At 61.1% G+C, this 57,671-nt stretch carries 46 protein-coding genes (1 of these 46 running past the window's edge); 28 read left to right on the top strand and 18 right to left on the bottom strand.

Annotated elements, in window-relative coordinates; genetic code table 11:
• The 3 genes in view from H620_RS0115175 to wecB are tightly spaced (each overlapping or abutting the next) and all read right to left on the bottom strand, a layout consistent with a single transcriptional unit that may run on beyond the window.
• Nucleotides 1-1,205 carry the 5' end (the start) of a phage receptor gene (locus H620_RS0115175; protein ID WP_027907587.1) on the bottom strand. It extends 1,795 nt beyond the left edge of the window, so 1,205 of the gene's 3,000 nt are visible here — the first part of the coding sequence; the start codon lies at nt 1,203-1,205; its stop codon lies off the left edge, out of view.
• Entirely contained in the window at nt 1,202-3,376 is a 2,175-nt protein-coding gene (gene nfrB, locus H620_RS0115170; protein WP_023380450.1) for a cyclic di-3',5'-guanylate-activated glycosyltransferase NfrB, read from the bottom strand. Before nfrB ends, H620_RS0115175 begins: the two co-directional genes overlap by 4 nt.
• Nucleotides 3,373-4,527, bottom strand: a complete 1,155-nt coding sequence (gene wecB, locus H620_RS0115165; RefSeq protein ID WP_023380451.1) for a non-hydrolyzing UDP-N-acetylglucosamine 2-epimerase — start codon at nt 4,525-4,527, stop codon at nt 3,373-3,375. Before wecB ends, nfrB begins: the two co-directional genes overlap by 4 nt.
• A gap of 178 nt (nt 4,528-4,705) precedes the next feature.
• On the opposite strand from wecB, the gene H620_RS0115160 reads away from it, so the two are divergent.
• Both H620_RS0115160 and ilvA read left to right on the top strand, forming a co-directional pair.
• Entirely contained in the window at nt 4,706-5,137 is a 432-nt protein-coding gene (locus H620_RS0115160; protein ID WP_023380452.1) for a PACE efflux transporter, read from the top strand.
• A 180-nt stretch (nt 5,138-5,317) separates the two neighbouring features.
• On the top strand, nt 5,318-6,880 hold the full coding sequence (gene ilvA, locus H620_RS0115155; RefSeq protein ID WP_027907586.1) for a threonine ammonia-lyase, biosynthetic: 1,563 nt from the start codon (nt 5,318-5,320) through the stop codon (nt 6,878-6,880).
• Between the two features lie 317 nt (nt 6,881-7,197).
• On the opposite strand, the gene H620_RS0115150 is transcribed toward ilvA, so the two are convergent.
• The 3 genes from H620_RS0115150 to H620_RS0115140 form a co-directional block, all read right to left on the bottom strand.
• Nucleotides 7,198-8,373 (bottom strand): hypothetical protein, encoded by a 1,176-nt coding sequence (locus tag H620_RS0115150; RefSeq protein ID WP_027907585.1) that lies wholly within the window; start codon nt 8,371-8,373, stop codon nt 7,198-7,200.
• 84 nt (nt 8,374-8,457) lie between these two features.
• Complete coding sequence (locus H620_RS0115145; protein WP_023380455.1) at nt 8,458-8,925, bottom strand: VOC family protein; 468 nt, start codon at nt 8,923-8,925, stop codon at nt 8,458-8,460.
• Nucleotides 8,926-9,088: 163 nt separating this feature from the next.
• The gene (locus H620_RS0115140) at nt 9,089-10,708 is read right to left on the bottom strand and encodes an NADP-dependent glyceraldehyde-3-phosphate dehydrogenase (protein ID WP_023380456.1); all 1,620 of its coding nucleotides are present in this window, start codon (nt 10,706-10,708) and stop codon (nt 9,089-9,091) included.
• 140 nt (nt 10,709-10,848) lie between these two features.
• Here H620_RS0115140 and H620_RS25795 point away from each other — a divergent pair, with 140 nt between their 5' ends.
• On the top strand, nt 10,849-13,092 hold the full coding sequence (locus H620_RS25795; protein ID WP_049818790.1) for a putative bifunctional diguanylate cyclase/phosphodiesterase: 2,244 nt from the start codon (nt 10,849-10,851) through the stop codon (nt 13,090-13,092).
• Between the two features lie 29 nt (nt 13,093-13,121).
• On the opposite strand, the gene H620_RS0115130 is transcribed toward H620_RS25795, so the two are convergent.
• Entirely contained in the window at nt 13,122-13,295 is a 174-nt protein-coding gene (locus H620_RS0115130) for a hypothetical protein (protein WP_189673033.1), read from the bottom strand.
• 457 nt (nt 13,296-13,752) lie between these two features.
• Here H620_RS0115130 and H620_RS0115125 point away from each other — a divergent pair, with 457 nt between their 5' ends.
• The 7 genes from H620_RS0115125 (at nt 13,753) to H620_RS0115095 (ending at nt 21,170) form a co-directional block, all read left to right on the top strand.
• A complete protein-coding gene (locus tag H620_RS0115125) occupies nt 13,753-14,901 on the top strand; it encodes a GNAT family protein (protein ID WP_027907583.1) in 1,149 nt (382 codons plus the stop codon).
• 69 nt (nt 14,902-14,970) lie between these two features.
• Entirely contained in the window at nt 14,971-16,080 is a 1,110-nt protein-coding gene (locus tag H620_RS0115120; protein WP_027907582.1) for a glycosyltransferase 61 family protein, read from the top strand.
• A gap of 550 nt (nt 16,081-16,630) precedes the next feature.
• The gene (eppA, locus tag H620_RS27205) at nt 16,631-16,807 is read left to right on the top strand and encodes an EPS-associated small membrane protein EppA (protein WP_023380460.1); all 177 of its coding nucleotides are present in this window, start codon (nt 16,631-16,633) and stop codon (nt 16,805-16,807) included.
• Nucleotides 16,808-17,074: 267 nt separating this feature from the next.
• On the top strand, nt 17,075-17,632 hold the full coding sequence (locus H620_RS0115110) for a polysaccharide biosynthesis/export family protein (protein ID WP_023380461.1): 558 nt from the start codon (nt 17,075-17,077) through the stop codon (nt 17,630-17,632).
• A gap of 26 nt (nt 17,633-17,658) precedes the next feature.
• Nucleotides 17,659-18,774 carry a hypothetical protein gene (locus H620_RS0115105; RefSeq protein WP_027907581.1) on the top strand — a complete coding sequence of 372 codons (1,116 nt, stop codon included), beginning with the start codon at nt 17,659-17,661 and terminating at the stop codon, nt 18,772-18,774.
• A 20-nt stretch (nt 18,775-18,794) separates the two neighbouring features.
• Nucleotides 18,795-20,357, top strand: coding sequence for a GumC family protein (locus H620_RS0115100; RefSeq protein ID WP_027907580.1), 1,563 nt, complete (start codon nt 18,795-18,797; stop codon nt 20,355-20,357).
• Between the two features lie 12 nt (nt 20,358-20,369).
• On the top strand, nt 20,370-21,170 hold the full coding sequence (locus H620_RS0115095) for a CpsD/CapB family tyrosine-protein kinase (RefSeq protein ID WP_023380464.1): 801 nt from the start codon (nt 20,370-20,372) through the stop codon (nt 21,168-21,170).
• A 28-nt stretch (nt 21,171-21,198) separates the two neighbouring features.
• On the opposite strand, the gene galE is transcribed toward H620_RS0115095, so the two are convergent.
• From galE to H620_RS0115080, 3 genes are all read right to left on the bottom strand, one after another.
• On the bottom strand, nt 21,199-22,161 hold the full coding sequence (galE, locus tag H620_RS0115090) for a UDP-glucose 4-epimerase GalE (protein ID WP_027907579.1): 963 nt from the start codon (nt 22,159-22,161) through the stop codon (nt 21,199-21,201).
• A gap of 76 nt (nt 22,162-22,237) precedes the next feature.
• A complete protein-coding gene (locus H620_RS0115085; protein ID WP_027907578.1) occupies nt 22,238-24,835 on the bottom strand; it encodes a cellulase family glycosylhydrolase in 2,598 nt (865 codons plus the stop codon).
• Between the two features lie 5 nt (nt 24,836-24,840).
• Complete coding sequence (locus tag H620_RS0115080) at nt 24,841-26,367, bottom strand: O-antigen ligase family protein (RefSeq protein WP_027907577.1); 1,527 nt, start codon at nt 26,365-26,367, stop codon at nt 24,841-24,843.
• Between the two features lie 429 nt (nt 26,368-26,796).
• Here H620_RS0115080 and H620_RS0115075 point away from each other — a divergent pair, with 429 nt between their 5' ends.
• From H620_RS0115075 to H620_RS0115030, 10 genes are all read left to right on the top strand, one after another.
• Nucleotides 26,797-28,263, top strand: a complete 1,467-nt coding sequence (locus tag H620_RS0115075) for an FAD-dependent oxidoreductase (RefSeq protein WP_023380468.1) — start codon at nt 26,797-26,799, stop codon at nt 28,261-28,263.
• A 143-nt stretch (nt 28,264-28,406) separates the two neighbouring features.
• The gene (locus H620_RS0115070; protein WP_027907576.1) at nt 28,407-29,024 is read left to right on the top strand and encodes an acyltransferase; all 618 of its coding nucleotides are present in this window, start codon (nt 28,407-28,409) and stop codon (nt 29,022-29,024) included.
• On the top strand, nt 29,017-29,973 hold the full coding sequence (locus H620_RS0115065) for a glycosyltransferase family 2 protein (protein ID WP_023380470.1): 957 nt from the start codon (nt 29,017-29,019) through the stop codon (nt 29,971-29,973). Before H620_RS0115070 ends, H620_RS0115065 begins: the two co-directional genes overlap by 8 nt.
• Nucleotides 29,974-29,981: 8 nt before the next feature.
• A complete protein-coding gene (locus H620_RS0115060; protein ID WP_027907575.1) occupies nt 29,982-30,506 on the top strand; it encodes a serine O-acetyltransferase in 525 nt (174 codons plus the stop codon).
• A 63-nt stretch (nt 30,507-30,569) separates the two neighbouring features.
• Nucleotides 30,570-31,544 (top strand): glycosyltransferase family 2 protein, encoded by a 975-nt coding sequence (locus H620_RS0115055; protein ID WP_041925490.1) that lies wholly within the window; start codon nt 30,570-30,572, stop codon nt 31,542-31,544.
• A gap of 7 nt (nt 31,545-31,551) precedes the next feature.
• Nucleotides 31,552-32,556 (top strand): DUF535 family protein, encoded by a 1,005-nt coding sequence (locus tag H620_RS0115050; protein ID WP_027907573.1) that lies wholly within the window; start codon nt 31,552-31,554, stop codon nt 32,554-32,556.
• Nucleotides 32,557-32,617: 61 nt separating this feature from the next.
• The gene (locus H620_RS0115045) at nt 32,618-33,820 is read left to right on the top strand and encodes a glycosyltransferase (protein WP_023380474.1); all 1,203 of its coding nucleotides are present in this window, start codon (nt 32,618-32,620) and stop codon (nt 33,818-33,820) included.
• Nucleotides 33,817-35,004, top strand: a complete 1,188-nt coding sequence (locus tag H620_RS0115040; protein ID WP_023380475.1) for a glycosyltransferase family 2 protein — start codon at nt 33,817-33,819, stop codon at nt 35,002-35,004. Before H620_RS0115045 ends, H620_RS0115040 begins: the two co-directional genes overlap by 4 nt.
• Complete coding sequence (locus H620_RS0115035) at nt 35,004-35,744, top strand: WecB/TagA/CpsF family glycosyltransferase (protein ID WP_023380476.1); 741 nt, start codon at nt 35,004-35,006, stop codon at nt 35,742-35,744. The genes H620_RS0115040 and H620_RS0115035 overlap by 1 nt, the downstream gene beginning before the upstream one ends.
• Nucleotides 35,745-35,944: 200 nt before the next feature.
• The gene (locus H620_RS0115030) at nt 35,945-37,363 is read left to right on the top strand and encodes an undecaprenyl-phosphate glucose phosphotransferase (RefSeq protein WP_023380478.1); all 1,419 of its coding nucleotides are present in this window, start codon (nt 35,945-35,947) and stop codon (nt 37,361-37,363) included.
• 50 nt (nt 37,364-37,413) lie between these two features.
• Here H620_RS0115030 and H620_RS0115025 read toward each other — a convergent pair whose 3' ends face one another.
• Nucleotides 37,414-38,358, bottom strand: a complete 945-nt coding sequence (locus tag H620_RS0115025; RefSeq protein WP_023380479.1) for a LysR substrate-binding domain-containing protein — start codon at nt 38,356-38,358, stop codon at nt 37,414-37,416.
• Between the two features lie 146 nt (nt 38,359-38,504).
• On the opposite strand from H620_RS0115025, the gene H620_RS0115020 reads away from it, so the two are divergent.
• The gene (locus H620_RS0115020) at nt 38,505-39,881 is read left to right on the top strand and encodes an L-serine ammonia-lyase (protein ID WP_027907572.1); all 1,377 of its coding nucleotides are present in this window, start codon (nt 38,505-38,507) and stop codon (nt 39,879-39,881) included.
• A 335-nt stretch (nt 39,882-40,216) separates the two neighbouring features.
• Here H620_RS0115020 and H620_RS0115015 read toward each other — a convergent pair whose 3' ends face one another.
• From H620_RS0115015 to H620_RS0115005, 3 genes are all read right to left on the bottom strand, one after another.
• Nucleotides 40,217-41,512: an NAD(P)/FAD-dependent oxidoreductase gene (locus H620_RS0115015; RefSeq protein WP_023380481.1), complete on the bottom strand. Its 1,296-nt coding sequence runs from the start codon at nt 41,510-41,512 to the stop codon at nt 40,217-40,219.
• 13 nt (nt 41,513-41,525) lie between these two features.
• Nucleotides 41,526-42,614 carry a polyamine ABC transporter substrate-binding protein gene (locus tag H620_RS0115010; protein WP_027907571.1) on the bottom strand — a complete coding sequence of 363 codons (1,089 nt, stop codon included), beginning with the start codon at nt 42,612-42,614 and terminating at the stop codon, nt 41,526-41,528.
• Nucleotides 42,615-42,731: 117 nt separating this feature from the next.
• Nucleotides 42,732-44,090, bottom strand: a complete 1,359-nt coding sequence (locus H620_RS0115005) for a glutamine synthetase family protein (protein ID WP_023380483.1) — start codon at nt 44,088-44,090, stop codon at nt 42,732-42,734.
• A 150-nt stretch (nt 44,091-44,240) separates the two neighbouring features.
• Here H620_RS0115005 and H620_RS0115000 point away from each other — a divergent pair, with 150 nt between their 5' ends.
• Nucleotides 44,241-45,140 (top strand): helix-turn-helix domain-containing protein, encoded by a 900-nt coding sequence (locus tag H620_RS0115000; RefSeq protein WP_027907570.1) that lies wholly within the window; start codon nt 44,241-44,243, stop codon nt 45,138-45,140.
• Between the two features lie 88 nt (nt 45,141-45,228).
• Entirely contained in the window at nt 45,229-47,142 is a 1,914-nt protein-coding gene (locus H620_RS0114995; protein ID WP_027907569.1) for a P-loop NTPase family protein, read from the top strand.
• A gap of 35 nt (nt 47,143-47,177) precedes the next feature.
• Here H620_RS0114995 and H620_RS0114990 read toward each other — a convergent pair whose 3' ends face one another.
• Entirely contained in the window at nt 47,178-48,563 is a 1,386-nt protein-coding gene (locus tag H620_RS0114990) for an aldehyde dehydrogenase family protein (RefSeq protein WP_023380486.1), read from the bottom strand.
• Nucleotides 48,564-48,668: 105 nt separating this feature from the next.
• Between H620_RS0114990 and ptrR the strand changes: the two genes are divergently transcribed.
• From ptrR to H620_RS0114970, 4 genes are all read left to right on the top strand, one after another.
• On the top strand, nt 48,669-49,535 hold the full coding sequence (gene ptrR / locus H620_RS0114985) for a putrescine utilization regulator PtrR (protein ID WP_027907568.1): 867 nt from the start codon (nt 48,669-48,671) through the stop codon (nt 49,533-49,535).
• Between the two features lie 77 nt (nt 49,536-49,612).
• The gene (locus tag H620_RS0114980; RefSeq protein WP_023380488.1) at nt 49,613-50,056 is read left to right on the top strand and encodes a hypothetical protein; all 444 of its coding nucleotides are present in this window, start codon (nt 49,613-49,615) and stop codon (nt 50,054-50,056) included.
• 70 nt (nt 50,057-50,126) lie between these two features.
• Nucleotides 50,127-50,873, top strand: a complete 747-nt coding sequence (locus H620_RS0114975) for a phytanoyl-CoA dioxygenase family protein (RefSeq protein WP_027907567.1) — start codon at nt 50,127-50,129, stop codon at nt 50,871-50,873.
• Nucleotides 50,874-51,070: 197 nt separating this feature from the next.
• The gene (locus H620_RS0114970) at nt 51,071-51,592 is read left to right on the top strand and encodes an acyloxyacyl hydrolase (protein WP_023380490.1); all 522 of its coding nucleotides are present in this window, start codon (nt 51,071-51,073) and stop codon (nt 51,590-51,592) included.
• An 87-nt stretch (nt 51,593-51,679) separates the two neighbouring features.
• Here the strand turns inward: H620_RS0114970 and H620_RS0114965 are convergent, their stop codons facing one another.
• The 3 genes from H620_RS0114965 to H620_RS0114955 all read right to left on the bottom strand — a co-directional run bounded on the left by H620_RS0114965 (nt 51,680) and on the right by H620_RS0114955 (nt 56,404).
• Nucleotides 51,680-53,821: a TonB-dependent siderophore receptor gene (locus H620_RS0114965; RefSeq protein WP_027907566.1), complete on the bottom strand. Its 2,142-nt coding sequence runs from the start codon at nt 53,819-53,821 to the stop codon at nt 51,680-51,682.
• 156 nt (nt 53,822-53,977) lie between these two features.
• Nucleotides 53,978-54,868, bottom strand: coding sequence for a universal stress protein (locus H620_RS0114960; RefSeq protein ID WP_023380492.1), 891 nt, complete (start codon nt 54,866-54,868; stop codon nt 53,978-53,980).
• 180 nt (nt 54,869-55,048) lie between these two features.
• Nucleotides 55,049-56,404, bottom strand: a complete 1,356-nt coding sequence (locus H620_RS0114955; protein ID WP_027907565.1) for a delta-60 repeat domain-containing protein — start codon at nt 56,402-56,404, stop codon at nt 55,049-55,051.
• A gap of 178 nt (nt 56,405-56,582) precedes the next feature.
• Between H620_RS0114955 and hisN the strand changes: the two genes are divergently transcribed.
• A complete protein-coding gene (hisN, locus tag H620_RS0114950) occupies nt 56,583-57,374 on the top strand; it encodes a histidinol-phosphatase (RefSeq protein ID WP_023380494.1) in 792 nt (263 codons plus the stop codon).
• Nucleotides 57,375-57,671 lie beyond the last annotated feature (297 nt).

Genomic DNA, 57,671 nt, shown 5'->3' with positions numbered 1-57,671 from the left:
TGCAGCAGGGAAGGTGTCAGTCGGCCTTGGCGGCGGTCGAAGGCCTGCTCGATCAGTTGGCGGGCGCGTGAATGCTGGCCTTGCTCCATCAGCAAGAAAGTGACTTGTTCGAGCGCGGCAAGATCGCCGCTTTGCCGGTAGCGACTTTCCCATTCGCCAGCGGTGCGTGGCTGCGGCGGTTGAGGAGGGTCGCCATACAGGCGCTGCTTGAGCACGGCGTAGGCGCGGGCGTCGGTGCTCGGGGTGCAGTCCTTGAACTGTTCACGGGCAAGGTCCGGGTCGCGGCGCGACAGCCAGTCGACCGTATCCAGGCAGGGGCGTTGCAGTTCGTTGCTCAAGCGCCGAACCAGCGCGGCATCGTCGCCACCACGTGCCAGTTCCCACAATTGTTGGCGCTGCTGTGGTTGTTGCAGTTGTTCGGTGGGCAAGCTCTGCAGCCAACGTTGAGCCTGTTCGTTATGGCCCACGGCAATGGCCCGGTTGGCCATGGCCAGGCGGGCCTGATTGGCGGCTTGCGGCGATGGGGCGCTATCCAGCAACCGCGTCAGGCCTTTTTCATCCAGTTGCTGCACGTAGGCATTGGCCAGCCGTTGCCAGTCCTTGGCCGGCAGTTTGCCTTGTTCGGCCAGCGGCTCCAGTTGTTCGATGGTCTCTTTCCAGTTGCGCAGCTGCTCGGCGAAGTTGGCGCGCACCAGGCGCATGACCTGGCCGTCCTCTCTTGGCGGCAGTTGGTTCAGCCAGTCCAAGGCCCGGGCCGCACCGCCGAACTTGGCCAGGCTCAAGCTGTAGGCCTGCCACAAACGCACGCGTTGATTGCCGTCGGTGGTGGCCAGCCAACGTTCTACCTGGCTCGCCGGTGGCGGGTCTTGCTCGATCCAGGTCAGGCGAAGCTCCATCACAGCGTCGGCGAACTCGGGGCTGTCGCTCAGCGTCTGGGCAAGGGATTCGGCTTCCTTGTAGCGGCGCTGGTGGGCCAAGGCCTCCACCAGCAGGGCGCGAGCCTCGTCATTGTTGGGTACACGCTTGAGCACATGCCGGGTCAGGCGTTCCACTTCGGCCCAATTGTCCTTCTTCGCTTCGCGGTAGCTGCGCTCCATGAAGGGGTAGCTGGTAAAACGCTGGAACTCGGTCATGGGCGCGGCCAGGACGGGCACGGCGGTGGTGCACAGCAACAGGCCGATAGAGAGGGTAACGCGCGGCTTCATGCCACCTCCCGCGTCAGGTCAAAGGCGGCCTGCTGTTCGCTGGCCTGTTCGGCGAGGGCCTGTTGCAGCACCTCCTCGGTGATGATGCCGCGGGCGATCAAGTGCTCGCCGAGGCTTTGCATCTGTGGGTCGAAGTCGATCAACGCCTGGTTGAACAGGGTGACCGGGACCATGCCACGCACCTGCAGCAGTGTGCCCAGCATCACCTGGTGCTGACTGACCCGCTCTAGCAGGTCGGTATCGTCCTGGTGGCGCTCCAGCACCTGCAGCATCTCGTGGACCTCGGGCTCTTGCCAGCGGCTTGGGTAGTGATAGCGAAGGCCCAAGGTAACCCGGCCCTGTGGGGCCAGGCGGCATTTGACTGGACGCTTGAGTTGGCGACTGATGACGCCGAGCGATACCTGGCTGACCGGGCTTTCGCTGGCCAGGATCAGGGTGTCGCCGTCTTCGGCTACTGGCAGGACACCATAGTGCGTTGCCAGCTTGCGGGGCAGCTTGGCGATCAGTTGCCGATCGAGCTTGAACGGGTTCAGCGGTGCCCAGGGCAGGTCCAGCTGCTCGGCCAGGGCTTCGACCAGTTGTTCGCTGTTGATCCAGCCGCGCAGCAGCAGCTCGCGGCCAAGGCGGCGACGTACCGGGCTGGTGATGGCTTGTTGCAGTTGTTCCTCGCTGATCAGCCCTTTGGCTACCAGGCGCTGACCCAATGGAGTACGTGCCGGCGAGGTGAGGGCGGGGAACTCATGGGTGGTCTTGTCCCAGGCGACGCGCCGCGAGTCACCCATTTCCATGACCTGGCGCAACGCGCGCAGGTTGGCAAAGAAGTTGACGAAGTTGCTCCACATCATCCGGGGCGCTGACAGCAGCCCCTCGCCGATGCCGTAGTAACGGGTGACGAACCAGCCACGCTGGAACAAGCGGTTGAGCAGCATGAACCCGTTGAGCCAGAGCAGTGTCGAGAGCAGCCAGCTGTCTCCCAGAATCGACATGAAACGCCAGGAATCGGGGGCGATCACCGTCACCAGCCACATCGCCAGCAGCACCAGGAACAGTAAGTTGACCAGGAAGCTGAGCAGGTAGGCGAACAGCCCGCGGCGGTCGCGCCAGAGGAAGTAGTTAAGCGCGCCCTTGCGGCTCCAGCCCAGGTTGCTGGTGCCCTGGAACACGATACCGACGATCCACCGAGATTTCTGGCGGATGGCATGCTGCCAGTCACGAGGAAAGTGCTCGCGCACGCAGATGACCTGGGAAAACTCGCGGCTCATGCCCACGCGCCAGTCGTGTTTGAGCGCAAGCGCCGGGTCGGTGATCGAGTAGCGGGCGAAGATGCACTTCATGCCCTTTTGCTTCAGGCGAAAGCCGATGTCGTAGTCTTCGGTGAGGCTCTGCACGTCGAAGGCGATGCCGTCACCGTCTTCGAGCAGGGCGCTGATGGCCCGGCGGCTGAAACAGGTCCCGACCCCGGCACTGGGCACCTGGCCGGTCAGTGCCTCGCGCACGATCACATCCTTGCCATGGTTCTCGGCGAACTCGTCCACATAGTGCCCGGCGGTGAAGCCTTTCCACTCCGGTGCGTAGGGGTACACCGGGATCTGGATCATGTCCTTGTTCGGCAGCAGGTAGTTGAACAGGCGCAGTTCCATGGGCGAGATCACGTCCTCGGCATCATGCAGGATGAAGCCGGCGAACTCGATGCGTGCATCGTCCTGGAACCTGAGGATGGCGTCGATGATGTTGTTCAGGCAGTCAGCCTTGCTGGTCGGGCCGGGGCGGGCACAGACCACCTTGTGGACGTTGGGATAGTGCAGGCAAACGGCATCGACATCGGCCTGGGTCTGCGGGTCGTTGGGGTAGGTGCCGACGAAGATCTGGTAGTTCTCGTAGTCGATGGTCGAGGCGGCCAGGCGGGCCATTTCACCCACCACACCGACTTCGTTCCAGGCCGGGACCATGATCGCCAGCGGTTTTTCCGGCACTTCGTACAGGCGTTTTTCGTCGGCTTTTTCGTATTTGTCATAGATCCGGAAGCGGCGGATCAGTTTTCGGCACCAATAGCAGAGGTCGATGAACAAGTCGTCCAGGCCCAGCAGAAACATCAGTGTCGCCAGGATGATGGCGAGGATTTTCAGGCCGAACAGCACATAAGTGAGGAAGTCGATGAAAGCCAGGCTCATGCGTCATCTCGTTTAACGGCGGTGGCGTCCAGCCAGTCGCTCAGGCGATCGGCGATCTTCTCGCTGGCGTGACCATCACCAAAGGGGGTGAAGACCCTGGCCATCTTGCTGTACGCCTCAGGGTCGTCGAGCAGTTGGCTGGTCTCCTTGACGATGCGTTCGGTCAGGGTACCGACCAGCTTGACCGTGCCGCCTTCGAGCACCGAGGGTCGCTCGGTCACCTTGCGCAGCACCAGCACCGGCTTGCCCAGCGCGGGCGCCTCTTCCTGCACGCCCCCGGAGTCGGTGAGGATCAGGTAGGCACGGTTCATCAGCCAGACGAAGTGCTGGTAGTCCTGGGGGGCGACCAGGTGAACGTTCTCGCGGCCCGACAGCACGCCATACACGGCTTTTTGCACCTGTGGGTTGAGGTGCACCGGGTAGACGAATTGCACGTCCGGGTAACGCAGCGCCAGTTCGGCCAGGGCCAGGCAAATACGCTCGAAGCCCGCGCCGAAGTTTTCACGGCGGTGGCCGGTGACAAGGACCATGCGCTGATCGTCGCGCAACTTGCCGAGCGGCGAGTCGGCAGCAGGGCGCCAGTGGCTGCGCGTCAGGTGTTCGCGCATCCAGAGCAGGGCGTCGATGACCGTGTTGCCGGTCACCTCGATGTGCTCCAACGGCACACCCTCGTGCAGCAGGTTGTCACGAGCCTTGGTGGTGGGTGCGAAATGCAGGTCGGCGATCACCCCGGTCAAACGTCGGTTGGCTTCCTCCGGCCAGGGTTGCTGGAGGTTGCCGGTGCGCAGCCCGGCTTCGACATGACCGATGGGGATGTGCCGGTGGAACGCTGCCAGGGCGGCGATGAAACTGGTGGTGGTGTCGCCATGGACCAGCACGATCTTGGGTTGTACCTGCTCGTAGGCTTTGTCGATCTTGTCGAGCAGATCGCGTGCCAGCCCGTTGAGGGTCTGGTTCTGGGTCATGACCTTGAGGTCCTGGTCGACGGTCAGACCGAAGGCGGTGAGCACCTGTTCAAGCATTTCCCGGTGCTGGCCGGTGGAGCAGATGTGCAGGTCGAGCGCCGGGCAATCGCGCAGTACGCGTGCCAACGGTGCCATTTTGATCGCTTCAGGGCGGGTACCGAATACCATCATGACGGTTTTGGACATCGTCGTGCTCCTCGTCCGATTCCATGTCCGAAGTTGTACGATTGCGTCGCGCTTGCAGGATTTAGATACAAGCAGGGGAACCAGAGCTTGTCCAATCCGGCAGGCGCGCTGAATGTGCACGTTGAACATGCCCGTCAACCGGCGTACCGTTCGCTTTCGCGTGACTCAGGAGCCCCACATGCAAGGCAAGGCCCGCAAGGTCGTTCAGGCCATCCTTTACGAAATCATCGCCGTGGCGTGCGTGGCGCCGGCGTTGTCGTTGATGTTCGATGCAGGCATGGCCCATTCGACGGTGCTTTCAGTGCTGATGTCGGGCATCGCCATGAGCTGGAACATGGGCTTCAACTGGGCCTTCGAGCGTTGGGAGGCGCGTCAGCGCCAGCGCACCCGCACGTTGTGGCGGCGGTTCCTGCATGCGCTGGGCTTCGAGGGCGGACTGGTGTTGATACTGTTGCCACTGGTGGCGTACTGGATGGACATCAGCTTGTGGGCGGCGTTGCTCACCAACCTGGCACTGTTCGTGTTCTTCTTCGTGTACGCGTTCGTGTTCCAGTGGGGCTTCGACAAAGTGTTCGATGTGCCGGTCTCGGCGCAAGAAGCAAAGTGTTGACTTCCTGCTTAGCGGCGGGATAACTTCCCTACCCATGAACACATTCCCGCACGCCAACGCCATTATTATTACCGCCATTATCAGTTTGGCGGGCTAGCGCGTACGTGCACCGAACCCGCCCTGGAGGCGGGTTTTTTCTCTCTGACTCCTGGGCAACGTGAAAACAACCAGGAGTCATCGATGACCAACCTCAGTGTCAGCCCGCGTCCCCTCGTCACCCCCCAGCAACTGCTGTCGGAACAGGTTCGGCGCATTCTCGCCGCGCCGGTGTACGACCTGGCGATCGAGACTCCCTTGCAAGTCGCTCCGGCGTTGTCGGCAAGCCTGGGCAACCAGGTGCTGCTCAAGCGCGAAGACCTGCAACCGACGTTCTCGTTCAAGATCCGCGGTGCCTACACCCGCCTGTCACGCTTGAGCACGGCGCAGCGTGAGCGCGGGGTGATCACTGCATCGGCTGGCAACCACGCCCAGGGTGTCGCGTTGGCGGCGGCGCACCTGGGGATCAAAGCGACCATCGTCATGCCCACTACCACCCCGTCGCTGAAGGTCGAAGGCGTGCGCTCCCGTGGCGGCCATGTGGTGTTGCACGGCGAGAGCTTCCCCCACGCGTTGGCCCATGCCCTGAAGCTGGCGGACGATGAGGGGGCGACCTTCGTGCCTCCGTTCGACGACCCGGATGTCATTTCCGGGCAGGGCACCGTTGCGATGGAGATCCTGCGCCAGCACCCAGGTGCGCTGCACGCGATCTTCGTGCCGGTTGGCGGCGGCGGACTGGTGGCGGGCATTGCCGCATACGTGAAGTACCTGCGCCCCGAGGTCAAGGTCATCGGTGTCGAACCGGAGGATTCCAATTGCCTGCAGGCTGCCATGGCCGCCGGTGAACGGGTGATTCTGCCCCAGGTCGGTACTTTCGCCGACGGCGTGGCGGTGGCGCAGATCGGCGCGCATTGCTTCGAGTTGTGCCGTCACTTCGTCGATGAGGTGGTCACCGTCAGCAGCGACGAGCTGTGCGCGGCGATCAAGGACATCTACGACGACACCCGTTCGATCACCGAGCCTTCCGGCGCCCTGGCCGTGGCGGGCATCAAGAAATACGTAGCCCGTGAAGGCGTGCAGGGTAAGGCTCTGGTTGCCATCGACTCGGGCGCCAACGTCAATTTCGACCGCCTGCGCCATGTCGCCGAGCGCGCCGAACTGGGCGAGCAGCGCGAGGCGATCATCGCCGTGACCATCCCTGAGCAGCCAGGCAGCTTCCGCGCCTTCTGCCAGGCGCTGGGCAAGCGGCAGATCACCGAGTTCAACTACCGCTATTATCCAGGCAAGGAAGCGCGGCTGTTCGTGGGCGTTCAGACGCACCCGCTGCATGATCCGCGCGAGCAACTGCTGAACCATTTGCGCGAACAGGGCTACAACGTACTCGACCTGACCGACAACGAACTGGCCAAGTTGCACGTTCGTCACACCGTCGGCGGCCACGCGGCACCAGGCGCCAATGAGCGGGTGCTGCGCTTCGAGTTCCCCGAGCGGCCGGGGGCCTTGCTGGGGTTCCTGGAGCGTCTGGGCAAGCGCTGGAACATCAGTTTGTTCCATTACCGCAACCACGGAGCAGCCGAGGCCCGGGTGTTTGCGGCGTTGGAAGTGCCGGACGACGAGCAGGGCAGCTTGCCGCAGGCGTTGGACGAGATGGGCTATCGGTATTGGGACGAGACGGATAACCCGGCGTATCGGTTGTTTCTTGGGTGATTCCGGGGAGGTAGGGGCGGTGAAGTGGCGGTCTTGTGTTAGGAGGTGATGCGTAGATCGAGCGCCGCCCGCGCGGCGCATCGCGAGCAAGGCTCGCTCCTACGTCGGTTTCGGGCCAATGAATCTGTGGGATATGCGCGCGAACGCTTTAGAGCACGGCGCAATATGGGGTCGTACAAACCAGGCGGACGCGCGCGCCTGTCACTGACGTTACTGGCCCGCAACAAACGTAGGAGCGAGCCTTGCTCGCGATGCGCCGCGCGGGCGGCGCTCGATCTCACCAGCGCCGCCAAGCATCCACCCCCCAAAAAAGCACTTCAGCGCTCCCGCATGAAGAACCCCGCCACATACTTGCGGAAGGTCTCCAAGCTCTTGAAGTCGGCGTAGCGTTTGAAATGTTCGGTCTCAGGCTCTGGCCCCAGCGGCTTCTCCAGCAACGATACCGACAACACGCGATCCTGGTCCGACGTGAGCACCAACTCGTCCATCACCTGGCCACCAATCACCGGTCTGCGCATCTGCACCTTCACGCCCTTGCTGGCCATCCAGTCGATCAACGACACCAGCGCCTTGAGCGGCTCGCGCTCTTCGTCACGGTACACCGGGAACAGGTGAACTCGCGACAGCACCGGCACGCTGGCCACGTGAATCAGCTCATAGAAATGGCTGCCGGCCGTGGTCGGCGAGTAGAGCGCCAACGCCAGCAACGGCCCGGATGCGCGGCTGCCGCCCCAGTACAGGTGGTGGCCCTGGAAGTCGAAGCCGTCCTCGTTGCGGTTGTTGAACAGCTTGCGCCCCTTGATCTGGTCGACGCAGTCGAGTATCAGCCCATGGCGGCGGTGGTTGCCGAACACCGTCGCTTCGCGCAGCCTGGCCTTGAGCATCATCATGTGCTTCATGTCCAGGCGGGTTTCCAGGTAATTGCTGGCTGGCACCCGCGCCAGCAATGGGTAGCGACTGGCCACGCCACGCAGCTCGGCGAACTGCCCGGTAAGGTCCTTCTTCAGGTGCGAGGCATACAGATTGAGGCCGCTGGTCTCCATCCAGGTCAGCAGCAGCGACAGCAAGCGCTGCTGTTCGCGTCGCTCGCTGGTTTCAACGCCGTCGCCAGCCTTTTGGAAGTCACCGATCAGACGCAGTGGTGTATCAGGCGCAAGCCAGGCAACCGGCGAACTGGGCGCTTGCTCGTCCTCACTGTCTTCGCGCTCATCCTTGCTGAATGGGCAGCCTGGAGCATGTTCCGCAGTGCCGGGGTTGTTCTTTAGAAACAGCGTGCCAGTGTTGCCGTTTAGCGTGACATTGAGCACGGGCAGGGCGTCCTTGCGGCAGTCGCATGCCAGCCACTGGTTGGCGCTGCGCACTTTCATCAGCCACTGGTTAGCCTGCAGTAGGCGTGGGCCGGCGAGTGTGCCGTTGGCGAAGCCGACCAGCAGCTCCTCTTCAGCGGGCGTGAGGCTGCGCACCAGCGCGGCGGTCTTGTCGATGATTCGCATTGAGCAGCTCCAAGCTACGAGCCCCAAGCTTCAAGCAAAGCCGCGCGGGTTTCAACTTCAAGCGTGAGGCAAGCTGCCTGGCGCTCAGTTGCCGCCGAACATTTTCGCGGCGCGTGCGCGTATCTCCTCGACGCTGAGGTCTTCCTTGTGGGTTGAGATGAACCAGAGGTTGCCGAACGGGTCTTTCAAGGTGCCGCTGCGGTCGCCATAGAACTGGTCTTGTAGCGGATGCAGTTGGGTGGCGCCAGCGGCGATTGCCTGGGCATAGACGCTGTCGCAGTCCGCGACGTACAGGTGCAGGCCAACGGCGGGTGCACTGATGGTTTGGCTGGCCTTGAGGCTGCCTTCCATGTCGCAAGGGTCGGCGAGCATCAACGACGAGTCGCCGATCTTCAGCTCGGCATGGCCGACACGGCCATCCGGGCCATCGAGGCGAAACATCTCGATGGCGCCGAAGGCTTTCTTGTAAAACTCGATGGCCTTGCTCGCATCCTTGATACCCAGATAGGGGGTGATGCTGTGCTGGCCTTCGGGGATGGGTTTGACTGTCATTTTTCATCGCTCCTTTGACGTGGATGCCGGAAGACCCGGCGAGCGAGCCTCCCAACGTTACCTACTGCATAGAGTCGTTTGCGCGCTTGAAAAATCGACAGGGTGGTTAGAACAAATTCCTATAAACGCTATACCGCCAGCCTGAACTGGCGGCTGCAAGACATTAGAAGATGTAGTCAGTGGTCAGGAAACTCGACTGACGGTTACGGATGATCTCGCTGATCAATGCTTTGTTGGCCTCCTGGAACTTGGTCGCCACCAGGGTCCGAATCGAGAACACCCTCAGGGCATCGTGTACGGACAAGGTGCCCTCGGCGCTGTTCTTGCGGCCATTGAACGGATACGTGTCAGGCCCTCGCTGGCACTGTGCATTGATGTTGATGCGGCCTACCTGGTTGGCGAAGGTGTCGACCAGGTTGCCAATGGTCTGCGGGTCGTTGCCGAATAGACTCAGTTGCTGGCCGTAGTCGGAGTCGAGCACATAGTCGACCACCGTCTGCAGGTCGCGGTAGGGCACCACCGGCACCAGCGGGCCGAACTGCTCCTCATGGTAGACACGCATGCTCGGTGCCACCGGGTAGAGCAGGGCGGGGTAGAAGAACGAGCCTCGGCTTTGCCCACCCCCTTCGTTGAGCACCCGCGCGCCTTTGGCAATGGCATCGGCTACCAGGCCGTCGAGGTAGTCGACCTTGCCCTGCTCGGGCAGCGGGGTCAGCGCTACGCCCGGCGCCCATGGCATGCCCGGCTTGAGGGTAGCGAGCTTGCGTTGGAACTTGTCGAGGAAGGCATCGACCACATCCTCGTGCACGAACAGGATCTTCAGCGCCGTGCAGCGCTGACCATTGAACGACAGGGCGCCGGTGACGGCTTCTTCCACCGCGTTGTCCAGGTCAACGTCGGGCAACACGATGCCGGGGTTCTTGGCGTCCAGGCCCAGGGCGGCACGCAGGCGGTGCGGGCGCGGGTGAAGCTTCTTCAAGTCACTCGCCGCCTTGTGGGTGCCGATGAAGGCGAACACGTCGATGTCGCCACTGGCCATCAGGGCACTGACGGTCTCGCGCCCACGGCCATAGATGACGTTGATGACACCTGGCGGGAAACTGTCGCGGAAGGCTTCGAGCAACGGACGAATCAACAGAACGCCGAACTTGGCCGGTTTGAACACCACGGTGTTGCCCATGATCAGTGCCGGGATCAACGTGGTGAAGGTTTCATTGAGTGGGTAGTTGTATGGCCCCATGCACAGTGCCACGCCCAGCGGCGCTCGGCGGATCTGGCCGAGGGTGCCCTGTTCCAGCTCGAAACGGCTGGAGCGGCGGTCGAGGTCCTTGAGGGCGTTGATGGTGTCGACGATGTAGTCGCAGGTGCGGTCGAACTCTTTTTCCGAGTCCTTGAGATTCTTGCCGATTTCCCACATCAGTAGCTTGACCACTGCCTGGCGTTGCTCAAGCATGCGGGCCAGGAAGGTTTCAACGTGCTGGATGCGCTCTGCTACGCGCATCGTCGGCCAGGCACCGCGGCCCTTGTCGTAGGCCTGCACCGCGGCATCGAGGGCGGTGAGTGCGGTATCGGCATCGAGCAGCGGCGCACTGCCGAGGATGACTTGGCGCTCTGTATCGCTTTCCTTGATCCAGACCGGGCTGCGGACGGTGGCCAGGGGGCCGTCCCAGCGCTTCAACTCGCCATTGACGAGGTATTCGCGCTGTTCCAGCGGCGCTCCCAGGCGCCACGCTTCGGGGATGTCATCGGCAGTGGGAAACAGCGAATCGAGCAGACGGTCCATGGGTACTGCACCTCACATATTTGGCAGGGTGAAACGCTTCAGCACCTGAGCATGCACCCGCCGGAAGAAAAACACCAGTCTGGCTCAACATTGCCCGGTTTGCGCCGATACACAGTCAATCGACCTCCAGCATCGGGACCATGAGCATTTTTTACCCATCTCCAGACGAGCCGGCCCCGACGTCAGAGGCCATTCGCCGTCATGCCAGCCGTTTGTTGCCCATCGGTTTCGCCCTGGTCGGTATCGGCTTGTCGGTGTTGCTTGGCCGGCTCGATGTCCAGCGTGAACGCAGCGACCAGGTCAGCACCTTGAGCGCGCAGTTGTCGGGAGTGCGCGCAGCGCTGGAGGCGCAGTTACGCGCGGCGTTCGGCGAGACCGAAGGCATCGCGCAATTAATTGCCGCCGATGGTGGTATCAGCCCTGAGCATTTTCGTGTCATGGCACGCGAGGCATTGGCGTCGGTGCCTTACATGCGCCATGTGGCGCTGGCCCCCAACGACGTGATCCGCGATATCTATCCGCGCAAGGGTAACCAGGCGGTCATTGGCCTGGATTATCGCAGTCTGCCGGACCAGTATCCGGTGTTGCAGGCGGCCAGGGAGCGGCATCAGCCGATACTGGCCGGCCCGGTGCACCTGTACCAGGGGGGCACGGCGCTGATCTATCGGCGGCCGGTGTTCATGGCTGACGAGGGGAGCGCCAAGCGTTATTGGGGCAGCGTGTCGGTGGTGACCGATGTGGAGCGGCTGCTGGTTTCGGCCGGTTTGCGGCCTGACCTGAACATTGCCATCGCCTTGCGCGGTGTCGATGGCAAAGGCGGTGAGGGCGCCATGATCTGGGGGGATGCACGGTTGTTCGAAAGGCCGCTGCTCAGTCTGCCGGTGGAGGTGCCGGGTGGGCACTGGCAGCTGGTGGCCGCGCCGCTTCACGGCTGGCCGTTGTTTCCAGGGCTGCTGGCTTCCCCCTGGTTCCTGTTCTCGCTGGGTTGTACCGGGCTGCTTACCCTGTGCATCTCGCAACTGAGCCGCAAGCAGCGTCTGTTGCACCTGCGGAACGTGGAACTCAGCGAATCCCAGGCCAAGCTTGAGCGCTCCGCTCATTACGACACCATCACCGGGCTGCCCAATCGTGTGCTGTTCCAGCAGCAACTGACCCAGGCTATCACCCTGGGACGTGGCCTGGCGGTGTTGATGCTCGACATCGACGGTTTCAAGCAGGTAAACGACAGCCTCGGCCATGCCATGGGCGACTTGCTGCTGCAGCAAGCTACCGCCCGTTTTCTCCAGGAGCTCGACAGTGCCGACCGCGTGTGTCGCCTGGGGGGGGACGAGTTCGTGTTCATGCTCCAGGGTAGCCAGGGTCAGGTGAACCAGCAGGTGCGCGCACTGTTGCGCTGCTTGCAACGGCCATTCGACCTCAACGGCAATGCTGGCCTGGTCACAGGCAGTATCGGTCTGGCCTGGTGCCCGCAGCATGGTGCGGACGCCGACAGCCTGTTACGACATGCCGACACCGCGATGTACGCAGCCAAGGAGGGCGGACGCAATGCCTGGCAGCCTTACCAGCCTGAGATGACCGAACGCTTGCAACAACGCCTGGAACTGGAGCGCAATCTGCGCCGGGCGCTGCAGAACAATGAATTCGAGCTGTGGTACCAGCCTAAGCTCGACCTGTTCAGCGGTCGGTTGGAAGGGGTGGAGGCGTTATTGCGCTGGCGAGACCCGGAGCATGGCCTGGTTTCCCCCGGTGAATTCATCCCGCTGGCCGAGCGTACAGGTTTGATCATTCCCCTGGGCGAACTGGTGCTGGAGCTGGCCTGCGCGCAGATGGCAGCCTGGAGGGACCACGACTGCCTGCCCGGGCCATTGGCGATCAACGTGGCGGCACTGCAGATCGAACGTAGCGATTATGTCAGCACCTTGGCACTGGCCCTGGAGCGGCACGGCTTGTCGCCCAGCCTGCTGGAGGTGGAAATCACCGAGAGCCTGTTGATGGAAAGCCAGCAGCAGGCCTGCGCGGTACTGGCCCAGCTGCAGGCGATGGGTGTCGCAACGGCCGTGGACGACTTTGGTACTGGGTATTCATCCTTGGCCTATTTGCGCGCCTTGCCCATCGACCATCTGAAAATTGACCGTGCCTTCATCAAGGACTTGCCCGAAGACGATGATGCGGTGGCGGTGGCCCGGGCCATCGTCGACCTGGGGCACGCCCTGGGTTATCGCATCACCGCGGAGGGGATCGAAACCCAGGCGCAATACGACTTCCTGCGCAACACAGGCTGCGACCAGGGGCAGGGCTATTTGCTGGGGCGGCCGATGCCCGCTGCCGAGTTCCAGCGTTGGTTGCACCAACATCCACAACGCCAGCGATCGACGGGCGCCTGACAGGCGCCGGCGGTGCGTCGTCCGAGCGATTACAGGGCGGCCAGGCAGGGCTGGTCCAGGTAGCGCTCCTGAACCTCGACATTGCAGGGGGGCTGCGTCAATTCCAAGGCGCTGATCTCGAAGCCCCCGACGACCACTGGCTGCCGCAATGGCGGCTCTGCGGTGTGTTCTGCCAACCCTTTGGCCATTTTGGCGTGGTTCATAGCAATTTCACTAAGCGTTGACACGTTACATCTCCGGTGACTGACCAGGCGCCATTGCACGCGTGGGTAGGCAATAAAAGTTGGCCGTTGCTGCGTCGGAATGTCGTCTTGCTTGGCGGCGAAAACCGATGTTGCAAACGACACGCCAAGCCATTGGGCAAAAGAATAGCTGGGGTGTTGAAAACGACGAGTGGTTTAAAACGGCGCAATACGCGATAAACCGAGGTACTCAAAGAGAACTTCAGTCAAAGAAATATTGACGCCATAAAACAGCACTCGATGGTGTCAAAGTGCCGCTTGCAAAGGGGTAGCCTTGCATCTTTAATTATCGCTGAATAGGCGCGCATTATTTTCTGATTAAGTCATGCGTATCAAGTGTTTAAATACACGTTTCGCGATGTATCCAGATCTTTTTCCGACCTGCCCACAGACAACATCACAGGACGTCGAAGAAGCAATGAAAAAGACCTTGGCGGCGGTTGCTCGCACATTCATCTCTCCCTCCACGCGTTACGAGATCAAGACTGCTTCGCACAAGATACGTGAGCTGATGGGGCGGGCATGTGTCTGGCGTTGGGAGGTGGCTCGCTTCCGGCTGGGTCAGGAGAGTCCGTACGAGGTGCTGTACATCGGCAGAAAGCAACAGCGCGAGCTGGCTCAGGTACTGATTTCCGGCAAGGAGCAAGGGGAGGCGGGCGAGGGGCACTCGACGCCGGTTGCATCGGGGCATGTGGTGGTAGTCAGCGAAATGCCCACCTCAGGCGCCTTGACGGTTCCCCATTATCTGAGCGCCGTGGTGCCGCTTGGTCGGTCGCTGGAGGATATCACCGCACGCTACGACAGCGAGTTGAGGCGCAGCATCCGTAAGAACCGGCCGCTTTACAGCATGCGTCAGGCGTTGTCCGATGAGGACATCGCAATGGCCGATACGCAGTTGCTTCGCCCCTATGCCACCGCCCGGCAAGGCGGCAGGGCGGTGCAGATCCCCAGTGAAGAGGTGCTGCGCCTGGCCAAGGGCTTTGGCCGTCTCGACCTGATCACCCTGGGCGACGAAGTCGTGGCCTGTCATCTGGGATGCGAAGTCGTTCGAGGTGGCAAGCGCTACTGGAGTACGGTGCGCTTCGGCTATTGCGAGGCTGTGTTTTCGGACGCCAGAAAACTGCGCGAGGTCAATTCGATCACCACGTTCATGGCCCTTGAGTGGGCGCTGGCCAACGGCTTCGACTATTACGACATCGGCATGTGCCTGGCGCGGCCCGATGACGGGCTGCTGAAATGGAAACGACGGCGCGGTGGCGATGTCGACCCCTTCGGTAACTACGGCTACCTGTTCGTTCGTTTACCCAAGACCGGCATTGCCCGGTTTTTGTGGGACACCCCCTTGTTTGCCGTCGAAGGCGACAAGTTGACACTTCACCTGGGCCTGCCTGAGGGGCCGAGCGAAGAAGAGATTGCCAGCCGTTACCGTGAAATGGTGTTCGGCGGCCTGCACAAGATTTATCTCTATGGCGCACGGACGGCTGCCGAGCAATTCGTCGAAACCTTGCGCAGTCGTTATGCCGACGTTCAGTCCCCGCCCAAGATGGAAAGGGTGTTGTCCAATTGATCCGCATTAAGGAAGAACACGGATCAGCTGATTTTTTGGCGATTAGCCGCGCAGCCTTGGGAGCTCACTATGGGAAGCGATGTCACGCCCTTCAGTGCCACACCTGCTAGGGGTCGAAAAAAATTGACGCTGGCCGCCTACAAATACATCGCCCGCAAACGGTTCTCCCGACAGGCAGAGATCGACCTTAAAAGCATTGCCGAGAAAAGTTGGGAGATTGCCCCGAGTGAGACCACTGTGTCGCCACGCGCTATCTTCCTGCCCAACCAGCTGGAGCGTGTAACCGGTTGGGAATTTCATCCCTTCGAGCACCCGCGCCGGACGATGGAAGGCGGCTTGACCGTCGACCATGGCGCCACGCGAGGCTACCTGATCAAGGATGTATGGTTGATCGACGGTGCCCTGTACAAGGACGATGCCTGCCACTGGCTGTCCTTGCGCCCTACGCATTTTCCCGGAATTGTCGTAGAGCATGAAATCGAGCGTGCGGCGGCCTATTGCACGCTGCACGGCAACTCCTGGTTCGGCACCTGGTTGATGGAGGATTGCGCGACGTATCCGTTGGCTTGTAATGAGGGCGTACCGATTACTACAGCGCCTTCGGCGAAATTCCCCTTGTTCGCCCAGGCCCCTGCATATGAAGACTGGTTGGGCATGCGGCCGCTGCGTTTGCGTAATGCCTTCATTCGCGAACTGGTGTTGTTCGATGACCAGAGCAATAACCGCAACAGGCACCTGCGTTACCGGGGCATGGGGGAGAAGTTGCTGTCCCATGTCGAGCATGCGCCCCATCCTGGTGTTTTCCTGTTGCGCGGTGGCGATGGCGAACTACGGCTGTTGCGCAACGAGCTTGAGATTGCCGAGCACCTGCGCAAGCACCGAGGCTTTCGCATCATCAATCCCCTCAAAACCGATGTGCCGAGCATCGTGGCGGCCTGTGCAGGTGCTAGAACGGTGATAGGTGTTGAAGGCAGCCAGTTGGCGCACGGCGTGAATGTACTTCAGGACGGAGGCTCGGTGCTGGCGCTACAACCGCCTAACCGGTTCGTCAGCTACTACAAGTTCATGACCGATCGTGATCACCAGCATTTCGGTTTTGTGGTCGGGACACCGGACGGCGAGGGTTTCAAGATCGATATCGACGAGGTTGAGCGCACACTGGATCTACTGCCGTCATAAACCGGTTGCCTGTACCGCGTCCCCCCTCTCACCGGCACGCGAGGCCTAAGCTCTGTACGAAAAGCCTTGCTACCCGGTGATGCTGCGTTGAGAACAGCCTCGGAAGGCTCATTTACAATCCGTAAACGCCGCTTCCTCGGCTGTTTTCCCCTTGTCTGACCTTCGTCTCAAGACTGTTCACGCAGAGCCTGGAATGCGTCAAATCTGGGTTGGACTTACAACGATTAGCATTTGGGTTATCACCCGTGAAACACATCGGCTGTTTCAACGCAGTGACAACCCGCGCGGTGAATCCGGGTAGGGCACGGCGTATGTTCAGACTCGTCGCGTAAGGGTTTTGCAATGGAATCAACGTCTTCGGTCAATGGGGCGTAACGCGCAAAAGCCTACAAATTTAACCTGGCAACTTTTTGACGATATTGGGCCTGCCTCATTGAGATATATTATGGTGTCGGATCGTTGACGTAATATCATTGTGCCCATAAGCTCCAATCAGCAGCTAATAAGACACTTCCTTCCCCGTGTTTATCCTCTTTGTCAGGAGGGGATCATGCGCTCGACACTGTTCATTAAATCTATATTTTTATTGATACTTTTGAGTGGCGCTGCGCGCGCTGCCGACTCCTACATCAACCAGGCGAGTGTAATTCCGTTGGCGACGGCTGGCTGGCTCTTCGCAGTCGCTGTCATCGGCTTCGTCGTCGTGGCTAACCGAAGAAAAGTTTGATTTTTACAAGGAGAGTCAACGACTTGGGTGCCCTGTCGGGCATTTGACGCGAGGTCGTTGGCATCAGGGGTCGCAGCTTGTCAATTCGCGAGCCGTTGCTATATTCCACTTGCCGACAACCTGAAGGTTGCCTGGTTGCAGTGAGTGGTTTGTGGTGTCGCGGTCAACCGTCGCAACAGGTGGTTTGACCGGTGTGGAGCGAGAAGCTGTTTTTTGTTGTTCTCACATAGTGCTCTTTACATGGCTACTTGCCTGGAGGGATCCCCCATGGTGCGTTTGATGTGTTCTGTGCTCTGCGTGCTGCTGGTTGGGGTGGGTACCAGCCATGCCGAAGATCAGAGTCCGGTTTACCAGCTCAGTGCCGGCGATAAATTGATGATTTCCGTGTGGCAGGAAGAAAGCTTGCGCCAGGAAACCACGGTCCTGCCCGATGGCAGTATCACCTTCCCCCTTGCCGGGCGTGTCGATGTCGCCGGTCTTGATGTCACGACCGTCGCGCAGAAAATCAAAGTCAAACTCGAACCCTTCTTGGCCGATCCGCATGTAAGCGTCGTGGTCACCAGTACGGCTGGCAATCTCGTCTACGTGCAAGGTAAAGTGATCAAGCCTGGGCCGGTTGAAATGTATGGACCCACGGCAGTGTTGCAGGCGCTGAGCATGTCAGGCGGCCTGGACAAGTTTGCGGACGAAAGCGAAATAAAAGTTGTTCGCCAAAACGGCGACTCACAAAAAGTACTGCCAGTACGCTACAAGGATTTGGTGTCTGGGCGCGACATGTCCACCAATTTCCAACTGCGCGCTGGTGACACATTGATCGTACCTTGATCTTGCCATGTGCAGTAAGGCTCAGAATGCCGCTTCTCAGAAATACGGGTGTTGCCACAGCACTCTTGATTTTGCCGTACTCGGGGATGGTTCATGCCGCTATCTGGCACAGTTCGGTTGCCGTACCGACGACGGTCGAGTATGACAGCAACCCCTTGCTGCTGACGTCTGACGAAAAGGCAGTGACGCGCACGATCATTGCGCCTGACTTTGGCCTGGTCGGCACGCTCGGCCGCGACGAGTTCAGTTTTGGTTTGGGCGTGCAAGTGCTGCGCTCGTCCGACACGGCCATTATCAAGGACCGTGAAGACCCCAACGTCAGCCTTGGCTGGCAGCGGGAAACGGAGCGGGGCCGCTTCGGCCTGAGGGCGAACTACAACGAAAGTTCGACGTTGTCGGCGCTGGTCCAGGACACCGGCGTGGTGACAACCGACGGCACGCAGAAGCTCTCGACGGTGACCGCCAACTGGAGTGATGCCATTACCGAACGCAGTACGTTGGCCAACGAAACCACGTACTCCCACGCCCGATACGACATCACCACGCTGACCGGTTATGACGAGCTGGCGAACGTGCTGACCTGGACTTACAACTGGAGCGAGCGCACCGACCTCTATACCAGCTTCATCGCACGGCGTTACGAGCCGCAGGACGACACCACGGCGTTCGCCTCCAACAGCTACACGCCTACGGTGGGGTTGAAGTACCAGTTCTCCGAACGTTTCACCGGGGATGTGCATGTAGGGGTAAACCAGGTGTCCGGCTCCGAAGGGGGCAGGCGCGGGGAGGGAGGGGTCTCGCTGCGCTACATCGGGGAACGAGCCGATGCGATTTTCAGTGCCGAGCGAAGCACCATTGCCAGCGCATCCGGGGGCTTTGCCGAACTCGATGCAGTACGTGGCAGCTGGAGTTATGCGCTTACCGAGCTCACTCGTGTGGGGCTGGATGCCTCCTGGCAAGACGCCAAAGGCACCACACCCAACACTTTGCAAAGCTACAGCGCGTGGGCGAGTCGTGAACTCTCGCCTTTTTGGGATCTGCGCCTATCGTTGATGTACAAGGAACGCCAGCAAGACAACTTGCCGGATGCAACAGGCACCATCATTGGAATGACCTTGACGTATAGATTACCCGACCTCTGAATTTCAGCGCGGTGGCCTCTATGAAGTCTGAATACGAACTGTCCCTCAAAGATTACCTGGCAATCATCAAGGAAAGAGCCCTGCTGTTGGGGGTCAGTATCGTGGTCATTCTTGCACTCACCGTGGCAGTCGCTGTCACGGTCCCTCCCATCTACCAGTCGACCGGCACCATTCTGGTGGAGTCACAGCAAATCTCGCCAGAGCTGGTGTCGGCAAACAACAACAGTTTTGCCGATGAACGCATCGAAGTGATTCGCCAGCGGGTGATGACCCGCGAGAACCTGTTGCGCATCATCGACAAGTACGGCCTGTTCGCCGACAAGGGCAAGCAATTCAGCGAGTCGGACAAGATCGAGAAGATGCGCAACTCCATCGTGGTCGCCACCGTCAGTACCTTCGTGAAGGGACGCGGCGAGGCAACGGTGGCTTTCAATGTGTCCTACGAGGACAAGCGTCCAGAAGTGGCCAAGGAAGTGGCCAACGAACTGGTCACGCTGTTTCTCAACGAGAACGTCAAGCAGCGCACCGAGCGGGCCAGCGAGACCACCGAGTTCCTGACCCAGGAAGCGAACAAGTTGGGTGCCGAACTGGCGAGCCTGGAGAACCAGCTGGCCGACTTCAAGCAGGCCCACGCCAATGCCTTGCCGGAGCATCAGGAGCTGCGCATGAGCATGCTGTCGCGCTCCGAGCTTGAGTTCAGGGAAGTCGACCGTGACTACAAGGCCGCGCAGGAAGAGCTGCGTTACCTGGAGCTGGAACTGTCCGCTGCCAAGGCCGGGTTGACCGTCAAGCCGGACAACGGCAGGAGCGTGGCAGATCAACCGCAGGACCTGGCCAGCCTCAAGGCAGAGTACGCCAGGCTGCTTGGCAGGTATAAAGATGCCCACCCTGACGTACAGGCGGTCAAGCGCAAGATCCAGGCACTTGAAACCGCCGGCGGCAATGGTATGGCAGTAGCTGAGACGAATCTGGATGCAGCCCGGGTGCGCACGCGCATCGAGGCTGCGCAATCACGCATCGCCTCGCTTGCCGAGCAAAAGCGTCAGCTGACCAAGAAGATCGAAGGCTACGAGGCGGAGATTCTTGAAGCGCCTCAAGTCGAGCGTGGCCTGGTGACGTTGATGCGCGATCACGATAACGCGCGCAAGAAGTACGAAGAAATTCGCGCCAAGGAGATGGGCGCGAAAATCACCGAAAGCCTGGAAGAGGAAAACAAGGCGGAACGTTTCGTGCTGCTGGAACCGCCGCTGATGCCGGAAAAACCCGTCAAGCCCAACCGCAAGAAAATCGTTGCCTTGGGGGTATTGCTGGCCCCGGCCGGTGGCGGTGCACTGGTGATGTTGCTGGAAATGCTCAATCAGCGCGTACGCGGTGTGGGTGCCCTGGAAAGCCTGGTGGGCAAGCGTGTGCTGGTTGCAGTGCCGTTTATCTCCACCCAGGCCGAGCTGGCCCAGCGCAAACGCTCGCGAACCCTGATGGTGGTCGCCGGGTTGTTGTTGGTTGCTATCATATTAGCGATGGTCCATTTCTTGTACATGCCGTTGGACCTTCTGCTTTTCAAAGCTATGGCTCGGTTTGAATAGGGAACAGCAGCGATGGACAGAATTACGCCGGCTATTGGAAAACCCCTGCACCAGGTATCGCCCAACGCTTCGGACACGCCGCTACCTGCGGTCGAGCAAACCGAAGTACTTGGCCCATTCGACTATGTACAAACCACCGTTGTGCCGCTGCGGGCCGAGCACCTCGAGCGACACCGAATCGTGGCGTACAACAAGAACTCGAACATGAGCTGGGCCTTCGACCTCCTGCGTACCCAGGTGCTGCAGGCCATGGAGGAAAATGGCTGGCGCACCTTGGCCATCACCTCGCCGACACCCGAGGCAGGCAAGACGGTGCTGGCAATCAACCTGGCGATGAGTATCGCCCATCACACTACCAAGACCGCACTGCTGGTGGACTTCGATCTGCGCCGTCCAAGGGTGGGTGCCAGCCTTGGGTTGCCGATGGGCAAGGCCATGAACGAACTGTTGTCTGGCAAGGCCGGACTGGAAGAGGTGCTGGTCAACCCAACGTTGCCGCGCTTCGTGGTGCTGCCGACCCGTGAGCCGATACCGCTGTCCACCGAGGTGTTGTCTTCGCCTAGGGTGACCAACCTGATCGGCGATCTGCGCGATCGCTACGACTCGCGCATCTGTATCTTCGATCTGCCACCGCTGCTCAGTTCCGACGACGCCATCACCGTGCTGCCGAAGTTCGACTGCGTGCTGTTGGTGGTGGCCAATGGTCAGAACAGCAAGAAAGAGATCGAAGACTGCCTGTACCACTTGGGTACTGCCAACCTGATCGGCGCGGTACTGAACAAGGCAGAGCCGCAGACTCGCTCCTACTATTGATTGAAGGCGACCGGCATACCCTTGGCAGTCAGTGCCAGGGGTACTGCTGCTCCCAACTCCAGGCGTGCGAGACGATTTGCTCCAACGCGGTGAATTGCGGTTTCCATCCCAGCACGGTTTCCGCCTTGCCGGCATCGGCGACCAGCGTCGGTGGGTCGCCGGCGCGGCGCGGCGCCTTGTTGACGTTGATCGGCCGACCAGTCACCGCGCGGGCAGTGTCGATCACCTGCTGGACGGAAAAGCCTTGGCCGTTGCCCAGGTTGAAGACCGTGCTGGTGCCGCCCTTCAACAGATAATCCACGGCCAGCGCGTGCGCCGAGGCCAGATCGTTGACATGGATATAGTCACGGATGCAGGTGCCATCGGGGGTATCGTAGTCATGGCCGAACACGGTAATCGCCTCGCGTCGTCCTGACGCGGCCTGCAAGATCAACGGGATCAGGTGGGTTTCCGGTTCATGGCATTCGCCGATCTGACCGCCTGGGTCTGCGCCGGCGGCGTTGAAGTAACGCAGGCATACCGATTTCAGTCCATAGGCCCGGTCGAAGTCCTCCAGAATCTGCTCCACCATCCATTTGCTGCGCCCATAAGGGTTGATCGGCAGCTTGGGGTGTTGCTCGTCGATGGGGGTGTACTGCGGGTCGCCATAGACGGCAGCTGTGGAGGAGAAGATCAGGTGCTTGATGTTCGCCCGTACCATGGCATGCAGCAGGGTCAGGGTGGCTGCCACGTTGTTCTGGTAGTACTTGGCAGGGTCGGTGACCGACTCACCCACCTGGATGTGGGAGGCGAAGTGGAAGACCGCATCGAAAGGGGATTCGGCGAACAAGGTGTCCAGTGCGTGCTTGTCGGCGACATCCAGCCCGACCCACTTGATGTCAGGGCGTGCTTGCGCGATATCCGCCACGACCACCTCGTGACCTGCGTCCGCCAGGTACTTGACCATGTGCGAACCTATATAGCCTGCGCCTCCGACAACCAAGTACTTCATCCAATCCTCCTGGAACAGATTCAGTGTTGAGGGCCTGCCAATACAGGTCTTTTCAGAGCGTAGAAGGCCGAATGGCCTATTTCAAGAACAGCCAATTGGCCATGTGCTGGCCGTCGAAGTTCAGGGTGTAGCGGCCATTTTCGTAACGGGCTGGAAGCACTGTTTCTTGTCCCGAGGCACTGCGGGCATAGGCCTTCAGGCCCGGCGGTGCGGCGATACTCAAGGCGCCGACCAGGGGCTCGACATAGAACGGGGTGCTTTTGTCTTCCTTGGGCACGGCCCGCGTGCCGAGCGAGATCAGCAGGCTGTGCGACTGGCCGAGCGGCTGGTTGTCCAGGCTCTGCACGGCCACGCTGGCATAGGGCGTCTTCAGTTGCACCTGAAGGTTCGACAAGCGGGTCGAGCGGCCGCCGAGCCAGCCGCTGGCGACCTGGGTCTTGGGCGTATCGATGGTGTAGAGGCCTTGCTGCCAATTGCGCGTGATCTCACCGGTATCCGTGGTGGCCTGGGTGGCATTGTTGTCGAGCAGCGACTGCTCAGGGTCATGCAGCAACTGGGCGTTAGCCGGGATGTCGCTTTGGGCGAGCCATGGCAATTGCGGCGTTTGCGGCAGGGCGATCTGCAACATGCCTTTTTCCATGGCGGTACGCAGCAGCACCGAATCACTCGGTGAGATCGAGCGGTTGAACAAGGTTTCGACCGACGGGGCGAAGACGTAGCGGGTCTGCGCCTGCTGCACATCGCCGCGTCGATACAGCAAGGCCGCCGCCGGGAGGGTGGCGATCAGGGCAGGGTCGTTGTAGGCATGCCAGTTGTCCGCCGTTTGCCTGCCATCGCCAAGCCCCTCCTGGCTATAGGCATATTGCATCAATGCGTCCCAGCCCTGATGGCTGGCGGTACCCGCCACGATCAAGGGCAGTGAGTGGCGATCGGGGAGCGGGAAGGGCTCGTTGTTCCACTCCGTGACGGTCAATGGCTTGCCCACTACCTGGGCGGCTGCCAGCCAGTCGACCAGCCCATCGCTGGTCAGCGGGTTTTTTTCCAGCTGGCCGATGCCGCCGTAGCTGTGAACGTCGATCAGATCGCCCGTGGTGAGCGCCGGCAGCGAACTCAAGCCATTGCCGCCCCAGCTACTGGTAGTGGCGATGGGCACTTTCACGCCGATCTTGCGCAGGTGTTCGATCATCTCGACATCGAAGCGATGCTCCAGGTCGTTGAGGAACAGCTTGGCCGGGCCATGCTCCCAGGCGCGCCAGGTGGCGTCCTCCGGCAGGTCATGGCGACTGGCAAACGCCTTGGCCTCATCCATGTAGAGCCGGCTGTGTCTGGGCACATTCTTGTCGGGCAACAGCGCGTTGCCGAAGTGATGGGTGATGTCGTTCTCGTTGGTGATCAGCACCGCCGCGATGGCGGGGTCGTCCTTGTAGGCCAATTGGGTATAGGCATTCACATGGTTCAGGTACTGCTCGGCGAACTGCTTCATGCGTTGTTGAATGGTGACGTTCACATAGGCGTAGCCTTTGAATTCGGCTCGCCCGTATTGTTTGGGCAGTTCATCGAAGCCATAGATGCCGTCGCTGTCCATCAGCGAGCGCTGTACGTGCAGGTCGAGCCACACATAGATGCCTTCCTCCTTGAGGCATTTGATCCACAGATCGAGTTTTCTCAGCGACTCGGCATCGAGTTGCTGGGTGTTCTTGATCGTCCTGCCATCGCCGAAGATGTTGGGCAGCACCCAGAGTGAGTCATGGTGGTGCAGGCGCACGAGGTTGAAGCCCAGTGCCGATAGGCGCTTGGCTTGTTGCTTGATGTATTGGTCCGGGGTGTCGAACAGGGCAGAGGCCGACAGGTTGGTGCCCCAGAAACGCACGGGCGTGTTGTCGGCGAACACCAGTCGTTCACCGTCAGCCTTGACGAAGCCGTGCTTGCCAGCTGGTTTTTCTGCTGCGTTGAGAAACGACAGGTCGACCGGCGAGGTTTTCCAGTCCAGCTGGTCTTGTGGCCAGCTTTTCGGGTCGCTCAGGCCAAACCGTTCGGACTGGGTCTGGCCGATGGCGATGTCGCCCGTCACGCTCAGCACCGCGTTGATCTGTTGCCGGCCTGGGGTTATCTGGCGGTCATAGAAGAATGCGCGCACCTCATCCGGGTTGCCACGCTCGAAGTACACCTTCGCCAACGGTGGTTCGAAGCGCATCTCGACACGGCGTTTACCTTCCGTACCCCAGGCCCAGCCTCGATTGCCGGGGAGCAATTGCGGTGCACCCATTTCGCCGGCGAACAGCGACGGGTCGAAATTGAACACCAGGCCGCCGCCCATGACATCGTCGTGCCGTTGCTCGGTCTGCAGGTCGAATGCCCAGGTCAATGATTGCGGGGTGTCCTTGCGGATGTCTGCGACGAGCTTGAAGTTCAAGTCCTTGTTTTCACCGGCGAGGGTGTACTGCTGCGGGGCTTTGACCGTGAAGGTGGGGTAATAGCCGGTCCAGTTCCACTGTTGTGCGAAGAAACTGAACTTGGCGATCATCGCCGGCCCGCCACCCCGGGTGATGTTGGGCAAACCGTTGCGCTCTTCGATGTTGACGGCCCAATCGGACGACCACGTTGCCATGGGCAACGAAACCAGGCCAAGCAGGGCCGTGGCCCGGATGAGGGAATGCAGGGGGCTTCGTGTCATCGAGTTTACCTGGCTTGAAGGCGGGCATGGGGCAACTCGGCGGCCTGCTCTTGCCGGAGCTTGCGCACCATATGGATGTAGGCCACACCCAGCCCGCCAACGGACCAGTAGATCACCGGAATCACGGTGATGCTGCTGACGGTAAAGATAATGACCATGATGCCCAGCAGCGTGGCCAGCAGCGCCCTTCCTAGAAGGCGTTGTTTATCGTCCTTGTCGGGGAATGCCCGCATCGATCTGCGGATGCCCATCAGGATGACCACGAAGAAGGCGATGAACAGCGCAAGCCCCACCATGCCGACCCGCAACGCCAGGCTGACATAAGTGTTGACGATATCGATGATGCCTTGGCCCTGGATCATCGACTGCATCTCGGGGGTGCTGCGGAAGTCGAACGAGCCGAACCAGGGGTTGCGCTGGATGACGATCCAGGAGTTGTCGATCAGGCGCTGGCGGTAGGTGATGTTCTCGGTTTCGATGTTGCCAATGAAGGGCAGCAGGTTCAGCACTTTTTCTCCGCCCGGTATCACGGTGAGCAGGGGCACGCACAGCACACCGGCCAGGCCGAGCAGGATGAAGCGCCTGACCGCGCCCCGGCCTGTGGCGATGAAGGCCGCGACGATGACCCCAGCGCCGATCCAGGGGCCGCGCGACAGGGGCGCGAACAACCCGGCCGCCAGCAGCAGGGCGCCCAGGTAGCGATGGATGGGTTTGCGAACATAGGCCTGCACGAACAGGAACAAGCCAATCGCCACGCTGATCACGTAGCCCAGCACGATGGCCTGGCCGGTGGTGGCGCTCGCGCGCAGCGAGCCTCCACGGCTCAGGTAGCTGCTCATGCTCCAGGGCACGCCCATTGCGTCGGTCAGTGCGTTGTACAGCAGCCAGTGACGTGCGTACTCGGCCACGCCGATGATCGACAGTAGGAACGAGGCCAGCACGAAGGCCAGCAGGGCATCCTTGAAGTCTTCCAGGTCCTTCAGCGCGCGGCTGGCGACGTAGTAGGGCAGGAACATGTCCACATACAGGTACAGCGCCTGACGCAGCGTGTCGGTGACGGTGGTTTCGCGCAGCGACAGTACGCACATCAGCAGCATGCTCGCCGCCAGCAACTTGTCGGGCCAACTGCGACCGAAGGGTTGGGTGTCGCCTTGCTTGCTCAGTGCCCATGCCGCGGGCAGTAGCACGCAGAGGGTGAGCAGGCGCACATGGGTGAGGTCGACCAGGTAATTGATCAAGCCAAAGCCGGGTATCGGTACAGCGGCTGGTGGAATCAGGAACAACAACATGAAGAACAACGCCATCGGGTTGCGTTCGCGACGCCCGGCCAGGCTCATGATGACCGCACCCGCCAGGGCATAAAGCCAGAAACTATGGGAAAAGAACGCCAGCAGTGTCAGGCCGAACCATAGGTTACGGCGACGTTTGAAGTCCCGCTCCGGGATCAGGTCTGTCGCTGGTCGGCGCGCCAGCACGAATACGACGCACGCCAGGAACAGAATGACGATCAGGGCACGTAAATGTTCAGGCATTGGCTGAGGGCACCTATCCCTTGGTGGAGGTCGGCTAGCATCATGGCTGATTGAAACTATAGTGAACTGTAGCGCTATCGGTTGGAGATTGAAGCCGTGCCGGCGATTCATCTGCTGGCATTGGCGAACCTGCAGCAAGCCGGTCAGGGCTCGGCATAGAAACGGGCACCGAGGCAGGATTCGCGCTTTCCAATGGCTGGGACGCCTCTCGATAACACTTGGCATAGGTCCGGGGATCATGGGGAAGCTTCAGTTTTGTGCGCCATTTCTGGGTCGTAGGCGGTTTCTACGCAATTGCGTCCTGCTGGGCATTGGGGGCGCGGTATTCGGCACCGTTTCGCGGGCGACGCCAAAGCCGCAGGCCAAGTCCGAGTTCGTCGTCATCAATGGATGGGTATTGCCATCTCAGTACTTCCGGGACGGGCAGGCATGATCAAGGACTATCAAACGCAAAAAGAACTGCGTGACGCCTATGATTTCTGCGTTGTCGGTGCAGGCCCGGCCGGTATAACCCTGGCGACACGCCTGGCCAAGGCCGGTTGGCTCGTGGCGCTGCTGGAAGGCGGCGGAGTCGAACACTCGGAACGCTCCCATGCGCTCTACACGTGTACTTCCACAGGCCTTGAGTTGTACCCGGCCGAGACACGTCTGCGTTTTCTGGGGGGTACGTCCAACCATTGGGCGGGCCGCTGCCGTCCTTTCACACCCTCCGATTTCGCCGTTGCGCCCCCCGGCGACTTGCCGGGTTGGCCCATCCCCTATTCGGAGGTGGAGCGCTACCTGCCAGCGGCGATGGACATTGTCGACCTGCCTAAAGGGGCCGACTTTCGCCCGATAAATACCGGCCTCAAAGGCGGTGATTTCGAGGCTGACGTGTTTCTGCTCAGCCCCCCGACGCGCTTTGCACAAAAATACGAAGCGGAACTCAAGCAGACCGATGGCCTGGATGTGTTCATCAACTGCAACTGTGTCGACCTGGAGTTCGACAGCGCCTCGGGCAGCGTGACAGCCGTGGTGGTGTCGGACTACGACCGTCAACGCGAGCGTCTGAAGGCCAAGCACTTCATCTTGGCCACGGGCGCCATCGAGAACGCCAGGCAGTTGCTAAACAGCAAGTCCCTTCAGCAGGCGGGTATCGCCAACAAGGAAGGTTGGGTCGGGCGTTGCTTCATGGAGCATCTGAATGTCGACCTAGGTTCTTTCATCCTGAAGGAGGGGCAAGCCACCGACCGCCGCCAGTACTACACCACCGATGCTTTCGTCGCCGAGTATCACGCTGGCAAGGGCAATGTTTCGGCGACCGTGGTGGAGGAGGTGCAAGCCTACGGGCGGACCGCCGAAGTCAAGAACTTCCTCGAGAACCTGGCATGCGATTGGGGCGTGGCCAGCAAGATCGAATGGATTGCACAGTTCAGTTGTCCAGGTGACGGCGTAATCGGGACGATGATCGAGCAGTTCCCCAACGCGCAGAGCCGGATCTCGCTGCTGGATGAAAAAGACGCCCTGGGCATGGCCAAGGTGAATGTCAATTGGGTGCTCAGCCCTACCGATCGACACACCATCAAGTGCATTGGCAGTGAGCTCGCCAAGCAGTTCGCCGAAGCGCAACTTGGCTTCGTCAAGCTCAACCCATTCGTCTACGACACCTCCATACCCCTGAAAATGTCGCCGCACGCCCATCACATGGGCACAACGCGCATGGCTGCATCGGCGCAGCACGGGGTCGTGGATACCGACTGCAAGGTTTTTGGGACCGAGAATCTCTACGTGGCAGGGAGCAGCATCTTTGCCACCGGCGGGGCTTCGAACCCGACCATGCCACTGCTGCAATTCGCGCTGCGGCTGGTGGATCACCTCAATGACAAAATGCGCACGACGAGCCGAACGGTTGTCTGAAGGAGGGCAATGGCGCCAGTGGGGCGCGACAGCGACAGCGCGGTTGATAACGGGTTGAGTGCGAGGCGGTCAGTACCAACAAGAACGAGACCGAAGTCGCCTCAGGGACAGTCCATGATCGCATTACGTGCGAGGCCAGCAACATGATCGGATGGATACGCAGCGCTTTGAAGCATTACGCACTCTCAACAGGACGTGGCGGTTCGCTTTACAAAAAGATTTGCCACCCCAATGCCAGGGATTGGGGAGAGTACCTGACACGCTGGGGCAAGTTCTACTCGGTTGGGGGCAACCTGCATGTGAACGTGGGCTGCAACGTGACGGACCCTGTGCTGGTGCGTCTGGGCACCAACGTGGGGCTGTCGGACTGTACCCTTTTGGGCCACGATGGCGTCGCCGCCTTGATTGGCGTGTGCTATGGCAAGCATCTGGATTCGGTGGGCTATATCGACATTCGCGACAACTGCTTCATCGGCCACGGGGTCATCGTCATGCCCCGGGTGACCATCGGGCCCGACTCGGTCGTTGCCGCAGGTGCCGTGGTCACCAAGGACGTCCCGCCCGGAACGGTGGTGGGCGGCAACCCGGCCAAATTCATCTGCACCACCGAAGAACTGATCGAGCGAGTAGAGCGGCGCTGTGAGGCATACCCGTGGGCCGACCTGATCAAGCAGCGCAAAAGTGGCTATGACCCGGTAATGGAACCGAAGCTGGCGGCCATGCGGCGCGAGTATTTCTTCGGGGAGGGCAACAATGGATAGAAAGCCCGTCGATGTGATGGTGGTGAACTTCAACACGGCATCCTTGCTGCAGCCGATGTTCGATGCCCTGCGCAAGGCCAGGGGCGAACAGCTGGCAAGTTACCTGGTGGTGGACAACGCCTCGGTCGACGACTCGGTGGCGCGAATGGCCCAGGTCTGCCCCCAGGCATTGTTGGTCAGCAACAAGCACAATGTCGGTTTTGGGCGGGCCAATAACCAACTGCTGGAACACCTGCAGGGTAAGTACGCGCTGTTGCTCAATACCGATGCATTCGTGGCAAGCGACACCCTGGACAAGACTCTCGAATACATGGAGGCCCATCCGGAGTGCGGTGTGCTGGGCGTACGCCTGGTGGGGCGTGACGGTGATCTGCAGCCCTGTTGCCGATACTTTCCGACCCCTTTGAACATCTTCGTCTCCCGAACCGGGCTGGACCGGTTCTTCCCTGGCTTGAAGATGGTCGACGAAATGAGCTGGGACCACGGCACGGTCCGCGAATGCGATTGGCTGCCGGGCTGCTTCTACCTGGTTCGCCGTGAAGTACTCGACCAGGTCGGTCTGTTCGACCCTCGCTACTTCTTGTATTACGAGGAAGTGGACCACTGCAAGCGCGTCAAGGAGGCAGGCTGGAAAGTGGTGTTCTACCCGCACACCACCGTGGTGCATATCGGCGGCGAAAGCTCCAAGTCGGTGGCGGAACTGGAGGCGGCCAGCCGGCAGATTTCCACCTATCAGATTGAAAGCGAACTCCTGTACTTCCGCAAGCACCACGGCGTCACGGGGTTGATCCTGCACATGCTGCTGGTCAGTCTCGGCGATGCGATCCTGGCCCTCAAGGCGCTGTTGAAAGGGCGTGGCTGGGCGGCTATCAAGGCGTGCTGGCTGCATACCCAAGCCACCTGGTCGTCACTGTTCGCGACCCGGTTCGCACGCCAACCCACACGGTAGGTTAAACCATGTTCGAGAACATTCGTGCCGACCTGCGAGCACATGGTGGAGATTGGGGGGCCCAGGGGTTCTGGGTTCTGCTGGTCTACCGGTTCGGTCGCTGGCGCTACGGTGTGCGCCCAGCGATCCTGCGCAAGCTCTGCTCGTTGGTCTACAGAGTGCTGTTCAAGCTGATTCAGATCATCACGGGGGTTGAGTTGCCCTGCGAGGTGGTGATAGGCCGCAATTTCGTCATCGACCATTTTGGCGGCATCGTGATCAGCGGCTACGCGCGCTTTGGCGATGACTGCCGGATTCGCAATGGGGTGGTGGTGGGCTTGAAGAATGTGGAGGAGCCTATCGCGCCGGTGTTCGGCAACAATGTCGACATTGGCACCGGGGCCAAGGTGCTGGGCAATATCCGCATTGGCAACAACGTACTGATCGGCGCCAATGCCGTGGTCCTCACCGACGTGCCGGACAACTGCGCGGCGGTGGGTGTCCCGGCCACCATCAAGGCGAGAAAGCCGGTCGAGGCCAATTTGTGTTCCTGAGGTAGCCGCAGGGCAGCGCGGTAAAAGGCGTGTTTCGTTCAAGGCAGACGAGTGAGGCCCAGGGTGACAGGCATCGGAGTCGTGATAATCGGCCGTAATGAAGGGCTGCGCCTGGAGCGTTGCCTGGCCTCCGTGGCAGGCTGTGCGGACACGGTGGTGTATGTCGACTCGGGGTCCACCGATGGCTCGGTGCAGCACGCCTTGGACCAGGGTGTCGAGGTGGTGTCGCTGGATCTGTCCATCCCGTTCACAGCAGCGCGTGCACGCAACGAAGGCTTTGCCCATTTGCACGGGGTAATGCCGTCGCTGCGCTTGGTACAGTTCGTCGATGGCGATTGCGAAGTGGTCGCCGGTTGGCTTGAGCAAGCCCAGGCTTTTCTGCAGGCGCATCCAGAGGTTGCCGTGGTCTGCGGTCGGCGTCGCGAGCGGTACCCGCGGCATTCGATCTACAACCTGTTGTGCGATCTGGAATGGGACACACCACTGGGTGAAACCAAGGCGTGCGGGGGCGACGCACTGATACGTGCCGAAGCCTTCCTGGCGGTGTCGGGCTTTCGTGCCGACCTCATCGCCGGCGAAGAGCCTGAGATGTGTGTGCGGCTGCGCGCCGGCGGTTGGAAGATCTGGCGACTGGGCGTGGAGATGACCCTGCACGATGCCGACATGACCCGTTTCAGCCAGTGGTGGCGGCGGAGCATGCGAGCGGGTTACGCCTTCGCCCAAGGGGCGCACTTGCATGGCGAGACGCCCGAGCGACATTGGCGCAAAGAATCTCGTCGGGCCTGGTTCTGGGGCCTGGGGCTGCCGCTGGCCAGCGTGGTGGCCAGCCTGTCGTTGGGCAGTGTCGGGCTGCTGCCACTTCTGATCTACCCTTTGCAGACGATGCGCCTGGCACGCCGTGGTGGGCGAACATGGCGTGAGAACTGGCTGCAGGCGGTGTTTCTGGTGCTTGGGAAGTTCCCCGAGATGGTGGGGCAGGCGAAGTTTCTTTTGAACAGGTTCGGCGCTGGCAAATCCGCGCTGATCGAGTACAAGTGAGAAACCCATGACATATCGGTCGATCGTGAAAAGCGTGCTCACACTGCAGCCCGGTTACTCGCTACGGGCACTGAACAACAAGCTCAAGCTGGGAATACTGATCATCAAGCAGCGGGAAGACCTCAAGGCCTTCGTGGCGCGCATGTCGGCAGCACTGGGCCCCAAGGGGTTCAAGGCGCTGGGTTTCGACAGCATTGGCGTGGTGCAGTGGCCCTACATCAGCAAGGCGTGGGAAGCGCCGCAGCGGCTGGATGCGGTAGCGTCGCACTATGAAGTTGTCGCCGAGCAGTTCCCGAGGCTGTTGCTGATGGGGCGTGACGAGCATCAGGTGCTGTGCGATCTGTCGGGGTATTCCAGCCAGTGCACCCTGGTGCTGGACCGGCCTGTCTGGTTCCGGCGCGAGGGGGAGTTGGTGCTCAACCTGTTCCAGGGCGACCTGCGTGTGGCATCACTGGCCTTCAGCCTTGGCGGTACCGGGGGTGAAGTCTTCGTGCTGATCGGTGCCGTGCAGGGAATACACAAGGGTATCGACAGCGAAAGGTCGTTGTGTATCTACCGGGACCTGACCAAGGATTTCGAAGGGCTGCGCCCGAGAAGTTTTTTGATCGAAGTCCTCAAGTGCCTGGCCAGAACCCTTGGCGCTGCCCGTATCTATGCGGTCGGTGACCGCTATCGGCACCATCGTCATCGCTATTTCGGCGCCGAAAAGGCCGACGATCTGGCGGCCAACTACGACACCATCTGGCTGGAGAACGGCGCATCGCCGTCGGAGCGCGAGGACTTCTTCACGATTCCGCTGGAGGCCGCCAGACGCTCGGCCGACGACATCGCCCCGAAAAAGCGGGCGATGTACCGCAGGCGTCACGCCATGCTCGACGATGTGTTTGGCCATATCGAGGGCATGTTCCCCGTTCAACCCGCAGCCTGGCCATCACCACTACAGCAGGGACAGGAAACGTTGCATCACCTGACGAAATCGGGGGACAGGCCAGTGACCAACAGCCTGGAGTAACGGGCTGGAAACGACTGAGCAAGCCTGGTCATTCATCACGCGGGCATCGACTTGGATTCCTATGCGCATTGCTTATTTCATCAATCAGTACCCGAAGGTCAGCCATAGTTTCATTCGACGGGAAATCCTCGCCCTGGAACGCCAGGGCATGGAGATCCAACGCATCGCCCTGCGTGGCTGGGATGCCCAATTGCAGGATGACGAAGACCTCGCAGAACGCGACAAGACCCTCTACGTGCTCAAGGACGGCCTGAAGGGGTTGTTCATGCCGTTGTTTGAGGTATTACGTGCCCAACCGCGGCGCTTCATGTCGGCGCTTGGCCTGGCGCTGCGCCATGGGCGGCGGGCCGACCGCCCCTGGCCGTACCATCTGGTCTACCTGGCCGAGGCCTGCCGTGTAGTGCAGTGGCTGCAGGCATTCGGCGCCGAGCACGTGCATGCGCATTTCGGCACCAACTCCACTGAAGTGGTAATGCTGGCCAACGCCCTGGGCGGGCCGAGCTACAGCTTCACCGTGCACGGGCCGGAAGAGTTCGACAAACCGCAGTTTCTCCATATGGGCGAAAAAGTGCGGCACGCCGCCTTCGTTGCCGCGGTGAGCTCCTATGGGCGCAGCCAGCTTTACCGTTGGGTAGCCCATGAGCATTGGGCGAAGGTGAAAGTGGTGCATTGCGGCCTGGAGCGCTCGTTCCACGAGGTGCCAGCGGTCGACGCGCCGGCGGTGCCTCGGCTGGTGTGCGTGGGGCGGCTGTGCGAGCAAAAGGGGCAATTGCTGTTGCTGGAGGCTGTACGTCTGCTGGCGGCACGGTCGGTGCCGTTCGAGGTGGTACTGGCCGGCGACGGTGAGATGCGTCCACCCATCGAAGCTTTCATTGCGCAGCATGGCTTGCAAGGGCAAGTGCGCATCACCGGCTGGATCAGCAGTGCCCAGGTCCGTGAGGAGATCCTCGCCGCCCGGGCACTGGTGCTGCCCAGTTTTGCCGAGGGCCTACCGGTGGTCATCATGGAGGCGATGGCCTTGCGCAGGCCGGTGTTGACGACCTACGTGGCCGGTATCCCCGAACTGGTCCGCCAGGGCGAGAGTGGCTGGTTGTTCCCGGCAGGTGCAGTGGAAGAATTGGCCGACGCCATGGCCGAATGCCTGGACCAACCTGCCGAGGTACTGCAGAAAATGGGTGATGCGGCGTATCGCCGTGTGTTGCAGCGCCATGATATCGACACCGAAGCGGCCAAGTTGGCTCATTACTTCAGGACCTGCGCATGATTACCGTGCTGGGATGGCTGTTGGTGGCGGTTTCACTGGTCATGCTGCTGCCAGTGCTGGTGCTGTTCACCCAGGTGCTGGCGGCCTGCCTGCCAACACGCTCACCGCCGGTGCTGGCCGGGGCGCGCCCCCGCGTGGCGGTGCTGGTACCGGCGCACAATGAATCACCGGTGATTCGCGCAACGCTCGACAGCATCCGCCCGCAATTGCGCGAGGGCGATCGGTTGCTGGTGGTGGCGGACAATTGCACCGACGACACAGCGGCACTGGCGCGTTGCACGGGGGCGCAAGTGGTCGAGCGCCAGCATGCGCACCTGCGCGGCAAGGGTTATGCGTTGGACTTCGGCGTGCGCCACTTGAAGGATGACGCGCCTGAGGTGCTCATCATCATCGACGCCGATTGCCGGGTGGCAGAGGGTGCTATCGAACGTCTGGCGTGCGCCTGCGCTGCAGCCGATCGGCCGGTGCAAGCGCTCTACCTGATGCATGCACCCCAGGGGGCGGGGCTGAAGGTTCAGGTCGCCGAATTTGCCTGGCGTGTGAAGAACCTTGTGCGCCCCCGGGGCTGGGCTCGATTGGGCCTGCCGTGCCAGCTCATGGGAGCAGGGATGGCATTGCCCTGGCATGCGCTGGCCTTGGTCGACTTGGCCAACGGGCATCTGGTCGAGGATCTGAAGCTGGGCTTGGATTTCTGCCAGCGCGGCAAACCGCCTGTGTTCTGCAGCGATGCGCAGGTCACCAGTGTCTTTCCGAGCAGTCAGGAGGGTTTGAACACCCAACGCACCCGTTGGGAGCACGGTCATCTGGGCGTGCTGCTGGCGGATGCCCCCAGGCGACTTGCGGCTGCCTTCACGCAACGCAACGGCGCACTGCTGGCCATGGCCCTGGACCTGATGGTGCCGCCGCTGGCGCTGCTGACGCTTTCCTGGGTGGCGCTGTTCTGCATTTCATGGCTGGCGGGCGTGTTGTTCGGGACCTGGCTGGCGGCCGTGATCGCCAGTGCTGCGATGGGGCTGCTGATGGGGGCGGTGTGGCTGGCGTGGTGGCGCTTCGCACGGCGTTTGATCTCGTTTTCGGTGCTGCTGTACGCACCGTTCTATGCCGCCAGGAAGATCCCTCTGTACCTGGGTTTTCTGATCAAGCGCCAGGTCGATTGGGTGCGCTCGAAGAGGGACGACGGCTGATGGACAAGCACCCCTGGCAACAGCGCTGGAAGACGATCCTCGGCAAGTTGCGGGTGGTCAGCGATCCGGCGGACGAGCAGCGGATACTGGCAGCGCTGTCAGCGCCACTGGCGCCGACCGTGCTGGGTTTCGTCAACGCCCATGCCATGAACCTGGTGGTGGGTGATGCGCAATACGGCCATGCGTTGTCAGGCGCTGACGTGCTGCTGAGGGACGGGGCAGGCATGTCGATCCTCTATCGCCAGCTGGGCCTGGACCCTGGCCTGAACATGAACGGCACCGACTTCATCCCAAAACTGTTGCAGAGCTACAAGGGGCGTCGCGTGGCGTTCTGGGGGACCCAGGAACCCTTCCTGAGCCAGGCGGTGGCACACGCTGCGAGCGTTCATGGCGTAGTGCCTGTTTCGATTCACCATGGTTTCGCCGATGCCGACACTTATCTCGAACTGGCGCGCGTGGTCCGCCCGGAGCTGATCGTTCTGGGCATGGGCATGCCTAAACAGGAGGCCGTTGCCGTCCAGCTGGCGCGGGCTGCCTCGCCGTGTCTGATTGTCTGTGGTGGGGCCATCCTGGATTTCCTGGGGGGCAAGGTCACCCGCGCGCCCCGCTGGATACGGCGCCTGGGCGGCGAATGGGCGTTCCGCTTGTTCAGGGAGCCTAAACGGTTGTTCGTGCGCTATGTGCTGGGCAATCCGCTGTTTCTGCTGCGCACCTGGTTGCTTAGCCGGCGGGGCGTGTGAACCGGCCAAAAGCAAGGGCAGGAGGGCACTGCGACCACGCGGGTGACACGGCGCTGCTACAGTTGATTACAACCGCCTCGTTGGCGGGCTGGGGTGGGGCTTTCATTGGGCGTCGGGCTTTCAGGCACTGAAAGCGGCTGTTGCGCCCGTTGAAGCGGATGCAAAGACGTTTGCTACGCTCACATAGATGAGGTCGGAGAATGGTTTTCGAACCCAGAAGCAGTCGCTCCTTACTCCAGCGCAGAAGCAGCGTCAGCAACGCCATTCAAGCTGGCCTCGATGGAATCGCCGTCACCGGTATCGCCTGGTACTTGATCTACACCCAGTTCGGCTACATCACTTCCGACTACGTCATCATGCTGCTGTTGCTGATCGGCGCGCTGGCGGTGGTCTACGACCACTATGCGATCTACCGCAGCAATGCCAAGCTCAGCATCAAGGCCTTCAGGCTGTTCAAGGCTTGGTCGGTCACGTTCTGCTTTCTCGTGGTCATGGCGTTTCTCACCAAGCAAAGCGAGACCTACTCGCGCTTACTGGTGGGCAAGCTGTTCGTGATCGGTTACTTCGCCCAATTATTCCTGCACATCGCCGTGCGCGAGGTACAGAAGCGCTTCATGACACACGGGCTGGACAATGCCCTGATCATCGGCACAGGGGAGCTGGCCAACTTCCTGCATCAGAAGATCAGCAACAACCCTTGGCTTGGCGAGCGGGTAGTGGGCTGTGTGCTGATGGAGGCGGGGCAGGACAATGGCAAGGACGGCGTTGACGGCAAGCAGCGCTTGCCGGTGCTCGGGCATGTTGGCGACCTCGATGAAATCGTCACGCGCCATGCGGTGCGCACGGTCTACCTGGTCACCCCCTTGGGCGGATCGGAGGTCATCAGCGAGGTTTACCTCAAGCTGCTCGACAGGTGCATCGCCGTCAACTGGGTGCCTGACATCTTCTCGCTGCGCCTGATCAACCACAGTGTGCGTGAAATTGCCGGTATTCCCGTGTTGACCTTGTCCGAGACGCCGTTGACGGGGATGAGCCTGTTCCTCAAGAACCTGGAGGACAGGGTGCTTGCCGCGCTGATCGTGCTGTGTGCATCACCGGTTCTGTTGGCGATTGCCGCTGCCATCAAGCTGGACAGCCCGGGGCCGGTGTTCTTCCGCCAGGAACGCACCGGCTGGACCGGCGAATCGTTCCGCATCTGGAAGTTCCGCAGCATGCACGTCCACCAGCCGGAAGCTGGCGTGGTCAAACAGGCGCAAAAGAACGACCCACGGCTGACCCGGGTAGGCGCATTCATCCGCCGCACCAGCCTGGATGAACTGCCGCAACTGTTCAATGTGCTGACAGGTGAAATGTCGCTGGTGGGGCCGCGTCCCCATGCCCTGCAACATGATTCGCTGTATTCCCAGGACATCGTGGATTACTTCGCGCGCCACAACATCAAACCGGGTATGACCGGTTTGGCCCAGGTGCGCGGCTTCCGTGGGGAAACCAAAGACATCGAACAGATGATCCAGCGCGTGGACTCCGATATCGAGTACATCAACAACTGGTCGTTGTGGTTGGACTTCGTGATTCTGGTGCGAACGCTCAATGCCTTTACGGGCAAGCACGCCTATTGAAGCCATCAGGGCTGCCCAGTCGCAGCTTGGAGCTTCCGCTGAGCATTGCTTCAGTCCTGAGCGTGCAGAGGGTGTAACGCCCGAAACCCTTCGGCTTCTTCGACCAGCCAGTCATGCACCGCACGCGCCCCTGGCTGGCTCAAACCGCCAGGCGCGTAGTGCAGGACATAGCGTTTGTGGTTGGCGATCGGTACACCGAACGGCACGATCAGCGCGCCTCGTTCGAGTTCGTCGTTGAGCAGTGTGCGCCGGGCGATGGCGACGCCAATGCCGGCAATGGCGGCTTCGATGGTCAGGTGGTTGCGGTTGAAGGTATGGCCGCGGCGTACATCCAGTCCACGGGCACCAATGCCGTCCAGGTAGAACTCCCACTCGGCATACTCGGAACTGCCGCGCCAGGCCGTGATGTCGTGCAGCAAGGGGTAGTGCACCAAGTCCGCTGGCCCGTGCAACGGTGGGCGCCCCCTTAACAGCGCGGGCGAACAGACCGGGAAGATCTGCTCGTCCAGCAATGGCGTCGACAGCATGCCGGGATAGCTGCCGTCGTTCAGGTCGATGGCCAGATCGAAATCATCCGGGTGCAATGCCTGGGCACTGTCCTCGGCCACCAGGCGCAGTTCGATATCCGGGTAGCGCTGTTGGAAGCGTGGCAGGCGAGGGGTGAGCCATTTAGCCAGGAAGGAAGGAATCGAACGCACGCGCAAGGTGCCACGAATCTCCCCGGCATCCAGGCGCAGCAACTCGGCCTCGATGCTGCCATAGGCTTCGGCCACGGTCTGGGCCAGGCGCTGGCCCTCGGCACTCAGTTCCACGCCCCGCGCCCGGCGCAGGAACAGCTGGTAACCCAGGCGCTCTTCGAGCTGGCGCATCTGCTGGCTGACGGCGCCGGGGGTGATGTGCAGTTCCTGGGCGCAGCGGGTGAAAGACAGGTGTCGGGCCGCACAGGAGAACACATGCAGCCAGACGAACGTCTGGCCATTGAGTTGTCGTCTCATCGTTTAGTTAAGCTAAAGCCTTGCTTAGAAAGTTTCGTTGGTCATCCGAAGGTATGCGCGGCAGTATCGCGCAACTTCGTATCACCGTTCAATTTTTCCGGAGGTCCGTGCAGCGGCGTACGTGGCTGGCACGGTCAGGCATTAGCATGACTATCAGTGTTTTCGACCTATTCAAAATCGGCATCGGCCCGTCCAGCTCTCACACAGTGGGCCCGATGCGCGCGGCGGCAAGCTTTGCCCTGGCCCTGCGTGAGCAGGGGTTGCTGGGGCGGATTCGTCGGGTACAGGTGCGTCTTTACGGCTCGCTGTCGGCCACCGGCGTGGGTCATGCTACAGACCGCGCGTGCCTGCTCGGCCTGATGGGTCAGTGGCCGGACCGCATCGACCCGGCAACCATCGAGCCGCGAATCGGGCAACTGATGCAAGAGCGATGTCTGATGCTCGATGGCAGCCACCCGCTTGCGTTCGACTATGACCGCGACATGCTGTTGCTGGACGAAAGCCTGCCGTACCACCCCAATGCCATGACCTTGGAGGCACAGGGTGAACAAGGGCTGCTGTTCAGCCAGACCTACTACTCGATTGGCGGTGGCTTCATCGTCGAGCAGGGCGAAATCGACGCACCGCGCGACGACGCGCATCGCGTTACCTTGCCCTACGAGTTCTCCAGCGCCGACCAACTGTTGGCCTTGTGCAAGGCCCACGGCCTGAGTGTCAGCCAGTTGATGATGGCCAACGAGCGCGCCTGGCGTTGCGAGGAGGACGTGCGCCAGGGCCTGTTGGGTATCTGGTCGGCCATGCGCGAGTGTGTCGCCAATGGGCTGCGCAACGAAGGCACCCTGCCGGGCGGGCTAAACGTCAAGCGCCGCGCCGCACGCCTGCACCGCAGCCTGCAGGAGCTGGGCAAGCCCAATGTCATCGGCTCGACCCTGAGTGCAATGGAGTGGGTGAACTTGTTCGCCCTGGCGGTGAATGAAGAAAACGCTGCCGGTGGTCGTATGGTCACTGCACCCACCAACGGTGCGGCAGGGATCATTCCGGCGGTGCTGCACTACTACATGAAGTTCAACCCCGACGCCTGCGATGACGATGTGGTGGCATTTCTGCTGGCGGCCGCTGCGGTTGGCATCCTGTGCAAGAAGAACGCGTCGATCTCGGGTGCCGAGGTGGGGTGCCAGGGGGAGGTGGGTTCGGCCTGCTCGATGGCTGCCGCCGGTCTGGCCGAGGTGCTCGGCGCCACTCCCGCGCAACTGGAGAACGCTGCGGAGATTGCCTTGGAGCACAACCTGGGCCTGACCTGCGATCCGGTCGGTGGTCTGGTACAGGTGCCTTGCATCGAGCGCAATGCCATTGCTGCGGTGAAGGCAATCAATGCCGTGCAGATGGCCCTGCGCGGCGATGGCGAGCATTTCATTTCCCTTGACCGCGTAATCCGCACCATGCGCGACACGGGGGCAGACATGCATGCCAATTACAAGGAAACCTCGCGAGGTGGTTTGGCGGTGGCGTTCGTGGAATGCTGAAGACGCGCTGAAATATGATTGTTAAATGGCATGTAAGACAATAGGTTACAGTCGATACTTTGAGTAAATTATCGGAAAAGTATCTACTTAAAGTCATATCTCAGATCTGGTGCTTAAAGCATTGAATGTATTGCTGATAAGTCGGAGAGGCTGCACCGCGTCGAGTTCTTCGCGGGTAAACCCGCTTTTGCCTTGATCGGCGTGGAACAACCGAAGGAGCGAGCCTTGTTCGCGATGCGTCGCGTAAGCAGCGCTCGATCCCACGCCAGCCCCATATCGGCGAACAAAAAGAGCATCGCGGGCGAGGCTCGCTCCCCCAGGGTGAAGCGGCCTTCTTAACCGAGTACCTCCCTCAAGCGGTACCACAGCATCCCCAATGCCAGCAGCGGTGAACGCAGCGCCTTGCCACCCGGGAAGGTCAGATGCGGAACGGCGCTGAATACATCCAGGCCCTGGCTTTGCCCAACTGCAATCGACTCCGCGAGCAGTTTCGCAGTCCAGTGAGTCACGTTCAGGCCGTGGCCGGAGTAACCCTGTGCGTAGTACACGTTCGGATGCTGGCTCAAGCGCCCGACCTGAGGGAATCGGTTGGCGGTGATGCCGATCATGCCGCCCCACTGGTAATCGATGCGTACGTCTGCCAACTGGGGAAACACCTTGAGGACCTTCGGCCGCATGTAGGCCGCAATGTCCTTCGGATCGCGCCCCGAGTAGTGGCACGCGCCGCCGAACAGCAGGCGGCGGTCGGCGGTAAGGCGGTAGTAATCCAGGCCGACTTTCTGGTCGCACAGCGCCATGTTCTGAGGGATCAGCGTGCTGGCAAGCGAGTCGGGCAGCGGTTCTGTCGCCACCACATAGCTGCCAGCGGGCAGTACCTTGCCGCTCAGGCGCGGCTCCAAGTCGTCCAGGTGAGCGTTGCAACCCAATACCAGGCTTTGCGCGCGCACTTTGCCGCGCGCGGTGTGCAAGGTCACCGTGGTGCCATGTTCGATGCGCAGCACCGGGCTCTGCTCGAAGATCCGTACGCCCAGGGCCTGGGCGGCCCGCGCTTCGCCCTGGACCAGGTCCAGTGGGTGCAGGTGGCCGGACCCCATATCCACCAGTCCGCCGGCGTACTGGTCACTGGCGACCACCTCATGCAGGTGTTCGGGGCCCACCAGGCGGGTTTCGTGGCGATAGCCAAGCGCTGCCAGTTCAGCTTGTTCATCCTGGAAGGCCGCGAACTGGGCAGGTGTGTTGGCCAGTTCGCAGAAGCCCCAGCGCAAGTCGCAGGCGATGGCATATTGTTCGATACGGCGGGCGACCAGGGCCACCGAATCGATGCCGGCGTGCTTCAGGTAACGCACGCCTTCCTGGCCCACATAGCGGGCGAACCCGCTGACATCGTGGCCGATACCGCGAATCAACTGACCGCCATTGCGCCCGCTGGCGCCCCAGCCGATGCGCCGGGCTTCCAGCAAGACCACCGAGAGGCCGCGTTCGGCCAGTTCCAGTGCGGTATTGACCCCGGTCAGGCCACCGCCGACCACGCACACATCGGCTGTCAGTTCGGTATCGAGGCTGGGGTAAGGTGCAGTGCTACGCGCCGTGGCGGCATAGTAGGACGCAGTGTGTTGGGTATTCAGAGGCATGGCGCGAACTCGCTCAGCGGTTGGACTTGATCTTGCTCCAGGAGCGGGTCATGACACGCATGATCTTCGGGCTCGGCGTGCTCGACACATACAGCTTGTCGAGTACCTCCTGAGGCGGATAGATCTCGGGGTTGTTGACCAGCGACTCGTCCATGTAGGCCTTGGCATCGGGGTTGGCGTTGGCGTAGCCGACTGTGGCGCTGACCTTGGCGATCACCTGTGGGTCAAGCAGATAGTTGATGAAGGCCAAGGCCTGTTCCGGATTGTTGGCATCCTTGGGAATGGCCAGCAGGTCGAACCACAGGTTGCTGCCTTCCTTGGGGATGCTATAGGCGATTTTCACGCCGTTCTTGGCCTCGATGGCCCGGTTGGCGGCCTGGAACACATCGCCGGAATAACCAAAGGCTACGCAGACATCGCCGTTGGCCAGGTCGGACACGTATTTGGAGGAATGGAAGTAGGTGATGGAGGGGCGCAGTTCCAGCAAGCGGGCTTCGGCTTTTTCATAGTCTTTCGGGTTTTCGCTGCGCGGATCCATACCCAGGTAGTTGAGCACGGCCGGGAACAGTTCGTCCGGCGAGTCCATGAATGCCACCCCACATTGCTTGAGTTTCTTGAGGTTCTCGGGCTCGAACAGCACAGCCCAGGAGTCGATCTTGTCGATGCCAAGCGCGGCCTTGACCTTGTCGACGTTGTAGCCAATGCCGTTGGTGCCCCACAGATACGGCACCGCGTACTGGTTGCCCGGATCGTTTTGTTCAAGTTGTTTCAGCAATTTGGGGTCCAAGTGCTTGAAATTCGGTAACTTGCTGCGGTCCAGTGGCAAAAAGGCGCCGGCCTTGGCCTGCCGGGCGAGGAAGTGGTTCGAGGGCACCACCACGTCGTAGCCGGTGCGGCCAGCCAGCAGCTTGCCTTCGAGGGTCTCGTTGGAGTCGAAGACGTCATAGACCACCTTGATTCCGCTGCTGGCCTGGAAGTCTGCCAGCGTGGTGTCGCCGATGTAGTCGGTCCAGTTGTACACGCTCACGGTGGGCTGGGCCTGGGCGGCCGCTGCGAACACCAGGGTGAATGCTGCGGGGATCAGGGACTGCAAATGACGCATGTCGACACCTCGTTGGTCTTTTTCTTTGAGTTGGGTGTAGGGGGCCGCAAGGCGGCCCAGCGCCCCGGTTCGTCGGGCGCTTGCAAGGCGGTTGGGGCGCTGGGCGCCCCGGGGGAATCAAACGCTGAGCAGCAGGAACTCGCGCTCCCAGGAGCTGATCACACGCTTGAAGTTCTCGTGCTCGGCACGTTTGACCGCCACATAGCCCTGGACGAACTGTTTGCCCAGGTATTGCTGCACGGTTTCACAGTCTTCCATATGCTGCAGGGCGTCTTCGATGGTGATCGGCAGGCGCAGGTTGCGTCGCTCGTAGGCGCGGCCCTGCACCGGTGCGCTCGGCGAGATTTTCTCGACCATGCCCAGGTAACCGCACAGCAGGCTCGCGGCGATCGCCAGGTAGGGGTTGGCGTCTGCGCCCGGCAAGCGGTTCTCCACACGCATGGCCTCGGGGCTGGAGGTCGGCACACGCAGGCCGGCGGTACGGTTTTCCTCGCCCCACTCGACGTTCACCGGTGCCGAAGTGTCGGGCAGGAAGCGGCGGAACGAGTTGACGTTCGGAGCGAACATCGGCAGCAGCTTGGGGATGTACTTCTGCAGGCCGCCAATGTGGTGCAGGAACAATTCGCTCATGCTGCCATCGTCGTTGGCGAACACCGGTTTGCCGGTGGCGATGTCGACCACGCTCTGGTGCAGGTGCATCGCGCTGCCTGGCTCATCGGTGATGGGCTTGGCCATGAAAGTGGCCGCCACGTTATGCTTGAGCGCAGCCTCACGCATGGTGCGTTTGAACACCGTGATCTGGTCGGCCAGGTCCAGGGCATCGCCGTGGCGGAAGTTGATCTCCATCTGCGCCGGGCCGTCTTCGTGGATCAGTGTGTCCAGGTCCAGCCCCTGGATCTCGCACCAGTCGTAAACGTCTTCGAACAGCGGGTCGAACTCGTTGGCGGCGTCGATGGAGAACGACTGGCGGCCGCTTTCGGCACGGCCCGAGCGGCCCAGCGGCACTTGCAGCGGCAAGTCCGGGTCTTCGCAACGCTGGGTCAGGTAGAACTCCATCTCGGGCGCGACAATCGGCTGCCAGCCTTTGTCGGCATACAGCTTCAGCACCTTCTTGAGCACGTTGCGCGGCGACAGCTCGATGGGGTTGCCGTGTTTGTCGAAGGTGTCGTGGATGACGATCGCGGTGGGTTCGATGGCCCAAGGGATCTGGTAGACCGCCGTCGGGTCGGGGCGACAGACCATGTCGATGTCGGCGGCATCGAGCAGGTTGTAGTAGATGTCATCGTCGACGTAGTCGCCAGTGACTGTCTGCAGCAAAACGCTCTCTGGCAGGCGCATGCCGCGCTCGTGAAGAAACTTGGCGGTCGGGGCGATCTTGCCGCGAGCGATGCCGGTCAGGTCGCTGATCACGCATTCGACTTCGGTGATCCGGTGTTCTTTCAGCCAAGTGGACAGCTGATCGAAGGGGGCGTTCATACAGACCTCTTGATTGGGTTTTTGTGGCGCGGTGGGGGCCGGTGGCTTCCCAGGTGACGCGCTGAGGGCTATCTTGGTCGCAGCAGCGCGCAGCGATCTATCCACTTTCTTCGTCAATAAATGCACCAAAAGAGTGCAAAGGGACAGCGTGTGACAACGCCCAATGCCTTGCAGGTCCAGGCCTTCACCACCAGCGATGTAACCGAGCAAGTCCGGGCCACCCCAGGCTGGCAGCAGCAGTACCGGCAGATGTCGCCGGGGCTGTTCAATGGCCAATTGCGGTGCCTCGGACTCGATGGCGTGGAGGTTTACGAAGAGCGCCTGAATACCCGCGTGGAGCAATTCTTCACGGCGCCGAGCGGGTCGCTGGCGTTTTGCTTTGACCGCAGCGAAGACAGCCTTTACCTGCTCAACGAGCAAAGCCGCAACATCTGGATCACCCCGGAGAACTACCAGGAAGTCGCGGTGGTGTTCGACCAGCGTTTCCTTTCCAGCCACGGCCTCGACCCGCAGCGTCTGGAGGGGTTGTTCATGGTGCCGTTGGGCAGTGGCCAGAACGCGTTGTTCGGCAGTTGGCTGAGCGCCACCCTGACACGCCTTGGCCGTGCCGACTGTCCGCTGGAGGGGCAGGCTTTGGCCGAGCAACTGCTGGAGGACTGCCTGTTCATTCTCGACAACGCCTGCCAGCGACTGCAGGGAGGGGCCTTGGGACGGCGTGGCGAGGAGCGGGCGATCATGCACAGGGTCAGCGAATGGGCGGCGGACTGCCCGGAAGAAACCCTGAACCTGATGCAACTGGCTGAGGTGGCGGGTGTGTCGCTGCGACAGCTGCAACAGGCGTTCAAGGCCTTCACGGGTCTGGCGCCTGCACAGTGGTTGCGGTTGCGGCGGCTCAACGGCGCACGCCGTGACTTGCTGCGCGGCGGCGAGGTGACCGTGGCGGAAGTCGCCATGCGCTGGTCGTTCTGGCACCTGGGGCGGTTTTCGGAAAGTTACCGACAGTTGTTCAGGGAGCTGCCGAGCGAAACGCTCAAGCGCGTCAGGGCCTGAGCCGGTCGTTTGCGCAGGTTCGGCACTGAGCCCAGCATTTGTGGGCGAAAATTGTTATCGTGCCCGGCTGTTCTGCCTCGAGGTGTCGATGTTCTACCTGCCTTTGTCCAGCGATCGAGCTGACCGTCTTGCCCGTGAGCCTGCCGCCGGCGACTTCTTTCTGTCCGCCAGCCTGCTGGAGGCTGCCGCCGTGCTGTTCGTGCAGAACCTGCCGCGCCAGTCAGGCACTCCATCGGTCGAAACCCAGGAGCGCCGACTGGCGGAGATGGTGCGTATCGCCAACGACGTGGAAGCAGCTGCGCCTGGTCAGTTCCAGGCGCAGGTCGCGCAACGCTACGACCGCGAGGCATTCGCCATGGGCTTGGGAATGCTGGGCGAGAACGGTATCGGTCTGCTGTCGGCCGAGGTCCAGTATGACACTCAGGAGTTGCTCGACGACGACGGTCAGTGGAGCTTTCAGTTCGCCGATATCTACCGGCAGCGCGCCACGCCCTTGCACCCGGTGTACTTGCCGTCGCTGGCCAGTGACCTGATGCTGAGCGACCAGCAGAACCGCCTGCTGCGCGAGTTCCTGTCATGTGCCGACGAGTCGGTGGCGGTGCAGGGCTTCGCAGGCACTGGCAAGACCTTTCTGATTCACCAGTTCGCCCGCTTGCTCGACCCTTCTCGTACATTGTTGCTGGCGCTGACGGAAGGTCAGCTCAGGGCGCTGCAGGCCAGGGTCAAGGATGCCCAGGCGTACACCGCGATGACATTCGGCCAACTGGCCGACGAAATACTCAACCGCGACCTGACCAGCAATGGCTGGCGTTTGCGTGATCCGTACCGGACCAAACTGTCGTGGCGCCCGCAGGAGGCGCAGGTGGTGAAATGGCTGGGTATCCCGGACATCGGCCCACTGGCAGCCCGCGATGTGGTGGCGCTGTGCATCAAGGCCGTGCGTGCGTTCTGCCACAGCGGGGACGACCAGTTGCAGCTGCACCATCTGCCCTGGGCCGGCCCGGGTATCACACCCTTGGACCAAGAGGTGCTGCTGGATAAAGCGCGCCTGTACTGGCAAGAACTGGTTCGCCCCTCGGCCCGTGAGATCCAGTTGCCGGTGCGTGACTACCACCGTGTGAAGCTGTTGTCGCTGACCTTCGAGGTGATCGACGCCCGCTACACCCATGTCATCGTCGATGAGGCCCATGAACTGTCGGCGCCCATGCTGGCCGTGCTCGACCGCAGCCCGCAGTCGGTCATCGCCCTGGGCGACGAACTACAGAATCTCAACGGCCTGAGCCCGCACCATGGCGGTTTCATCCGCCAGCGTTACATCGATCATTCGCTGCGCGCCGGGCCGGCCATGGACGCGGTGCTCAACCCGCTGATCCAGGCCCACCCGGCGTCGATCCAGGCAGCCTTCAGTGGCAGCGCCGAGCACTATACGCGCGTCAGCTTCTTCGATGCCGTGACGGTTCCCGAGCAGCCGACGGCGTTGATCGTCGATGACGAGTGGGGGCTATTCGGCTGGTTCCAGCGACTGACGCACCAAGGGGTGCCGTTCGTCCTGCTGCAAAGTGCACGCAAGGATTTCGAGCTGTTCGTCGAGGACTGCATCGAGCTGTACCGGTACGGAACCCGGCCACGCCACCCGATGTTGTTCCGCTATGCCAGCTGGCAAGCGTTGGAGCAGGACAAAGGCGACGACAAGGCCTTCATCGCGGTGGCCAACATGCTGCGCAAAGGCTATACCCCGGAGCATTTCGCCAAGGCCAAGAGCCGTTACCGCTGGGACAAGGCGCCGAAGCTGTTCCTGGGGCGGGTGCGGGATGTGAAGAACATGGAGTTCGCCCGGGTGATGGTATCGCCGGAATTGATGGTGGCGCCGAGCACTGGAGGAGGCCGCAATGAGCGGGCGCGGACGCTGGCCGGGCTTTATACCGCGTGTTCACGGGCGCGGCATGAGTTGATCGTGCCGGGTGGGATGCTGGACTGGGTCAAGGACCAGGCGCGGGGTTGAGGGTAATGGGGCCGCAAAGCGGCCCCATTGATCGGTCAGTTCCGATCCAGCCAAACGGTCTGGGCGTTGGTGAACTCCCGCACACCAAAGTGCGAAAGTTCACGGCCAAAGCCGCTCTTCTTCACGCCACCGAAGGCCACGCGGGGGTCGGAGGCGCAGTAGCCATTGATGAACACGCCACCCGTTTCCAGTGCGGCAGTCATGCGCTCGGCCAAAGCGTAATCGGCGGTGTAGATGGTCGAAGCCAAACCAAACTCGCTGTCGTTGGCCAGCTCCACCGCGTGGTCGGCGTCGCGTGCGGTGATGATCGCCGCCACCGGTCCGAACAGCTCTTGCTTGAACGCGGTCATGTCAGGGGTGACGTTGCCAAACACTGTCGGTTCGTAGAAGTTGCCCACGCCTTCGACCTTGTGGCCACCGAGCAGCAGGGTCGCGCCTTCGGCGAGGGTCGCCTGGACCTGGCCATCAAGCTCGTCACGCAGGTCGTAGCGGGCCATCGGGCCAATGTAGGTGTCATCTTCCAGCGGGTTGCCGACTTTCAGCTGGCGGGTCGCCTCGACGAACTTGCGGGTGAATGCTTCGGCGATGCTCGCTTCGACGATCAAGCGCTTGGCGGCAGCGCAAACTTGGCCAGTGTTCTGGTAACGACCGATCACAGCAGCCTTGACCGCGGCATCCAGATCCGCGTCCGCCAACACGATGAACGGGTCGGAGCCGCCAAGTTCCAGCACGCACTTCTTCAATGCAGCACCGGCTTGTGCGCCGATGGCCATGCCGGCGCGCACGCTTCCGGTGAGGGTGACGGCCGCAATGCGCGGGTCGTTGATAGCCCGAGTGACGCCGTCGGGGGTGACGTTCAGCACCTCGAACACGCCTTCAGGCAAACCTGCATCCTTGAACAACTCGGCCAGCAGATAGGCGCTGCCCATGACGTTCGGCGCGTGCTTGAGCACGTAGGTGTTGCCGGCCAGCAATGCAGGGACCGCGCCTCGCAATACTTGCCAGATCGGGAAGTTCCACGGCATCACGGCCAGGATCGGGCCAAGCGGGCGGTATTCGATACGGGCTTTTTCGACTTGGGTCGGCTCCGGCGCCAGCATCGCCGGGCCGTGTTCGGCATACCACTGGCACAGACCAACGCACTTGCTCACTTCGCCACGGGCCTGGGCGATCGGTTTGCCTATCTCGCGGCTGATCATCTGGGCGAAGGTTTCAGCCTTGGCTTGCAGCGTGTTGGCCAGGGCCAGCAGGTACTCGCTGCGCTGACCCAGGGACACCTGGCGCCATTGGCTGTAACCCGCCTTGGCACGCTGCAGCGCCGCTTCCAGTGCGGCGTCGGTATCGAAAGGGTAGTGGCCGATCTGCTCGCCGCTGAAGGGGTCGACGGAGATGGCGTGGGTCAGGCTGCTGATCTGGCTCATGGATGTACGCTCGTTGTTGTTTATCAGTCAGCCCAGACTAGTGGTGTAGGACTTTATTGAAAACTGAATAATAATGAGCGAAACATTCACGTTTGGAGAATGACTTTGGATCTGGTGCAACTGGAGATCTTCAAGGCGGTGGCCGAGCAAGGCAGCATCAGCGCTGCCGCCCAACACATTCATCGGGTGCCGTCGAACCTGACCACCCGCATCAAGCAGTTGGAAGAAGACCTGGGCGTTGAATTGTTCATCCGCGAGAAGAGCCGCTTGCGCTTGTCTCCGGCAGGCTGGAACTTTCTTGAGTACACCCGGCGCATTCTCGACTTGGTCCATGAGGCGCGGCTTACGGTGGCCGGGGAGGATCCCCAGGGCACTTTCGCCCTGGGTTCGCTGGAAAGCACCGCGGCGGTACGTATTCCGGCGTTGTTGGCAGCCTACAACCAGCGTTACCCGAAAGTGGATCTGGACCTTTCCACCGGCCCTTCCGGGACCATGCTCGAGGGTGTGTTGTCCGGGCGCTTGGTGGCCGCGTTCGTCGATGGCCCGGTGTTGCACCCGACACTGGAAGGCATTCCGGTGTTCGAGGAGGAGATGGTGATCATTTCGCCCCTTAACCATACCCCGGTAACCCGCGCCCAGGATGTCAACGGCGCAAGCATCTATGCGTTTCGCGCCAATTGCTCATACCGCCACCATTTCGAGAACTGGTTCGTCCAGGACCAGGCGGTACCAGGCAAGATCCATGAGATGGAGTCGTACCACGGCATGCTGGCATGCGTGAGCGCGGGCGCGGGCCTGGCCATGCTGCCGCGCAGCATGCTCGACAACATGCCAGGGTGCTGCACGGTCAGCGCTTGGCCGATGTCGGAAGATTTCCGTTACCTCAAGACCTGGCTGGTATGGCGGCGAGGGACGGTCTCGCGCAGCCTGAGCATGTTCGTGAAATTGCTCGAAGAGCGCCGCGTCGGCTGACCCTGCGCAGGCACGAACTCGGGCATGGCCGCGGCGTCAAATGCTAGGTAAGCCGTTCCCATGTGGAGGGTCGAATCATGCGCAATCATCACTATGCACTGGGCGCTTTGCTGTTGCTGACGCTCGCCTTGCCGTGGACGCTGGCGGCCACCGCCGACCTCAATGCACCCATCGACATGCAGGCGGTGCAACTGCAACCCCAGGAGCAAAATGGCATCCGTTACCTGCAGGGCGGTATCGGCCAGGATGAAGCCAATGCCTTGCGCAAGACGCCGGGCTATGACTTGCATGTCACCCTGTCCACTGGGTCGGAAGGGAAGTTCCAGACCGGCGCCCAGGTCGATATCCAAAGCGCCCAGGGCCAATCCGTGCTGAGCTTGAGTGACGTCGGGCCACTGCTATTCGTTCAACTGCCGCCAGGGCAATACAAAGTCGTCGCCAATGCCCAGGGCCAGACGTTGCAGCAACCTGTGGTGGTCACCGGCAAGACCCCTGCACGGGTGGACCTGAACTGGCGTTGAATCGTTAACGTCTGCGCAGGAGTACAGATGTGCTCCTGCCGCTCAGGAGCGTATCGCCATGAACCTGGCCATGAACCTGGAGCGCCAGCTCAAGTCGCTGGACGAGCAGGGCTACGTGCTGATCCCCAATGTGCTCGACCCCTTGCGGGTGGCCTTGGTGCGCTGTGCCATCGACGACTTGCAACCCATCCACTGGGACTACCAGGGGCTGCTGGAGCACTACAAATGCGTCTTCAATCGTAACCCGCTGTGGTTACCGTTTCTTGATCTGCCGCCGCTTATCAGCTTGGCTGAAGCCGTGCTTGGTCACGACTGCCACGTGATCGGTCAGACGGCATGGCGCAGCCATCCGGGTTATCCGGGCATGGCGCTGCATCTGGACCATCTGCCCATGGCGCTACCAGCCTGGCTTCGCGAACACGGCGATTTCACGCAACCAATACAGATCCTCACGGCGCAGTTGTACCTCACCGATGTCGACCAGTCCCTCGGGCCTACATGGGTGGTGCCGGGTAGCCATCGCGCGGGCCGCACGCCATGGGAAGGCGAACGCCAATGGCAGGGCAGAGAGGCCGAGCCAGTATTGTGCAAGGCGGGCGATGCCTTGGTGTTTCGCAGCGACCTTTGGCACAGCGGCGGCGCCAACCTCAGTGAATCGCGCGATCGCGACATGCTGCAGGTGCATTACGGGCGGCGCATGGTGGCGCAGAAATTCTCGCCGTACCTGGCCTGGCGCTTCAACCCGGAGGTGCTGGAGCATGCCACGCCCAGGCAGCGACGTTTGCTGGGCGAGCATGATGAGGCGGAGTACGACTAAGTCGTGGCTATTAGCCAATAGTGGCAAAAGCCTTTCAACTTTTTGATTAACTGGACAATAATCAAAAAAGTATTACCTCGTGTGACCGGTTGGATGCACCGGCCACCGCCATAAGTGAGGGGTTCAAGCCCCCGTGTGCCTAGCAGGCCCCGTCTTGGCAGCGGCCTGCTTGTGTTGACCATCAGGAGAAGTCATTGATGAAAACCCGTCTCGCCGCTTCGCTGGCCGCCGCTGTGCTGGCCCTCGCCGGTGCCAACCTGGCCCAGGCTGCACAGGTGTCCGGCGCCGTTGGGGCCACTGGCCAAGGCGACATGACCTACCGTATCGGCCTGTCGTTCGATTGGGACAAGAAGTGGTTGGAGAGCAGCACCGGCTACCTGAGCGGCTACTGGGATGCAGCCTACACCTATTGGGAAGGCGGTGAGGCAAGTGGTGCCCACTCGCTGTCGTTCAGCCCGGTGTTCACCTACGAGTTCAGCGGTTTCACCTATACCCCCTACATCGAAGCGGGTATTGGCCTGGCTGCGTTTTCCAAGACCGACGTCGGCGATCAGCGCCTGGGGTCGGCCGTCAACTTCGAGGACCGTATTGGCTTCGGTCTGAAGCTGCCGGGTGAGCAGAAAGTCGGCATTCGTGCCATGCATTACTCCAACGCCGGCCTCAAGCAGCCAAACGATGGGATCGAGTCGTACTCGCTGTTCTACAGCAAGGGCTTCTGAGGTTCCTGGGGTCGCCTTGCGGCCTCGTCGCCGGCAAGCCGGCGCCTACAAAAGTAGGCGCTGGATGCCCGATCCGACGATCACACTTCAGAAGGTGTACGAAACCCCGGCCTGCACTGTGCGCGGTTCGCCTGGGTAGACGTAGTTGTTGAACGCGCCTTCGTCGTAGCTTTTGTCGAAGACATTCTTCAGGTCCAGGTTCAAGCGCACGTGTTCATTGACCTGATAGAAGCTGAGCAGATCGACCACGGTGTACTGCTCCATGGTGTAGGTCGTGGCGGCGGTCTGGCCTTGACGGTCGTCCACGTACTTCACCCCAACCCCAAGCCCCAGCCCCTTGGCCAGTCCATCCTGGAACTCATAGGTGTTCAGCAGGCTGAAGCTGTTGCGCGGAATATTCGCCAGCCGTGTACCAGTGGGCAGGCTGGTGTCCTTGGTCACCTCGGCATCCACATACGCATAGCCGCCAATCACTCGCCACTCAGGGGTGATGTTGCCCGCGATGTTGATGTCCAGGCCACGGCTACGCACTTCGCCGGCTGCAATCTTGTCGGTGCCGGTGGGGTCGTTCGGGTCGTTGGCCAGGACGTTTTCCTTGACGATGTGGTAGATCGCCGCGTCGACGCTCAGCTGACGATCGAGCGCTTCCCATTTCACGCCCAGTTCGTACGACTTGCCTTTCTCGGGGTCGAAACCACGGCCTGAGCCGCCTGCAGGGGCACCGCTGTTGGGCTTGAACGAGCGGGCAGTGTTGGCATACACCGCGACGGTATCGGTCAGGTCGTACAGCAGGCCGAAACGAGGCGTGACGCCATTCTCACCCTTGTCGAAATCGCCTGCCTTGTTGAGCTTGTTGACGTAGTCATGCTCGAAGCGCTCGAAGCGCACGCCGGCCAGGGCTTTCAGGCGCTCGGTCAGGGCAACCTGGTCCTGGATGAAGAACGCCCAGGTCTTGAGGTTTTCCTTGTCATGGGTCGTGGTGCGGGTCAGGGCAGGGCGGGACTGGTCGTAGACCGGGTCGAACAGGTCGATCGGATAGTCGGTTTTGCCACCGGCCGAGCGCAGGATGATCGAGTTGTAATCGTAGTCTTCGTACTCGATGCCGGTCAGCAAGGTATGGCTGAAACCAGCGGTGTCGAAGTGCCCGGTCAGGTTGAGTTGGTAATCGCGGTCTCGCCACTCCAGGTGGCGGTAGTTGAAGTTGCGTCCCAAGGTACGACCGTCGGCCTGCAGACCGTTGGCTTCGATGGCATTGCCCTTGAGCGAGCCGTCCAGCCACTGCGTGCCGCCGCCCAGGGTCCAGTCCTCGTTGAGCGCATGCTCGAAGCGCAGCTGTGCCATGTTGTTGTCGTTGTGCAGCATGTTGTCGCTGCCTTTGCCCCACACGTTGGTGTCACGCGAGGCCGACCCAAGCTGGTTGGGCAGGCGGGTCAGGCCACGGTCCAGCGGGTGGTTGTTACGCATGAAGTCGCCTTCGAAGACGATCTTGGTCGCGTCGTTGACCTGCCAGCTGAGCACGGGTGCGACGCTGTAGCGTTCGCTTTCGACATTGTCGCGGAAGCTGTCGCCGCCTTCGCCGAGCACGTTGAGCCGGTAGGCGAGGTTGCCGTCCTGGGTCAACGGGCCAGTGGCATCCAAGGTTGCCCGCTGCATGCCCTGGTCATCGAGCTGGCTACCCAGGGTGACGTGCGACTCCGGCAGCGGCTGCTTGCTGACCACATTGAAGGTGCCGCCAGGATCGCCACGGCCATACAGGCTGGTCGCCGGGCCCCGGATCACTTCCAGACGCTCGACGGTGTTGGCATCGGGGGCGTTCGGGTAGCCGCGGTTGATCGGGAAACCGTTGCGGTAGAACTCGCCGGTCGTGAAGCCACGCACGGTGAAGGTGGTCAGGCCCTGACCGCCGAAGTTGTTGGCACGGCCGACACCACCGGCATAGTCCAGGCCGTCCTGCAGGCGGGTGGCGCCGGTGTCCGTCAGCACATCCTTGGGCACCACGCTGACCGATTGTGGGGTTTCGTGCAGGGCAGTGTCGGTACGGGTGGCGCTGGCCGAGCGGGTGGCCTTGTAGCCGGTGACCGGGCCGTCCGCGCGCTCACTGTCGGCGGAACTGGTAATGCTCAGAGCCTGAAGCTCGATCTGGACGGGTTCACTCTGGGGGTCGGGCTCAGCCCAAGCCTGCGCAGAGACAGCATGAAGCACACAAAGCGAAACGAACGTGCGACGCATCGACGGTACGATCCTGGAGAGGGGCGCTGGAAGTTAAGGGGGATAAGTGTCGCAAATTACTACGAATCATTATCAAATGCATTCTTTTTAAGTGGAGCGCGCGTGCCAGGTCCTAGTCCACCGCAGCACGGGTGCGTGCTGCGGTGGACGGTCAGCTCAGCGGGTGGCCTTGATCGCGAGCACGTTGCACAACGGATGTTCCAGCACGTGCGCCGTGGTGCCGCCCAGGAACGTTTGCATGGCGTCGTGCCGGTGGCTGCCCATGACGATCACGTCCGCCCGGCTGTGGTTGACGAACTCAGCGATGGCGCGAATCGCCGGGCCTTCCAGAAAATGCCGGCGTTCGAGGGGGATTTCGTGGTGGTCACCCAAGCGGTTGAATGCTGCGCGTTGCGCGGTGCGCACGCTGCCATCGAAGCCTGGCATGGTCACGGTGCCTGCGCCGAAGTCAGCAATGTGGGTCTTGGTCGCATCGCACACATGCAGCAGGTGCAGCTCGGCATTGCATTGCAGCGCCAGGGCGTGGGCACTGCGGATGACCTGCTCGTCGAGGTGCTCGCCGGCGCCATGGCTGTTGAGGTCGACCGCCGCGGCGACCTGCCGCGGCAGGGGTAGGCGGATATCGCTGACCAGGTGCACGGCCACCGGACTGTCCTTGAGCAGTTGCCAGTCCAGCGGCGTCACCAGCAGGCGCTTGAGCACGGGTTCGTGTTGCACGTCCTTGATCAGCAGGTCGCAACCAAGGCGCTCGACTTGTTCGAGGGCGCTGGCCAGTGGGTCGCGGGTCAGCAGTAACTCGGTGGAGACATCCAGGCCTGAGTTGGTCAGTTGTTCAGCTTCGTCGGCCAGCCATTGCCGGTTGTCGCTGAGCAGGCGCTCACGTTCGCGGCCATCGCTCATCAGACCAAAGGTGTCGACGTCGTCGACGAAGACATTGATATCCAACAGCGCACCGCTGGATTCTGCCAGCGCGGCGGCGCGCTGCAGGGCGGGCGTGTGGCGCATTTGTGGGCCGAGCATGACGAACAAACGCTTGAACTGGCTCATCTCACACCTCCACGTGTGGCAGCCCCCCGGTTCATGCCTGTGTAGTTTTCTGGTCGTTGATGCCGTGCTTGTTCGTTCAGTCTAGACCTCGTGCGCAACGATGGCTTTGATTCGGTCGTGTCGGGGGCGGGCCGTTTTGACGTGGTGCCGTCCCCCGTAGCGGAGGTGCACTAACTTTATTCAGACTTGAAACTTCGCCACCTTCTCGTAGAACGCGCCTATGGTGATTGGCATCAATGTCAGTATACGAACTCCGCTCTCGTCGACGTGGATGCCATTGGCGGCTGCATGATAAACGTTAAGTTCCGAAAAGCCGTTTTTTCCGAAGTCATTATCGACTGTTCCATCCACGTTGAGTCTTGCTACGTGAAGGCTGGACTGTGCCTCTGGATCGTCACCACTTCGATAGGTTCGAGTTCCGGCCAGCAGCAACCTTCCTTGCGTGTCGAATTGCAGATGGTCGAAAACTTGCCCACCTTCAAGGTCTCCCCTGACTTCACGGGTGAACTGGGCAATTGGTTCGCCCTGCACGGTGTAGCCGTGCAAGTGCGTGCTGGTCGTGATGCTTGGCCAAACGGAAACGCTAGCCACTATCACGTCTTTGTGGATGGCAAGGCCTGCTCGGTTGGCGTTGCCACTGTCCGGTATTTTGATGGACCCTTGTACTCCAAAGGACGTATCTGGCAGAGCGTTCGGTTGATAACGCTGAAGGTGGATGGCCCCATCGGCTTGCCCAACCACAACGAAACCACCGTCGGCCATGAATGCCACATGGTAGGGAACCAGCGCTTGCCCATTGATTCTTGGCAGTTTCAACTGACTGGACTTCCCATCCTCGCCCAGGCCGGGCACTGGTGCTCCTGTTGCAGCATCCAGCAGCGCACACCAGAGGTCGTCATCCTGCGCCTCCCACGTTGCCACCGAGCCAGGGAAAACGGTGATGATGCGGTCACCGATAAGTGCAAGTTTTGGCTTGTATCTATAGTCAACGGCCTTTTGAAATTCGTTATACCCGAGGGTTTTAACAAGGGCCTCGGGCAGTAACGTGTTTTCTTTTTTGAAGGGCGGAGATGGAAGGGCGATGCCATCATCACCAAATCCGGCAACCGGAGAGAATGTTCTATCGTAGGCTCCCACTGCTACATGTACGACAGCTTTGTCCGTGTCGCCGGCGTAAATCACAGTCGAGGCTGTCAGGTAGCGTTCTTCATTTTTGTATTTTGCAAAGGTCATTGCATTGAAGTTGAAAACCTCGTAGGGAAGTGGCGAACTCTGCTTTTTGGAAACTTCAACATGGCCGGTTGCTTCATCCCATTGGCCGTCAGCACCAAGGCGGGTAAATACACCTTTTTCTCTCGTTGTGACATCATCAGTGTCGTAGCCGTAAAAGACCATGCTGCCATCGTCAGCGCTGGTGTATGGGTAAACTTGAAGCGTTTCTCTATCTGGGTTCTTGGGGGGCAGGGGCGGTACGCTTGCTTCTCCCTGATTGCCATACGATTTGTCGAGGTAGCCCGCACCTTCATTGGTGTTCATGCTCACGATTCTCCTGTTTCAAGACACGCTCACGTTGAGCGATTGGCTCTTGTCCAACAACTGTTAGAAATAACAGGTGGGTCGGGAATGCAGTCGGACACTTCGCGGATGCTCGCTCCACCGCCAAGCGCTATGTCAGGTATGATGCGAGCCCCATCATTTCCACGAGGCCTATCCCATGTCCCTGAGCGTTGAACAGATTGGCGAATTCCGTGCCTTTGCCGAGCAGTTGGCTGACGCAGCTGCCTTGGCGATCAAGCCGTACTTTCGCGCCAGCCTGGATGTCGAGGACAAGGGAGGGCGCTTGTACGATCCGGTGACCGTGGCCGACAAAGCGGCTGAGGATACGATGCGCGAACTTATTCAAGCTCGTTACCCTGAGCATGGCATTCTCGGTGAGGAGCTTGGCACGGCGCTGGGCAGCAGCCCGTTGCACTGGGTTCTGGACCCGATTGACGGCACTCGCGCGTTCATCACCGGCTTGCCGCTGTGGGGTACCTTGATCGCGTTGAACGATGGATCGCGTCCGGTCGTGGGTGTGATGAACCAACCTTTTACCGGCGAGCGGTTCGTGGGTACGCCTGAGGGGGCCTGGGGTAACAAGACGCTGCTTAAAACTCGGGCCTGTTCTGACTTGGCGTCTGCCACTTTGATGTGCACCACGCCGGATATGTTCGACACACCCGCACGCAAGGCGGCCTTCGAAGCCGTTGCTGGCAAGGCGCGGTTGATGCGTTATGGCGGCGATTGCTATGCGTACTGCATGTTGGCTTCGGGGTTTGTCGATGTGATTGTCGAGGCGAGTCTGCAGCCTTATGACGTGCAGGCGCTGATGCCGATCATCGAAGGGGCGGGTGGGGTGATTACGGCGTGGGATGGAAGTTCTGCGCAGCATGGTGGGTGTGTGGTTGCATGTGGTGATCCTAAGTTGCATGCACAGGTGCTGGAGATGTTGCGGTACGCGATGTAAATATAAATGAGCGGAAACTTCGATATTCAATCCGTGCGGTGATCTGGGCTCTGAGCTGGTGTTGCTTTATAGTGCTGTGAGTGTTTGTGCTACGTATTCGGTTTTAGGTTTGACGCTTTGGTGTTTGGGTTTATGAGCATATCCATTTGCCAAGGCGACGCTCCATCACCTTTCCGCTCTTACAGCGGGTCACTTTTTGGCACACGCCCCAAAAAGTAACCAAAAAAGTCTGGCTCCTATCATCCGGCCCCTGCGCTGCGCTCCGGGGTTCCCTCGCTCCGGGCTTGCTCCGGGAGG

This window comes from Pseudomonas taiwanensis DSM 21245 (assembly GCF_000425785.1).
GTDB classification, from domain to species: domain Bacteria; phylum Pseudomonadota; class Gammaproteobacteria; order Pseudomonadales; family Pseudomonadaceae; genus Aquipseudomonas; species Aquipseudomonas taiwanensis.
This window is presented reverse-complemented; position numbering and strand designations above follow the sequence as displayed.

What these genes read in the sequence shown, in the direction of transcription:
- H620_RS0114995 (WP_027907569.1), top strand. Translation starts at nt 45,229, where the DNA reads ATGTTCTACCTGCCTTTGTCCAGCGATCGAGCTGACCGTCTTGCCCGT.
- H620_RS0114965 (WP_027907566.1), bottom strand. Translation starts at nt 53,821, where the DNA reads ATGCGTCGCACGTTCGTTTCGCTTTGTGTGCTTCATGCTGTCTCTGCG.
- H620_RS0115040 (WP_023380475.1), top strand. Translation starts at nt 33,817, where the DNA reads ATGATTACCGTGCTGGGATGGCTGTTGGTGGCGGTTTCACTGGTCATG.
- H620_RS0115010 (WP_027907571.1), bottom strand. Translation starts at nt 42,614, where the DNA reads ATGCGTCATTTGCAGTCCCTGATCCCCGCAGCATTCACCCTGGTGTTC.
- H620_RS0115045 (WP_023380474.1), top strand. Translation starts at nt 32,618, where the DNA reads ATGCGCATTGCTTATTTCATCAATCAGTACCCGAAGGTCAGCCATAGT.
- H620_RS0115060 (WP_027907575.1), top strand. Translation starts at nt 29,982, where the DNA reads ATGTTCGAGAACATTCGTGCCGACCTGCGAGCACATGGTGGAGATTGG.
- H620_RS0115150 (WP_027907585.1), bottom strand. Translation starts at nt 8,373, where the DNA reads ATGCGAATCATCGACAAGACCGCCGCGCTGGTGCGCAGCCTCACGCCC.
- H620_RS0114975 (WP_027907567.1), top strand. Translation starts at nt 50,127, where the DNA reads ATGAACCTGGAGCGCCAGCTCAAGTCGCTGGACGAGCAGGGCTACGTG.
- H620_RS0115065 (WP_023380470.1), top strand. Translation starts at nt 29,017, where the DNA reads ATGGATAGAAAGCCCGTCGATGTGATGGTGGTGAACTTCAACACGGCA.
- H620_RS0114980 (WP_023380488.1), top strand. Translation starts at nt 49,613, where the DNA reads ATGCGCAATCATCACTATGCACTGGGCGCTTTGCTGTTGCTGACGCTC.
- H620_RS0115005 (WP_023380483.1), bottom strand. Translation starts at nt 44,090, where the DNA reads ATGAACGCCCCCTTCGATCAGCTGTCCACTTGGCTGAAAGAACACCGG.
- H620_RS0114970 (WP_023380490.1), top strand. Translation starts at nt 51,071, where the DNA reads ATGAAAACCCGTCTCGCCGCTTCGCTGGCCGCCGCTGTGCTGGCCCTC.
- H620_RS0115100 (WP_027907580.1), top strand. Translation starts at nt 18,795, where the DNA reads ATGAAGTCTGAATACGAACTGTCCCTCAAAGATTACCTGGCAATCATC.
- H620_RS0115075 (WP_023380468.1), top strand. Translation starts at nt 26,797, where the DNA reads ATGATCAAGGACTATCAAACGCAAAAAGAACTGCGTGACGCCTATGAT.
- H620_RS0115070 (WP_027907576.1), top strand. Translation starts at nt 28,407, where the DNA reads ATGATCGGATGGATACGCAGCGCTTTGAAGCATTACGCACTCTCAACA.
- H620_RS0115080 (WP_027907577.1), bottom strand. Translation starts at nt 26,367, where the DNA reads ATGCCTGAACATTTACGTGCCCTGATCGTCATTCTGTTCCTGGCGTGC.
- nfrB (WP_023380450.1), bottom strand. Translation starts at nt 3,376, where the DNA reads ATGAGCCTGGCTTTCATCGACTTCCTCACTTATGTGCTGTTCGGCCTG.
- H620_RS0115110 (WP_023380461.1), top strand. Translation starts at nt 17,075, where the DNA reads ATGGTGCGTTTGATGTGTTCTGTGCTCTGCGTGCTGCTGGTTGGGGTG.
- eppA (WP_023380460.1), top strand. Translation starts at nt 16,631, where the DNA reads ATGCGCTCGACACTGTTCATTAAATCTATATTTTTATTGATACTTTTG.
- ilvA (WP_027907586.1), top strand. Translation starts at nt 5,318, where the DNA reads ATGACCAACCTCAGTGTCAGCCCGCGTCCCCTCGTCACCCCCCAGCAA.
- H620_RS0115085 (WP_027907578.1), bottom strand. Translation starts at nt 24,835, where the DNA reads ATGACACGAAGCCCCCTGCATTCCCTCATCCGGGCCACGGCCCTGCTT.
- wecB (WP_023380451.1), bottom strand. Translation starts at nt 4,527, where the DNA reads ATGTCCAAAACCGTCATGATGGTATTCGGTACCCGCCCTGAAGCGATC.
- H620_RS0115130 (WP_189673033.1), bottom strand. Translation starts at nt 13,295, where the DNA reads ATGAACCACGCCAAAATGGCCAAAGGGTTGGCAGAACACACCGCAGAG.
- H620_RS0115015 (WP_023380481.1), bottom strand. Translation starts at nt 41,512, where the DNA reads ATGCCTCTGAATACCCAACACACTGCGTCCTACTATGCCGCCACGGCG.
- H620_RS25795 (WP_049818790.1), top strand. Translation starts at nt 10,849, where the DNA reads ATGAGCATTTTTTACCCATCTCCAGACGAGCCGGCCCCGACGTCAGAG.
- H620_RS0115140 (WP_023380456.1), bottom strand. Translation starts at nt 10,708, where the DNA reads ATGGACCGTCTGCTCGATTCGCTGTTTCCCACTGCCGATGACATCCCC.
- H620_RS0114960 (WP_023380492.1), bottom strand. Translation starts at nt 54,868, where the DNA reads ATGAGCCAGTTCAAGCGTTTGTTCGTCATGCTCGGCCCACAAATGCGC.
- H620_RS0115025 (WP_023380479.1), bottom strand. Translation starts at nt 38,358, where the DNA reads ATGAGACGACAACTCAATGGCCAGACGTTCGTCTGGCTGCATGTGTTC.
- H620_RS0114955 (WP_027907565.1), bottom strand. Translation starts at nt 56,404, where the DNA reads ATGAACACCAATGAAGGTGCGGGCTACCTCGACAAATCGTATGGCAAT.
- H620_RS0115050 (WP_027907573.1), top strand. Translation starts at nt 31,552, where the DNA reads ATGACATATCGGTCGATCGTGAAAAGCGTGCTCACACTGCAGCCCGGT.
- H620_RS0115145 (WP_023380455.1), bottom strand. Translation starts at nt 8,925, where the DNA reads ATGACAGTCAAACCCATCCCCGAAGGCCAGCACAGCATCACCCCCTAT.
- H620_RS0114990 (WP_023380486.1), bottom strand. Translation starts at nt 48,563, where the DNA reads ATGAGCCAGATCAGCAGCCTGACCCACGCCATCTCCGTCGACCCCTTC.
- galE (WP_027907579.1), bottom strand. Translation starts at nt 22,161, where the DNA reads ATGAAGTACTTGGTTGTCGGAGGCGCAGGCTATATAGGTTCGCACATG.
- hisN (WP_023380494.1), top strand. Translation starts at nt 56,583, where the DNA reads ATGTCCCTGAGCGTTGAACAGATTGGCGAATTCCGTGCCTTTGCCGAG.
- H620_RS0115020 (WP_027907572.1), top strand. Translation starts at nt 38,505, where the DNA reads ATGACTATCAGTGTTTTCGACCTATTCAAAATCGGCATCGGCCCGTCC.
- H620_RS0115105 (WP_027907581.1), top strand. Translation starts at nt 17,659, where the DNA reads ATGCCGCTTCTCAGAAATACGGGTGTTGCCACAGCACTCTTGATTTTG.
- H620_RS0115030 (WP_023380478.1), top strand. Translation starts at nt 35,945, where the DNA reads ATGGTTTTCGAACCCAGAAGCAGTCGCTCCTTACTCCAGCGCAGAAGC.
- H620_RS0115120 (WP_027907582.1), top strand. Translation starts at nt 14,971, where the DNA reads ATGGGAAGCGATGTCACGCCCTTCAGTGCCACACCTGCTAGGGGTCGA.
- H620_RS0115035 (WP_023380476.1), top strand. Translation starts at nt 35,004, where the DNA reads ATGGACAAGCACCCCTGGCAACAGCGCTGGAAGACGATCCTCGGCAAG.
- H620_RS0115125 (WP_027907583.1), top strand. Translation starts at nt 13,753, where the DNA reads ATGAAAAAGACCTTGGCGGCGGTTGCTCGCACATTCATCTCTCCCTCC.
- H620_RS0115160 (WP_023380452.1), top strand. Translation starts at nt 4,706, where the DNA reads ATGCAAGGCAAGGCCCGCAAGGTCGTTCAGGCCATCCTTTACGAAATC.
- H620_RS0115095 (WP_023380464.1), top strand. Translation starts at nt 20,370, where the DNA reads ATGGACAGAATTACGCCGGCTATTGGAAAACCCCTGCACCAGGTATCG.